This is a genomic window from Amycolatopsis rifamycinica (genome assembly GCF_000695625.1).
GTDB classification, from domain to species: Bacteria; Actinomycetota; Actinomycetes; order Mycobacteriales; family Pseudonocardiaceae; genus Amycolatopsis; species Amycolatopsis rifamycinica.
The window spans coordinates 57,672-112,458 of record NZ_JMQI01000015.1; the positions used below are offsets into that span (position 1 = coordinate 57,672).

63 protein-coding genes and 1 tRNA gene (2 of these 64 only partly in view) are annotated in these 54,787 nt (G+C 71.8%); 15 read left to right on the forward strand and 49 right to left on the reverse strand.

All coding sequences use genetic code 11. The features are described 5' to 3' along the window. Positions 1 to 2,887, reverse strand: partial view of an ATP-binding protein gene (locus DV20_RS08070; protein ID WP_235190739.1) — the 5' portion only. 56 nt of this gene lie to the left of the window's left edge; only the first 2,887 of its 2,943 coding nucleotides appear in the window; its start codon is at positions 2,885 to 2,887; the stop codon falls past the left edge of the window. Here DV20_RS08070 and DV20_RS08075 point away from each other — a divergent pair. Further along, on the forward strand, positions 2,856 to 3,038 hold the full coding sequence (locus DV20_RS08075) for a hypothetical protein (RefSeq protein WP_043778062.1): 183 nt from the start codon (positions 2,856 to 2,858) through the stop codon (positions 3,036 to 3,038). The genes DV20_RS08070 and DV20_RS08075 overlap by 32 nt on opposite strands. Here the strand turns inward: DV20_RS08075 and DV20_RS08080 are convergent. The 3 genes from DV20_RS08080 to DV20_RS47290 are packed head-to-tail and all read right to left on the reverse strand — an operon-like array spanning position 3,035 to position 3,914. Beyond that, the gene (locus DV20_RS08080) at positions 3,035 to 3,274 is read right to left on the reverse strand and encodes a hypothetical protein (protein ID WP_152603652.1); all 240 of its coding nucleotides are present in this window, start codon (positions 3,272 to 3,274) and stop codon (positions 3,035 to 3,037) included. The two genes, DV20_RS08075 and DV20_RS08080, sit on opposite strands and share 4 nt — an antisense overlap. Before the next feature lie 58 nt (positions 3,275 to 3,332). Continuing rightward, entirely contained in the window at positions 3,333 to 3,548 is a 216-nt protein-coding gene (locus DV20_RS08085) for a hypothetical protein (protein WP_043777899.1), read from the reverse strand. A gap of 51 nt (positions 3,549 to 3,599) precedes the next feature. After that, the gene (locus DV20_RS47290) at positions 3,600 to 3,914 is read right to left on the reverse strand and encodes an isochorismatase family protein (RefSeq protein WP_200876370.1); all 315 of its coding nucleotides are present in this window, start codon (positions 3,912 to 3,914) and stop codon (positions 3,600 to 3,602) included. A 369-nt stretch (positions 3,915 to 4,283) separates the two neighbouring features. On the opposite strand from DV20_RS47290, the gene DV20_RS08090 reads away from it, so the two are divergent. Further along, on the forward strand, positions 4,284 to 5,669 hold the full coding sequence (locus tag DV20_RS08090) for an AlkA N-terminal domain-containing protein (protein ID WP_043777901.1): 1,386 nt from the start codon (positions 4,284 to 4,286) through the stop codon (positions 5,667 to 5,669). 19 nt (positions 5,670 to 5,688) lie between these two features. Further along, positions 5,689 to 6,504, forward strand: a complete 816-nt coding sequence (locus tag DV20_RS08095; protein ID WP_043777902.1) for an isocitrate lyase/PEP mutase family protein — start codon at positions 5,689 to 5,691, stop codon at positions 6,502 to 6,504. Positions 6,505 to 6,576: 72 nt separating this feature from the next. On the opposite strand, the gene DV20_RS08100 is transcribed toward DV20_RS08095, so the two are convergent. Together DV20_RS08100 and DV20_RS08105 are read right to left on the reverse strand one after the other, a co-directional pair. After that, positions 6,577 to 7,242: a response regulator transcription factor gene (locus DV20_RS08100; protein WP_043777904.1), complete on the reverse strand. Its 666-nt coding sequence runs from the start codon at positions 7,240 to 7,242 to the stop codon at positions 6,577 to 6,579. After that, the gene (locus DV20_RS08105) at positions 7,239 to 8,921 is read right to left on the reverse strand and encodes a sensor histidine kinase (protein ID WP_160169706.1); all 1,683 of its coding nucleotides are present in this window, start codon (positions 8,919 to 8,921) and stop codon (positions 7,239 to 7,241) included. The genes DV20_RS08100 and DV20_RS08105 overlap by 4 nt, the downstream gene beginning before the upstream one ends. A 138-nt stretch (positions 8,922 to 9,059) precedes the next feature. Here DV20_RS08105 and DV20_RS45450 point away from each other — a divergent pair, with 138 nt between their 5' ends. Then, a complete protein-coding gene (locus DV20_RS45450; RefSeq protein WP_160169707.1) occupies positions 9,060 to 9,494 on the forward strand; it encodes a hypothetical protein in 435 nt (144 codons plus the stop codon). Between the two features lie 207 nt (positions 9,495 to 9,701). Then, positions 9,702 to 10,901, forward strand: coding sequence for an alpha/beta hydrolase family protein (locus DV20_RS08115; RefSeq protein ID WP_043777912.1), 1,200 nt, complete (start codon positions 9,702 to 9,704; stop codon positions 10,899 to 10,901). 428 nt (positions 10,902 to 11,329) lie between these two features. On the opposite strand, the gene DV20_RS08120 is transcribed toward DV20_RS08115, so the two are convergent. Further along, positions 11,330 to 11,737, reverse strand: a complete 408-nt coding sequence (locus tag DV20_RS08120; protein ID WP_152603654.1) for a hypothetical protein — start codon at positions 11,735 to 11,737, stop codon at positions 11,330 to 11,332. 565 nt (positions 11,738 to 12,302) lie between these two features. Between DV20_RS08120 and DV20_RS08125 the strand changes: the two genes are divergently transcribed. Next, positions 12,303 to 12,878 carry a TetR/AcrR family transcriptional regulator gene (locus DV20_RS08125; protein WP_043777913.1) on the forward strand — a complete coding sequence of 192 codons (576 nt, stop codon included), beginning with the start codon at positions 12,303 to 12,305 and terminating at the stop codon, positions 12,876 to 12,878. 13 nt (positions 12,879 to 12,891) lie between these two features. Here the strand turns inward: DV20_RS08125 and DV20_RS08130 are convergent, their stop codons facing one another. Together DV20_RS08130 and DV20_RS08135 are read right to left on the reverse strand one after the other, a co-directional pair. Beyond that, positions 12,892 to 13,983: an alpha/beta hydrolase gene (locus DV20_RS08130; protein ID WP_043777917.1), complete on the reverse strand. Its 1,092-nt coding sequence runs from the start codon at positions 13,981 to 13,983 to the stop codon at positions 12,892 to 12,894. 238 nt (positions 13,984 to 14,221) lie between these two features. After that, entirely contained in the window at positions 14,222 to 14,629 is a 408-nt protein-coding gene (locus DV20_RS08135) for a MerR family transcriptional regulator (protein ID WP_235190740.1), read from the reverse strand. 86 nt (positions 14,630 to 14,715) lie between these two features. Between DV20_RS08135 and DV20_RS08140 the strand changes: the two genes are divergently transcribed. Both DV20_RS08140 and DV20_RS08145 read left to right on the forward strand, forming a co-directional pair. After that, positions 14,716 to 15,444: an SDR family oxidoreductase gene (locus DV20_RS08140; protein ID WP_043777924.1), complete on the forward strand. Its 729-nt coding sequence runs from the start codon at positions 14,716 to 14,718 to the stop codon at positions 15,442 to 15,444. A 589-nt stretch (positions 15,445 to 16,033) separates the two neighbouring features. Further along, positions 16,034 to 16,333 carry an alpha/beta fold hydrolase gene (locus DV20_RS08145; RefSeq protein WP_152603655.1) on the forward strand — a complete coding sequence of 100 codons (300 nt, stop codon included), beginning with the start codon at positions 16,034 to 16,036 and terminating at the stop codon, positions 16,331 to 16,333. Positions 16,334 to 16,380: 47 nt separating this feature from the next. Here the strand turns inward: DV20_RS08145 and DV20_RS08150 are convergent, their stop codons facing one another. Together DV20_RS08150 and DV20_RS08155 are read right to left on the reverse strand one after the other, a co-directional pair. Further along, positions 16,381 to 17,226 (reverse strand): hypothetical protein, encoded by an 846-nt coding sequence (locus DV20_RS08150; protein ID WP_043777926.1) that lies wholly within the window; start codon positions 17,224 to 17,226, stop codon positions 16,381 to 16,383. Positions 17,227 to 17,300: 74 nt separating this feature from the next. Further along, positions 17,301 to 18,179 (reverse strand): AraC family transcriptional regulator, encoded by an 879-nt coding sequence (locus tag DV20_RS08155; protein ID WP_043777928.1) that lies wholly within the window; start codon positions 18,177 to 18,179, stop codon positions 17,301 to 17,303. A gap of 87 nt (positions 18,180 to 18,266) precedes the next feature. Here DV20_RS08155 and DV20_RS08160 point away from each other — a divergent pair, with 87 nt between their 5' ends. Beyond that, the gene (locus DV20_RS08160; protein ID WP_043777930.1) at positions 18,267 to 19,184 is read left to right on the forward strand and encodes an MBL fold metallo-hydrolase; all 918 of its coding nucleotides are present in this window, start codon (positions 18,267 to 18,269) and stop codon (positions 19,182 to 19,184) included. Here the strand turns inward: DV20_RS08160 and DV20_RS08165 are convergent. From DV20_RS08165 to DV20_RS08175, 3 genes are all read right to left on the reverse strand, one after another. Then, positions 19,178 to 19,783: a hypothetical protein gene (locus DV20_RS08165; RefSeq protein ID WP_200876371.1), complete on the reverse strand. Its 606-nt coding sequence runs from the start codon at positions 19,781 to 19,783 to the stop codon at positions 19,178 to 19,180. The two genes, DV20_RS08160 and DV20_RS08165, sit on opposite strands and share 7 nt — an antisense overlap. A 305-nt stretch (positions 19,784 to 20,088) precedes the next feature. Next, the gene (locus tag DV20_RS08170) at positions 20,089 to 20,442 is read right to left on the reverse strand and encodes a MarR family transcriptional regulator (RefSeq protein WP_268747403.1); all 354 of its coding nucleotides are present in this window, start codon (positions 20,440 to 20,442) and stop codon (positions 20,089 to 20,091) included. 110 nt (positions 20,443 to 20,552) lie between these two features. After that, positions 20,553 to 20,625: transfer RNA gene (locus tag DV20_RS08175), tRNA-Asn, on the reverse strand. A 167-nt stretch (positions 20,626 to 20,792) separates the two neighbouring features. Here DV20_RS08175 and DV20_RS45765 point away from each other — a divergent pair. Beyond that, positions 20,793 to 20,963: a hypothetical protein gene (locus tag DV20_RS45765; RefSeq protein WP_003097798.1), complete on the forward strand. Its 171-nt coding sequence runs from the start codon at positions 20,793 to 20,795 to the stop codon at positions 20,961 to 20,963. Here the strand turns inward: DV20_RS45765 and DV20_RS08180 are convergent. Genes DV20_RS08180 through dnaG form a run of 3 tightly spaced genes read right to left on the reverse strand, consistent with a single transcriptional unit; the run spans position 20,953 to position 24,205 of the window. Next, positions 20,953 to 21,720, reverse strand: a complete 768-nt coding sequence (locus tag DV20_RS08180; protein WP_043777935.1) for a trans-aconitate 2-methyltransferase — start codon at positions 21,718 to 21,720, stop codon at positions 20,953 to 20,955. The genes DV20_RS45765 and DV20_RS08180 overlap by 11 nt on opposite strands. Positions 21,721 to 21,768: 48 nt before the next feature. Continuing rightward, the gene (locus tag DV20_RS08185; RefSeq protein ID WP_200876372.1) at positions 21,769 to 22,290 is read right to left on the reverse strand and encodes a hypothetical protein; all 522 of its coding nucleotides are present in this window, start codon (positions 22,288 to 22,290) and stop codon (positions 21,769 to 21,771) included. A 1-nt stretch (position 22,291) separates the two neighbouring features. Then, positions 22,292 to 24,205 carry a DNA primase gene (gene dnaG, locus DV20_RS08190; protein ID WP_043777939.1) on the reverse strand — a complete coding sequence of 638 codons (1,914 nt, stop codon included), beginning with the start codon at positions 24,203 to 24,205 and terminating at the stop codon, positions 22,292 to 22,294. Between the two features lie 32 nt (positions 24,206 to 24,237). Here dnaG and DV20_RS08195 point away from each other — a divergent pair, with 32 nt between their 5' ends. Continuing rightward, entirely contained in the window at positions 24,238 to 25,191 is a 954-nt protein-coding gene (locus DV20_RS08195; protein ID WP_043777942.1) for a sigma-70 family RNA polymerase sigma factor, read from the forward strand. Here DV20_RS08195 and DV20_RS08200 read toward each other — a convergent pair. The 3 genes from DV20_RS08200 to DV20_RS08210 all read right to left on the reverse strand — a co-directional run bounded on the left by DV20_RS08200 (position 25,163) and on the right by DV20_RS08210 (position 27,943). Continuing rightward, a complete protein-coding gene (locus tag DV20_RS08200) occupies positions 25,163 to 25,933 on the reverse strand; it encodes an ABC transporter permease (RefSeq protein ID WP_043777945.1) in 771 nt (256 codons plus the stop codon). The genes DV20_RS08195 and DV20_RS08200 overlap by 29 nt on opposite strands. A 63-nt stretch (positions 25,934 to 25,996) precedes the next feature. Beyond that, entirely contained in the window at positions 25,997 to 26,563 is a 567-nt protein-coding gene (locus DV20_RS08205; RefSeq protein WP_043777947.1) for a carboxymuconolactone decarboxylase family protein, read from the reverse strand. A 21-nt stretch (positions 26,564 to 26,584) separates the two neighbouring features. Next, a complete protein-coding gene (locus DV20_RS08210; RefSeq protein ID WP_043777949.1) occupies positions 26,585 to 27,943 on the reverse strand; it encodes an MFS transporter in 1,359 nt (452 codons plus the stop codon). Between the two features lie 24 nt (positions 27,944 to 27,967). Here DV20_RS08210 and DV20_RS08215 point away from each other — a divergent pair, with 24 nt between their 5' ends. Further along, complete coding sequence (locus tag DV20_RS08215) at positions 27,968 to 28,417, forward strand: MarR family winged helix-turn-helix transcriptional regulator (protein WP_043777951.1); 450 nt, start codon at positions 27,968 to 27,970, stop codon at positions 28,415 to 28,417. Here the strand turns inward: DV20_RS08215 and DV20_RS08220 are convergent. Then, positions 28,414 to 29,118: a carboxymuconolactone decarboxylase family protein gene (locus DV20_RS08220; RefSeq protein ID WP_043777953.1), complete on the reverse strand. Its 705-nt coding sequence runs from the start codon at positions 29,116 to 29,118 to the stop codon at positions 28,414 to 28,416. The genes DV20_RS08215 and DV20_RS08220 overlap by 4 nt on opposite strands. 102 nt (positions 29,119 to 29,220) lie before the next feature. On the opposite strand from DV20_RS08220, the gene DV20_RS08225 reads away from it, so the two are divergent. Further along, positions 29,221 to 29,820, forward strand: a complete 600-nt coding sequence (locus DV20_RS08225; protein WP_200876373.1) for a TetR/AcrR family transcriptional regulator — start codon at positions 29,221 to 29,223, stop codon at positions 29,818 to 29,820. A 31-nt stretch (positions 29,821 to 29,851) separates the two neighbouring features. On the opposite strand, the gene DV20_RS44760 is transcribed toward DV20_RS08225, so the two are convergent. The 14 genes from DV20_RS44760 to DV20_RS08290 all read right to left on the reverse strand — a co-directional run bounded on the left by DV20_RS44760 (position 29,852) and on the right by DV20_RS08290 (position 43,373). Continuing rightward, positions 29,852 to 30,052 carry a hypothetical protein gene (locus tag DV20_RS44760; protein WP_152603656.1) on the reverse strand — a complete coding sequence of 67 codons (201 nt, stop codon included), beginning with the start codon at positions 30,050 to 30,052 and terminating at the stop codon, positions 29,852 to 29,854. 123 nt (positions 30,053 to 30,175) lie between these two features. Continuing rightward, positions 30,176 to 30,715 (reverse strand): DinB family protein, encoded by a 540-nt coding sequence (locus DV20_RS08230; protein ID WP_043777959.1) that lies wholly within the window; start codon positions 30,713 to 30,715, stop codon positions 30,176 to 30,178. Between the two features lie 5 nt (positions 30,716 to 30,720). Next, a complete protein-coding gene (locus DV20_RS08235; protein ID WP_043777962.1) occupies positions 30,721 to 32,532 on the reverse strand; it encodes a hypothetical protein in 1,812 nt (603 codons plus the stop codon). Next, entirely contained in the window at positions 32,529 to 33,608 is a 1,080-nt protein-coding gene (locus DV20_RS08240; RefSeq protein ID WP_043777964.1) for a serpin family protein, read from the reverse strand. Before DV20_RS08240 ends, DV20_RS08235 begins: the two co-directional genes overlap by 4 nt. Before the next feature lie 253 nt (positions 33,609 to 33,861). Continuing rightward, on the reverse strand, positions 33,862 to 35,136 hold the full coding sequence (locus DV20_RS08245) for a deoxyguanosinetriphosphate triphosphohydrolase (protein ID WP_043777969.1): 1,275 nt from the start codon (positions 35,134 to 35,136) through the stop codon (positions 33,862 to 33,864). A gap of 34 nt (positions 35,137 to 35,170) precedes the next feature. Next, positions 35,171 to 35,824, reverse strand: coding sequence for a YdcF family protein (locus tag DV20_RS08250; RefSeq protein WP_043778071.1), 654 nt, complete (start codon positions 35,822 to 35,824; stop codon positions 35,171 to 35,173). A 24-nt stretch (positions 35,825 to 35,848) separates the two neighbouring features. Then, positions 35,849 to 36,454 carry a response regulator transcription factor gene (locus DV20_RS08255; protein WP_043777973.1) on the reverse strand — a complete coding sequence of 202 codons (606 nt, stop codon included), beginning with the start codon at positions 36,452 to 36,454 and terminating at the stop codon, positions 35,849 to 35,851. Further along, a complete protein-coding gene (locus DV20_RS08260; RefSeq protein WP_043777976.1) occupies positions 36,451 to 37,653 on the reverse strand; it encodes a sensor histidine kinase in 1,203 nt (400 codons plus the stop codon). Before DV20_RS08260 ends, DV20_RS08255 begins: the two co-directional genes overlap by 4 nt. 19 nt (positions 37,654 to 37,672) lie before the next feature. Then, positions 37,673 to 38,413 (reverse strand): ABC transporter permease, encoded by a 741-nt coding sequence (locus DV20_RS08265; protein ID WP_043777978.1) that lies wholly within the window; start codon positions 38,411 to 38,413, stop codon positions 37,673 to 37,675. Continuing rightward, positions 38,410 to 39,342: an ABC transporter ATP-binding protein gene (locus tag DV20_RS08270; RefSeq protein ID WP_051735846.1), complete on the reverse strand. Its 933-nt coding sequence runs from the start codon at positions 39,340 to 39,342 to the stop codon at positions 38,410 to 38,412. Before DV20_RS08270 ends, DV20_RS08265 begins: the two co-directional genes overlap by 4 nt. A gap of 93 nt (positions 39,343 to 39,435) precedes the next feature. Then, positions 39,436 to 40,824 (reverse strand): glycine--tRNA ligase, encoded by a 1,389-nt coding sequence (locus tag DV20_RS08275; protein ID WP_043777983.1) that lies wholly within the window; start codon positions 40,822 to 40,824, stop codon positions 39,436 to 39,438. Positions 40,825 to 40,914: 90 nt separating this feature from the next. Further along, positions 40,915 to 41,568 (reverse strand): class F sortase, encoded by a 654-nt coding sequence (locus tag DV20_RS08280; RefSeq protein WP_043777985.1) that lies wholly within the window; start codon positions 41,566 to 41,568, stop codon positions 40,915 to 40,917. Between the two features lie 80 nt (positions 41,569 to 41,648). After that, positions 41,649 to 42,290 (reverse strand): class F sortase, encoded by a 642-nt coding sequence (locus DV20_RS08285; protein ID WP_043777986.1) that lies wholly within the window; start codon positions 42,288 to 42,290, stop codon positions 41,649 to 41,651. Further along, on the reverse strand, positions 42,291 to 43,373 hold the full coding sequence (locus DV20_RS08290) for a hypothetical protein (protein ID WP_043777987.1): 1,083 nt from the start codon (positions 43,371 to 43,373) through the stop codon (positions 42,291 to 42,293). 264 nt (positions 43,374 to 43,637) lie between these two features. Here DV20_RS08290 and DV20_RS08295 point away from each other — a divergent pair, with 264 nt between their 5' ends. Together DV20_RS08295 and DV20_RS08300 are read left to right on the forward strand one after the other, a co-directional pair. After that, positions 43,638 to 44,012: an ArsR/SmtB family transcription factor gene (locus DV20_RS08295; RefSeq protein ID WP_043777988.1), complete on the forward strand. Its 375-nt coding sequence runs from the start codon at positions 43,638 to 43,640 to the stop codon at positions 44,010 to 44,012. Beyond that, positions 44,012 to 44,425, forward strand: a complete 414-nt coding sequence (locus DV20_RS08300) for a Fur family transcriptional regulator (protein WP_043777989.1) — start codon at positions 44,012 to 44,014, stop codon at positions 44,423 to 44,425. The genes DV20_RS08295 and DV20_RS08300 overlap by 1 nt, the downstream gene beginning before the upstream one ends. Before the next feature lie 180 nt (positions 44,426 to 44,605). Here the strand turns inward: DV20_RS08300 and DV20_RS08305 are convergent, their stop codons facing one another. The 14 genes from DV20_RS08305 to ybeY all read right to left on the reverse strand — a co-directional run. Continuing rightward, on the reverse strand, positions 44,606 to 45,325 hold the full coding sequence (locus tag DV20_RS08305; RefSeq protein WP_043777990.1) for a TIGR03943 family putative permease subunit: 720 nt from the start codon (positions 45,323 to 45,325) through the stop codon (positions 44,606 to 44,608). Then, positions 45,322 to 46,329, reverse strand: coding sequence for a permease (locus DV20_RS08310; RefSeq protein WP_407638324.1), 1,008 nt, complete (start codon positions 46,327 to 46,329; stop codon positions 45,322 to 45,324). The genes DV20_RS08305 and DV20_RS08310 overlap by 4 nt, the downstream gene beginning before the upstream one ends. A gap of 126 nt (positions 46,330 to 46,455) precedes the next feature. Next, positions 46,456 to 46,881 (reverse strand): YbjN domain-containing protein, encoded by a 426-nt coding sequence (locus tag DV20_RS08315; protein ID WP_043777991.1) that lies wholly within the window; start codon positions 46,879 to 46,881, stop codon positions 46,456 to 46,458. Beyond that, positions 46,878 to 47,693, reverse strand: a complete 816-nt coding sequence (locus DV20_RS08320; RefSeq protein ID WP_043777992.1) for an isoprenyl transferase — start codon at positions 47,691 to 47,693, stop codon at positions 46,878 to 46,880. The genes DV20_RS08315 and DV20_RS08320 overlap by 4 nt, the downstream gene beginning before the upstream one ends. A 41-nt stretch (positions 47,694 to 47,734) precedes the next feature. Next, entirely contained in the window at positions 47,735 to 48,535 is an 801-nt protein-coding gene (gene recO, locus DV20_RS08325; RefSeq protein ID WP_043777993.1) for a DNA repair protein RecO, read from the reverse strand. A gap of 51 nt (positions 48,536 to 48,586) precedes the next feature. Then, a complete protein-coding gene (locus DV20_RS08330; RefSeq protein ID WP_043777995.1) occupies positions 48,587 to 49,045 on the reverse strand; it encodes a CD225/dispanin family protein in 459 nt (152 codons plus the stop codon). Between the two features lie 67 nt (positions 49,046 to 49,112). Beyond that, positions 49,113 to 50,156: an RDD family protein gene (locus DV20_RS08335; RefSeq protein ID WP_043777997.1), complete on the reverse strand. Its 1,044-nt coding sequence runs from the start codon at positions 50,154 to 50,156 to the stop codon at positions 49,113 to 49,115. Between the two features lie 181 nt (positions 50,157 to 50,337). Continuing rightward, the gene (locus DV20_RS08340) at positions 50,338 to 50,790 is read right to left on the reverse strand and encodes a DUF2752 domain-containing protein (RefSeq protein WP_043777999.1); all 453 of its coding nucleotides are present in this window, start codon (positions 50,788 to 50,790) and stop codon (positions 50,338 to 50,340) included. Beyond that, positions 50,787 to 51,137 (reverse strand): CD225/dispanin family protein, encoded by a 351-nt coding sequence (locus DV20_RS08345; protein ID WP_043778001.1) that lies wholly within the window; start codon positions 51,135 to 51,137, stop codon positions 50,787 to 50,789. The genes DV20_RS08340 and DV20_RS08345 overlap by 4 nt, the downstream gene beginning before the upstream one ends. Positions 51,138 to 51,163: 26 nt before the next feature. After that, a complete protein-coding gene (locus DV20_RS08350) occupies positions 51,164 to 51,532 on the reverse strand; it encodes a CD225/dispanin family protein (RefSeq protein ID WP_043778003.1) in 369 nt (122 codons plus the stop codon). Positions 51,533 to 51,720: 188 nt separating this feature from the next. After that, positions 51,721 to 52,617 (reverse strand): GTPase Era, encoded by an 897-nt coding sequence (era, locus tag DV20_RS08355; protein ID WP_043778005.1) that lies wholly within the window; start codon positions 52,615 to 52,617, stop codon positions 51,721 to 51,723. After that, positions 52,614 to 52,952 (reverse strand): hypothetical protein, encoded by a 339-nt coding sequence (locus tag DV20_RS08360; RefSeq protein WP_043778007.1) that lies wholly within the window; start codon positions 52,950 to 52,952, stop codon positions 52,614 to 52,616. The genes era and DV20_RS08360 overlap by 4 nt, the downstream gene beginning before the upstream one ends. After that, a complete protein-coding gene (locus DV20_RS08365) occupies positions 52,945 to 54,288 on the reverse strand; it encodes a hemolysin family protein (protein ID WP_043778010.1) in 1,344 nt (447 codons plus the stop codon). The genes DV20_RS08360 and DV20_RS08365 overlap by 8 nt, the downstream gene beginning before the upstream one ends. A gap of 9 nt (positions 54,289 to 54,297) precedes the next feature. Continuing rightward, positions 54,298 to 54,787 carry the 3' portion of an rRNA maturation RNase YbeY gene (gene ybeY / locus DV20_RS08370; protein ID WP_043778012.1) on the reverse strand. Its footprint extends 80 nt past the window's final position, so the window shows 490 of its 570 coding nt (coding positions 81-570); its start codon lies off the right edge, out of view; its stop codon occupies positions 54,298 to 54,300.

The window sequence follows — 54,787 nt, forward strand, 5'->3', positions numbered from 1 at the left end:
GCCGGCACGACGCTTGCTCGTGGATGGCCTGCGCCTGTTCGGCGTGGCCTCGCGCGGCCGGGACGTCGCCGCGTTCGAGGTCGACGCTCGCCGTGGCGAGCAGGCTGTCGGCCAGGATCAAGCTGTGCCCGGTCTCCGTGCTGATGACCCGTGCGCGGCCGGCCGCGTCGTAGGCTTCGCCGAACGCCTTCCGGTGCCGGTGGACCGCGGACAAGGCGACCAGCGCGTCACCGCGTCCACGAGGGTGGTTTGCTTCGGTCGACAGGTCCAGCGCCGATTCGAGTTCGACGCGGGCCGCTTCGACATCGCCGAGTTCGATCATGACCGTGCCGATGACGTGGTGTGCACCGGCCTGCGTCCGAAGCATGGCCAGCCGGGTAGCGTTGACCAAGGCGTCGCGGGCGACCACCAGGGCATTTTCGTGGTCGCCCAGGTCGCGGAACGCTCCCGCCAGGTTGGCGAGAACACTCGCCTCGTCTGCGTGCTCGCCGGTCGACCGGCACAGGTCGAGACCGGTCCGGTAGTGCTCGACAGCACGCTCGAGCTCACCGAGCGCTTGGCTGGACCGGCCGGCGTGACTTTCCGCGAGCTGGAGCCCGGCGGCGTAGCCCTGCCGGGTCGCCGTCTCGATCGCCCGGGTGTGGAGGTCGTAGGCACCGCGGAGGTCACCGAGTTCCCAGAGTGCGTCGCCCAGCACGACGAGGTTCGGGACGGACGCGGCCCCCTCCCCCACCAGCTCGAGGTCGACGGATTGCCGGTAGTACTCAGCGGCGTCCCGGAGCCGACCCATCGAGATCGACGTGCGTCCCAGGTCGCTCAGGACCAGTCCCCGGAGGTTCGGCGCGTTCAGCTCACCGGCGAGTTTCGCCGCCTCGTCGAGGTAGCGAAGCGCTTGCTCGTGATCCGCCCTGCTCCAGTACGCGCCGCTGAGTACCCGCAGGCACAGCACCTGCCCGGCCGCGCTTCCGGCTTCGCGCGCCGCGGTGAGCGAGGCCTCGCTGACCGGAATCCACTCCGCGGAACGGCGACGTTCGAATTCCGGGTGCAGGGCAACGCAGAGCTGAGTCGACAGAGCGTCGAGGCCTGTCTCGGCGGCCTGCCGGGCCAGCGCCGTCAAGGTGGTGAATTCGACGTCGAACCAGGCGAGCGCTTCGTCAGCTGCCGAGAACGAAGATTCCCGGTGGCGGAAGCTCGCGTACTCGTCCCGGTACGAGCGCGGATGCCGCAGCTGCGCTGCCTCGGTGGCCAGCCCGGCGTAGTGGCCGATCAGCCGGTGCAGCGCGCGAGCCCGCTGGTCGTGGTCATCGTCTGCCAGGCAGCGAGCCCGCGCCCACGAGTGCAGGAGCGCGTGCTGGACGTACCGCGCCGGTGTCCGTTCCACGACGAGGTGCAGGTCGAGCAAGGTGTACATGACCGGCATCAGGGTTTCCGGTTCCAACTCCGCCGCGTGGGCGAGTGCCGGGAACGTGATCCTGCCAGCCGGGAACAGGCCGCAGAGGCGGAACACCCGTTGCACTTCGGGTTCCAGCGCCCGGTACGACAGCGAGATGGCGGTCCGCACCGCGGTCTCCCGGTCGACGGCCGCGTCGAGAACCGCGAGGGGGTCGGCCGAACGGAGCTCCTCGACCATCGTGGCAAGCGGCGTGCCCGGCCGCACGCGGGCGATCGCCGCGGCGATCCGCAGCGCGAGCGGCAGCCGTCCGCAGACCTCGGCCAGCTCGACGGCCGCCGCTCGATCGGCGTCGACCCGATCCGGGCCGGCGGTGCGCCCGACCAGCACGACGGCGTCGTCCACCGCGAGCGGCCCCAGCTCCCGCGACTCGGCACCTTCCCGGGCGACCAACCCGATCAGCCGGGTACGGCTGGTGATCAACACGGCGCATCCCGGCGTACCGGGCAGCAAGGGACGGATCTGCTCGGCGCTGCTCGCGTCGTCGAGCACTATCAGCACACGCCGTCCGGCGACCGCGGACCGGAAGCGCGCCGCGAGCTGGTCCGGCTCCCTCGGCAGATCACGTTCGCGCGTTCCCAACGCGCGCAAGAACCCCGTCAGAACGTCCGCCGGGTCGGCCGGACGGGCATCGGCGAACCCCCGCAAGTCGGCGAACAACTGGCCATCGGGGAAGCCCGGCGCGGCCCGGTGCGCCCAGCGGATCGCCACCGCCGACTTGCCTACCCCCGGCATCCCCGTGAGCAACGCGACCCGGCTGTCCGACGAGCCGGTCAGCAGCCGATCGAGCGCGGCGAGGTCCGACTCGCGCCCCACGAAGCCGCCGACACCGAGAGGCAGCTGCCGGGGAACCGGCGGACCGTCGCCCGCCTGTTTCTCCGAGTGCAGGTGGCCGGCCACCCGAAACCATGCATCGTTCCAGCTGCCCCACTCCGCACGGGGAACCCCCAACGCGATCACGATCCGGTCGAACACGTCGGACGGTGGGTGGATCTTGCCGGAAATGTACGCGTGCACGGTCGAGCGGGGCACATCGACCAGGCGAGCAAGATCGGCCAGGCTGACCCGGGCTTTACCCGTGCCCCGAGCCGCCAGCCGGCGCAACAGGTCGACCTCGCGCACAAAGCCGGTGACGTCGGCGATCCGGGCGGGATCCGGCCCGTCGACATCGCTACCCATCCGCCTCGCACCTTCCACCACGTCTGTCCCGGCCCGATCCAACCGCACAAGCCCCCGCCACGCGACAGCTGTGCTGTGGCGTCCGGAGGCGGCCAGGACGACGCTTACAGCGATCAGCGCTGCCTGCTCCGCCTGAGCGCGCCACATCAAGCCGATCCGGTCGTGCCGGACGGCCAGCGCGTCACGGAAGTTTCCGCACCTCACGCTGGCCGCCGCGCAGCCGACGGTGGCTTCGAAACCCGGGCAGCGCTGGCTCACGGCCGACGAGCTGTCGGCGTGGCGCGCCTTCATGCGGCTCGCCCAGCGCCTGCCTGCGACCCTGGAAGCGCAGCTCCAGCGGAACGCCCGGTTGAGCTTCCTCGAGTACTACGTGCTCACACACCTGTCGGAGCAGCCCGATCGCCGTTAGACCCACCCCGTCACCCCCGCGGGACTTCCGCCCCGCAGGTGCAGCACGAAGTACCCGCGCGGACTCCGCACGCCACTGACCATGGGAACAGGCCGGGCGATCCATTCGTCATACGGCAGCGATTCGTCGGGGACAAGGATCTTCTCCACAGGCCGCGCGGCCGCCAGCTCGGCGGTGTTGGCGAGTCCGACGACCGTGGCGCGCTGAACGGCAGTGACGTACGTCTGGAACAGCACGTCGGCGAGCTGAGACACGGAATCTGTGACGCCCAGCTGCGCCGGATACCGACACTGATCACCATGCATGCGCATCGACGACGCTGATGGTGCCGCTCAGGTCCCGGGCCTCGTATTCGGCGGCAGGCTCGATTCTCTGACCGCCGGGCTGCAGCAGCTCGTTCAGCTGCGCGTCGGCTTCGGGCATGTCGAGTTCCGCGAGCACGACCTGGCCAAGCTGGAACGCCAACGGCCCCCCTGCGGCCATTTCTGGCTCCACCGTCGCGACGACCATACAGGCAGACAATTCCTTACGCGGAGCGTCACCCATCCGAGCAAGCCGTTTCTATGTCACGCGGTGGCGGCTGGCTCGGCCCAATACGCCGCATCGCGGCCGTAGTTCGGCGTGGTGAATGCACGGTCCCAGGCCGCACCGGGCTCGAGGAGCTCGCCACGGGGCGACCTCCGCATAGAGGACGCGCCGGGAATTGAGCGCACCCTCATGCAAAGCGGGGCCGTCGGTTGACACCGCGCCACTGGGCACGGCGACCTCGAAGTTACGGGCCAGCGCGGTTCGGGCAGTGGCTTCAACGCACACGTTCGTCTGCAAGCGGGTAGTCGCGGTCGACCTGCGCGGCGACTGGCCGTCAACTTTGCGCACCGCCAGAGCGGCTCCCTACCTGACCGGCCTCGGCTGGACGCTGGCCGGAGGGCTCAGGCTCGGCGCGCCGGGGACCTCGACAGCGACGTGCACCGCCAACACCCTCCGGGCATCGTGCGTAGGGATCCGCCTCGAACGTCATCTGCCGGCGCAGCACTGCCGTCGGCGGTGACGAGCCCATCGCCGTGCAGGTTGGGATAGGTCCGGTTCTGGTCGTAGGTCTTGGTCAGCAGTGTGGCCCGAGCCGCCCGGCCGGATGCGGGGCGTCGGGTCGGATCCGGACACGTCTTCGGCAGGGTGCGCACCGGCCCACGGTCATGTCCGGATCTGGCTAGCGCGGCCGGGCCCGAGTCGCCTACACCTGAGGACATGACGACATTCTCGGCCGTGGTCACGACGGGCATCTACTGTCGTCCCGGGTGCGGGGCGAAGCCGCTCGCGGAGAACGTGAAGACGTTCGAGCTGGCCGCTGGGGCAGAGGCGGCGGGGTTCCGCGCGTGCCTGCGCTGCCGCCCGTACCGCGTCGCCGGCCCGGTCGCCACCGACGCGCCGGAGCTGGTCTGCCGCGCGGTGCAGCTGATCATCGCCGGGGTGCTGGACACCGGGACGGAGGCGGCCCTCGGCGAGCGGCTGGCGGTTTCGCCCCGGCATCTGCGCCGGCTCTTCCGTGACCACCTCGGCGTGACGCCGGACGGGCTGGCCCGCTCGCGGCGGGCGCACTTCGCGCGCCGGCTGCTCGACGACTCCGACCTGACTGTCGCCGACATCGCGTTCGCGTCCGGGTTCGGCAGCCTCCGCCAGTTCAACCGGGACATGAAGCTGGTCTTCCGTGCCTCCCCGGTCGAGTTGCGCAACCGGCGCCGCAAGGCCGACCGGCTCGCCGCGGACGGCGGGCTGATGATGCGGCTGCCGTTCTCACCGCCCCTGCACTGGGAGGCGCTGAGCGCGTTCCTGGCCGAGCGTGCGGTCCCCGGTGTGGAGTCGGTACGAAAAGGCGTCTATCGCCGCACGATCAGCCTCGACGGCGAGGCGGGCGTCATCGAGGTGACGCGCGGGAGCGACGACCACCTCCTGCTCACCGCACACATGCCGTTCTGGGAAGGGCTCATCCACGTCGTCGACCGCGTCGGGCGGATGTTCGGCGTCGACGCCGATCCGGCACCGGCCGAAGCCGGGCTCGCCGCCGACCCGGTGCTCGGCCCGCTGCTGCACGCCCGGCCCGGCCTGCGTGTGCCCGGGGCTTGGGGGCCCTTCGAGATCGCCGTGGAAGCCGTGCTCAGCCAGTACAGCGTCCGCACGCGGGTGCGGCGGCAGCTGGCCGGGCTCGTCGAGGCGGCGGGCCGGCCGGTGCCGGGCCTCGAGCACGACCTCACCCACCTGTTCCCGTCGGCCGGGACCCTGGCCCGGGCGGACCTGACCGCGGCCCGGCTGTCCGCGGCGACCGAGCGGACGCTGCGCACGTTCGCCTCAGCGGTAGCAGCCGACGAGAACCTGCTCGACCCCGGCGCGAGCCTGGCCGGCTGCACCGCGGCGCTGACCGCGGTGCCCGGCATCGAGCCGAGCACCGCCCAGGAGATCGCGCTGAGGCTGGGCCACGCCGACGCCTTTCCGGCCGCCGAGCGCACGCTCGAGACGGCGTTGCGCGAACTCGGCCCCTCCGCCGACGCCGGCCGGCTGGCCGCCGCCTGGCACCCCTGGCGCGCCTTCGCCGCCACCCACCTGATCGCCGCCGGTGTGTCCACATCGGCGGGTTGAACACCGAAAAGGAGAACGGATGTCCACGAACCGGCGGGAGCTCGCCGAGAAACTGCGTGCCCTGCACGAGGGCACCCTGGTGCTGCCGAACGCCTGGGACGCCGCCAGCGCCGCCCTCATCGCGCGGGCCGGTGCCCCGGCGATCGCCACCACCAGCGGCGGGATCGCCTGGTCCGCGGGACGCCCCGACGGGCACGGCCTGACGCGCGCGGAGATGGCCGCACTGGTCGCGCGGATCGTCCGCGTCGTCGACGTTCCGGTGACCGCCGACATCGAGGGCGGCTACGACGACGTCGCGGCCACCGTGCGCGCGGTCGTCGAGGCCGGCGCGGTCGGGATCAACCTGGAGGACTCGACCTCCCCCGGCGGTCCGCTTTTCGACGTCCCGGCACAGGGCGAGCGGATCCGCTCGGCCCGCGAAGCGGCGACGGCGGCCGGATTGCCCGAGCTGTGGATCAACATCCGTACCGACGTCTACCTGTTCGGCATCGGCGCACCCGAGGGCCGTCTGCACGACGTCCTGACCCGCGCGGGCGCCTACGCCGCCGCGGGCGCGGATAGTCTCTTCGTGCCCGGCCTGGTCGACCTGGACACGCTCAAGGCACTGGTGAAGGAGAGCCCGCTGCCGGTCAACGTCATGGTGTGGCCAGGCGCGCCGACCGTCGCGGAGCTGGAAGCGGCCGGCGTCCGCCGGATCAGCGTCGGCACGGCGATCGCACAGGCCGCCTACGCCGTCGCCCAGCGCGCCGCGGCCGAACTGCTCGAACACGGCACCTGCACCACGTTGGAGAGCGGCCTCGACTTCGGCGCGGTCAACAGCGCCGTGACCGGCTGATCCTCCCCCGAGCGGGCCGCGGCGGAGTCTGTCTCGGCCCGCTCGCCGGCTTCACACCGGCGGTTTCCCCGGTCATTCGGTGTTGCGCAGGTATTCCAGGGTGGCCAGCACGCGGACGTTGACGCTGCGCCGGTCCGTCGCCTGGGTGAGGCCGAGTTTGCCGGTGATGGCGGTGAGGTGCTTCTCGACGGTGGTGATCCGGCAGCCGGTTTCCTGGGCGATGCCCAGGTTCGAGCGGCCTTCGGCCACGAGTCCGAGCACGCGCCGTTCGTGCGCGGTGAGTGCGGCAAGCGGGTCGTGACGCCGTCGGCGCGACATCAGCCGGGTGATGACGTACGGGTCGACGACGACGTCACCCGCCGCTACCCGGTGCAGCGCGTCGAGGAGTTCCGCCACGTCGCCGACGCGCTCCTTGAGCAGGTAGCCGACCGCGGCCGTGTCCTGCTCCATGCTGATGAGCCGCTCGGCGTAGGCGGCCTCGGCGTACGAGGACAGCACGAGCAGGCCGACGCTGGGGTAGGCCGCCCGTACCCGCTCCGCCAGCCGGAGCCCTTCGTCGGTGAAACCCGGGGGCAACCGGATGTCCAGCAGGGCGACGTCGGGTGCCGTGTGGTCGATGAGGGCGAGCGCTTCGTCCGCGTGACGTGCCCTGGCCACGACATCGACCTGTTGGCTGGCCAGTGATGTGGCGAGGGCGTCGAGGAAGAGCGGCTCGTCCTCGACGATGGCGACTCTCACGGTGCCTCCAGGGGGAACGTGGTGGTGATGCGGGTTCCGTGATCGGCGGTGGATTCGACGCGCAGCACCCCGTTGACGGTGTTGACGCGGTCCTTCAGGCCGCTCAGCCCGCTGCCCGCCGGGTCGGCCCCGCCGCGTCCGTCGTCGATGATCTCGAGGTAAGCGGTCCGCTCGTCCTGGCGGACCTCGATCCGGACGTGACCGGCGTCCGCGTGCTTGTAGATGTTGGCCAGCGCCTCGGAGATGGTGAAGTACGCGGTGGCCTCCAGGTGCCGTGGCCAGCGGGTACGGGGAATCGTGAACGAAACCGGAATGGGCGCGACATCGGCGAGTCCTTCCACGGCCGCGGCGAGCCCGTGTTCGACCAGCGCCGCCGGGTAGATGCCCTGGGTCAGGTGGCGCAGCGAGGCGATCGCGTCCTTCAGCTGGTGATGGGCCTGCCGGACGGTTCCCGTGGCGTCGCCCCGCGATCGCTGCGCGAGGTCGAGCAGGACGAGAACGGCGAGGAGCTGTTGCTGGGCCCCGTCGTGCAGGTCGCGTTGGATGCGGTGGCGTTCCTCGAACGCGACGGTGGCCAGCCGGAGCCGGGAGGTGCGGATCTGTTCGACCTGCGCGAGCAGGAGCGCGTAACGGCGGGCGCTTTCGATCGCCAGGCCGGCGACCGCCTCGGTCGTGGCGATGACCGTGTCGACGTCGCGGAGTGCCTCGTCGTGTTCCAGCAGCGCGATGGCCTCGCCCTTGCGCCGGATCGTGGTCAGCGCCCGGTCCGGGCTCGGCCGGAACGGCAGGCCGTGGACGTCCACAGAGGACCCGCCGGGCAGTGGGTACGCGAGGCGCAGCCGCTCGTCGCGCAGGATCGCCGCCAGTGCCCGTTGCACCGCGCCCGGATCGGTGGGCAGGTCCAGTTCGCGTTCCGGGTCCAGCACGAGCGCCGTCAGGCGCCAGCGCAGCCGGGCGAGGTACGCGTTCCGCGCGAACACGATGACGGGCACGAGCAGCACGGCGCCGGCGAGCGCGCCCAGCCGGAGACCGTGTTCGAGCACCACGCTCAGCCCCAGGATGCCGGCGATCCCGGGCAGCGTGGCCAGCACGCCGACGATCACCACGGCCGTCCACACGGGTCCGGCCGCTCCCCGGCGCACCGCGCTGGCGTGCAGCCACCGGTGGGCGACGACCAGGACCACCACCACGGCGAGCGCGGTGACCAGGGCACTGCCCACCTTGGCCGTGGTCGTGTGGTCGTACGGGCTGCCCAGGAACCGCCGCGGGGCGGGGGCGTCGACGAGGTAGCGCGCCACCTGTGAACCGACCGCGGCGGCGTAGCAGACCGCCACGAGGACGCGGATGGATGCGGACGCCGCCCGCCCGCTCGGCCAGGTGAGGACGAGGTGCGCCAGGACGGCCGTCCACAGGTACGCGAGGCAGAAACCGATCGGGTACGCCGCCGCGAACTGCAGGTCCTCCAGGTAGTAGGTCGCCCCCAGCAGGACGATGAGGTGCCCGCAACGGGACCAGGCGGGGCGGTTCCACGCGAGGTAGCCGATCACGATGGCGACGAACCCGAACAGCCGCAAGGGAACGTACACCCAGACCGGGGACTCCGTGGCCGGCCAGGCGGCCACGGTCACAGCGGCGGCCCACGCGAGCGCGGCCGCTGTCCACCCGACGCGTCCTGCCATAGTCATGATCATCCTTGGCTGCCGTCCCGGCACCACCCAGGTTTCCGACCTTCCGCGCGCGGTTTCCCGTGATGTCGAAGAGTAACAGCGGGGTGCACCGTGGTGGGGCAAACCAACCCCGGACAGGAGCGGGAAACCATGGGGAGAACACGTATCGTGACAGCCGCGCTGGTGGCCCTGGGAACGCTGGTGGGCCTGAGCCCCGCCGCGGACGCGGCGCCGATCCCACCGGACCAGGAGCACTGCCTGACGGTCACCACCGACGGAGACCAGCTTTGCCTGCACCTCAACCAGGTCCTCGGCTGGTGGACCGGCTTCAGCAGCCGGTACCACCGCAACGACTGGTCGGGCGGGTGGGTGGACGTTCAGCTGCGGTGGACCTCCACCCGCGGTCAGTCGGGCTGGTTCCCGGCACCCGACCGGTCCTACCACTTGGGCACCGGCGAGAACGGCCCCGGGGACAGCTGGGCGGACCTGCCGAGCTTCGCGTGCGTCACGGTCGGAGCCCTGGTCTACCCGACCGGCCGGCCGGCCTGGTGGACTTCGCCGGTGACGGTCTGCCGGGACAACTGACGGGGGGCTGACGGGTGGCGTCGTCGTAACGGACGACGCCACCGCGTTCGTCCAGGACCGGTTTCCCCGCCGGTTGTCAACGAGGCTGCCTGCCTTGGTGGATTCCGGTTTTCCGGAGTGGAGCATCCCGGCCGGCCTGGTGGTCGGCGAGGCAGCGGGACGGAAAGCTCGATCCCGTCACCGTCACCGCCGCCGAAGGAATCCCGCATGCGCAGTTCTCGTTTCATCGCCGCTTCCCTGGCCGGGATCATGCTCGCCGTCTCGGCTCCGGCGGCGTCCGCGGCCGAGGGCCTGACGCTCACGCTTCCCGCGCCGACTGGCCGTTACGCCGTCGGCGAATCGAGCTTCCGCCTCGTCGACGGCACCCGGCCCGATCCGTGGGTGCCGGCACAGCCCTACCGCGAGCTGATGATCAGCGTCTTCCACCCGGCTGTCCACAGTGCGGCTTCCCCGGTCACCAACCAGTTCCCGGCGGCGGTGGCCGCGGTGGCCGGGGGCAACCTCGGCTTGCCGGCCGGCCTGGTCGACTGGGCGTCGACCAAGACGCACTCCGTGCGCGACGCCGCGATGGCGCCCGGGCGCTTCCCTGTCGTGCTGTACTCCCCCGGCGCGGGGGACCCGCGAGACTGGAACGTTTCGCTGGTCGAGGATCTCGCATCGCGCGGCTTCGTGGTGGTCACCGTCGACCACCCCGGCGACGGACCGGCGGTCCAGTTCCCGGACGGTCATGTGACCGGCAACGGCCCGCTGCTGGCCGCTTGGGACCAGGCGTACCGCACCGGCACGACGCCGGCGTTCTTCAGGAAGCTGGTGGACGCGCGCACGGCCGACACCGGCCTGGTGCTCGACCGGCTGGCGAGCCTGCCGGGCAGGCTGAGCGCGGGCATGGACCTACGCCGGATCGGGATGTTCGGGCAGTCCGGAGGCGGCTTCACGGCCGCGAACACGATGTACACCGATCCCCGGATCAAGGCCGGCGTCGACATGGACGGCACACTGGAGTACTCGGTGGAGCCGGACGGCACGAATCTGAGCGAGGTCGCCCAGCACGGTCTGGACCGCCCGTTCCTGCTGCTGGGCAGCAATTCGGCAGCGGGCGGAAGCGATATCCACCGCGAGCCGTCGTGGGCGGCGTTCTGGCGGCACCAGCGCGGCTGGAAGGCGGACGTCACCCTGAACGACTCCGGGCACGCGTCCTTCACCGACGCCGAGCCCTTGCTCCCCCAGCTGGCGGGCCGGGTACCGGCCGAGGTACTGGCGGCGGCGGTCGGAACGGTCGACGGACACCGCGCCGTGGCAGCGACACGAGCACTGGTGGCGTCGTTCTTCACCCGGTTCCTGAAGGGCCACGACGACCACCTGCTCGATGGTGGTACATCGGGCTATCCGATCACCTTCGTGCAGTGACGCCGCCGAACGCACGCTCATGCCGCATTGAGGGCGATTTAGTAGCCGCGCCTTCTGCCCGGCTCGTGGCGTCCGGCTGCATCGCGTCGAAGGTATCGAGCGGTGGCGTTCTTGACTGCCCGGCGAACGGAAGATCGACCAGTCAAGAACGATCCTCCCGTGACATGGACCTCTGCGCCGGTCCTCTCATCGAAGATCCGCACCGAGTAGAAGGGTCCGAAGAGACGGCGTGGCCGGACCCTGAAACGTGAGTCCAATCCAGGCCATTCGTCACCCCAGCGCACGTTCGAAGCATAGCCGGAACCGCAGCGCCTGCAACGACGTCGGCCACCCATGACCATGATCCAACGGGTCCACCGCACCGTCGCCGTCTGTCCCGGCCTGTTCTTCCTCGCCCACGGCGGCCCGCACGTCGACAGACCAGACACCTACGGGTGCCGGAGACGGAACAGTGAAAGGTCGTATCCGCTGCCGACCAGGCTGCTCGACCGCTCGCGGCCATCAGCCCCCCGGAAGGTCATCGCCACGACATAGTCGTTGGATACGTACGCACCCTCGACAGGGAACTGGTCGCCGTGTGCCTTGATTTTCTTCGACAGCTGGTTGGCGAGGTACTGGGCGAGGCTGGCCCGACCACCCGTCGCGGCACCGCCGACCTGTATACCCAGTGCGTCCTTGAGCTCCGGATACATCTCGTCGACGCGAATCGCCAGCTGATAGGCGGTCACGAACGGCCGGCCGAAATGGTGTCCTTCCGGATGCGCGACGGTGAACCGATCAAGCGCCCTGCATACCTTGTCCAGCACGGCCTGGCTCGTCCACACGCTGTCGTTCACTCGGCACCTCTCAACGGGGTCGTGCAGCACAGTCGTCGACAGCTAGTCCTGTGTTACACCGCGTCTCACCAGTCAAGTAGTAGCGGCAAGCGCTTGGAGTCGTTGCGGTCTTCGCACCCACGAACGGACCGCAGCACACCTCGAATCCGCCGGACAGCTCGTCCTACGCCGACGCGCTGAGGACGCCCCGTTGCAGGACATCCGAGCCGCCGTGTGCTCGTATATCCGGGGAACCGCTCGACGGATCGGGGAATCAGTGCGTGCGTGTGCGGGCAATTGACAGAGTTCGCAACAGCGCCCGCCTCGCGCTCGCTGCCCGGTTGCCCGCACCGGTGCTGGCCAGCCTGACCGGAATGGCGGTCGAGGAGACATGATGTGACCGGTGCGATCGCGTGCCGACGCGCTCCCGCGCGAATTCGACCCGCGGGTGCGGCACTGACCCCGACGCCCGGCACCGCGGCCGACGTCGAAGGGTGTCCGGTGCGCGGTGCCGGGTCGAGACCGCCTGTGGCGCCGCATCCGTTTACAGTGGGGTTCCAGCGTGGAGGATCTGGCCAGGTGAGGGATGCCGCGTAACCGACGCCCGCAAGACCGGGAAGAGAAACGCGGCGAGATCGTCGCCGCGGCCACACGGTTGTTCGTCGAAGACGGCTACGACCCCACGACGGTGACGCGGATCGGGCGCGAGGCGGGAGTCACCTCCAACACCGTCTACTGGTACTTCAAGGACAAGGACGAGGTACTGGTCGCCGTGCTGGACGCGCTGTTCGCGCAGTTCCTGGCCGGCGTGGCCGAACGCTCGGCCGAACCGCCGGTCGAGCAGTTGCTGTGGGCAGTCACCGAGCTGCGGCGCGTCGATCGGCTGATCACGACCGTGCACGCCAGGGTCGCGGCCTCGGAGGCTTTGCGGGTCTGGCACGACGCCTTCCACGCGCAGGTGGAGGCGATCCTGCGGTGGCACCTGGCCGCGTTGGGCGTGCCGGAGACCGAGCAGGCCGCGATGACCCGGATCGGGGTGTTCGTCGTCGAAGGGATGCTGACCCACGCAGGCGACACCGCGGGCGATCGCGCCGTCGTCGAAACCTTGGTGCGCAGTGCCCGCGGCATCGCTGCCGTGCCGGACTCCTCCGGCTCCAGGTGACGCGGCAGGTTGGCTACCGGCCGAACCGGGCCGCGAGGAACCGGATCTGGTCCGCGACGGCACGCTCGAACAGGTCACCGACGTAGATGTCGAAGTGGTCACCGTCGTAGTGGTTGACCTGGACGTGGTCCTGCCCGGCCGCGAGGCGGGCCGTGGTGCGCGCGGGGGCGGCGCGGTCGTCGTCGCACACGCACAGCAGGGTCGCCGCGGCGATCTTGCGCAGGTCCTTGCCCGGCCGGTACAGCGGCAACCGCAACGCCAGCCGGGCCGCGACCGCGTTGGCGCTGTCGCCGCCGTCCGAGCCCATCATGACACCCCAGATCGTGTCGCGGCCGACAGCGGTGTCGCCAGGGCGGAACGGCTGCCCACCCGTCTCGACGGTCGCGGACAACCCCTTGCCCACGGCAGGAATCCGGGTAACGAACCGGGCGGTGCGCGGCGAGAGCCGAGAGCCCGCCGGGATCAGCTTGGACGCCGCGGCGATCGCGGTCGGTGACACCAGGAAGGCGGGCATCCACCACACCCCGACCACCGGAGCCAGCACCGGCTTCGCCCCGAACACCGACCCGAGGACATCGAGCAGCGCGGCAATGACGAGCCCGGCCATGCTCAGAGGGCCGGCCCGGAACCGGGAGAGCAACGACGCCGGACCGTCGGTGAACGGGCACTGGGCCACCACCGCGGCCACGCCGTCGTCCTCGCTCGCGACCCGCAGCACGTGCCCGCCGCCGAACGAGGTCCCCCACACCGCGATCCGGTCCGGGTCGACCTCCGGCAGGGACCGGCCGTAGGCCAGAGCCGCCCGCCAGTCGTCGAGCTGGTCGCCGATGTCGAGCAACTGCCGAGGAGATCCTTCACTGGCCCCCAGGTACCGGTAGTCGAACACCAGCACCATCCACCCCTGCGCGGCGAACCGCTCCGCGAACGCGTCCAGCCGCCACTCCCGCACCGCACCCAACCCGTGCGCCATGACCACCAACGGCCGAGGCCCGCTCTCCACTGCGGGCGAGTACAGCCACCCCGCGCACCGCACACCGCCGGACTCGAACCACACGTCCCGCCGTACTGACGCAGTGTGACCGTCCTTCTCCGCCGAAGTTTCCATCGCCTGCCTCAGCCAGCTCGCTCGGACGCTCTTGACTTGCAATCAAGAGCCGATTGACGCGAAGGCTAGGACCCTCTTGATTGGAAGTCAAGAAGCGGGGTTTGATGCTGCGCCGCCGTCGCTCACCGGCACGGAGAGTCCTCTTCGACGGCCGGAGCGGCACCAGCACTGAGTCCTGCTGTTGCCACAGGTCCGCGACCTCGGCGAAGAGGTGCAAGGTGGTGGAACGGGCGCTCGCTCAGGCCGTGGCGGCGAGTGCGTCGTCACGCTGCCGGGCGAGGTGGTCCGCCGCCCCGGCCATCAGGGCGTCGAGGTGGTCGCGCGTGGTGAGCAGGGCGGAGATCTGCGTGTCGATCCGCTCGCGCTCACGTCGCATCACTTCCAGCGTCTGCGCGGTGATGCCTTCCGAGGGGGTGTCGACGCACGGCAGCAGCGCGGCGATCGTCTCGCTCGACAACCCGGAGTCGAACAGCCGGCGCAGCAGGCGCACCCGGTCCACCGCGTCTTCCGGGTAAAGCCGCTGCGCTCCCGTCGTCCGGGTGGAGGCCAGCAGGCCGCGCTGCTCGTAGTACCGGAGCGAGCGGATGCTGACGCCCGTGCGGGCGGACAGGTCGCCGATGCGCATCCGCTGGTCTCCTTCGCTCACCGTAACCTCCGCCACTTCTCGTTGAACCTGACATCAGTGTCAGATTTTAGCCTGCGATCGGAACGCCAACAGGAAAGGACACCATCGTGGAGATCGCGGGATCGGTCGCCTTGGTCACCGGGGCCAATCGCGGCCTCGGCCGGGAATTCGTCGAGCAGCTGAGGGAGCGGGGCGCCAAGAAGGTGTACGCCGCCGCGCGCGACACCAGCACCATCACGACGCCGGGCGTCGTGCCCATGGCACTGGACGTGCTCGACCCGCAGAGCGTCGAGCAGGCCGCCCGGCAGGCGGGGGACGTGACTCTGCTCGTCAACAACGCCGGGATCGCGACCGGCCAGAACCTCATCCGCGGCGACCTGGCGCAGGTGCGCCGGGAGATGGAGACCAACTTCTTCGGCACGCTGGCGGTCACCCGCGCCTTCGCCGACATCCTCGGCGGCAACGGGGGCGGGGCCATCATCAACGTCCTGTCGGTACTGTCCTGGTTCTCCTGGGACGGAGCCACGTCGTACTCGGCCGCGAAGGCGGCGGAGTGGAGCCTGACCGCCGGCACCCGCGTCGAACTCGCCGGGCAGGGCACGCAGGTGCTGGGCGTGCACCTCGGCTCCGCCGCCACCGACATGACGGCCGACTACGACGGGCCCAAGCTCAAGCCGAGCGAGGTCATCGCGGCCACGCTCGACGGCCTGGCCGACGGCGCGGTCGAGGTCCTCGCGGACGAGTGGACCCGGACCACGAAGGCCGGCCTCGCCCAGGACCCGGCGGAGTTCTACGCCGCGGCCGCGCGCCCCATCCAGAGGCGCACGGCCGAGTGACCGGCCCGGCCGATCACGGCACGGGATGGCGGCGGCTTCGGTAGCGGCCAACCCGGGATCCGGTAACCGGGGCCGACTCGAGGTGTGGTGGTGAGGCGACCCCGGGCCGGGTTCAGTCCGGGAACCCAAGATCTGGACCGCCTCGAGAACCCCGCTGGTGCGACTCGGCCTGAAAGACGGCTGTGGATCGACCCGCGAACGGTGGTCGAGACGACTCCGGCGCCGGGACCACCACGGGAACCCGGCGCCGAAACGGCCCGTCCCGGCAGAGCGCGGCCGCCGAGGGCACCGGACATCAGGGCGTCCGCCCCATGGCCGCGGCGGGGCACCCGGAGCAAGTGCCGGTCAGCCCCGCGCGCGCCAGCTCGACCAGCGCCCTGCCGCCCTCTCGTCCAGCGGACCAGCGCCCTGCGGCCCCCCTCGTCCAGCGTGCGTGCCGTAGTCCACGGCCCAGGGCGCCCCGCCGGGAGTTCCCCGCGGGGCGCCGCATGCAGGTCGCGCACGCCGTTCCCTCGGCGACGCCCGCGCATTGAGCGGGCGGATCCCGCCACACGCCATCGCCCAAAGCGCGCCGCCCGCGGCGATGATCATGCGGCTTCGCCCCACCGCCGACGGCGGCTGGCGCCTGCCGTTCCACCCGCAGGACACCATCGCCTCGGAGCAAGCCACCCACGGCGTTCACTGGGCCGACTGGACCTCCACCGACTGCCCCGCCCTGTTCGTGCTGGCTCGCAACAGCCAGGTCATGCCCCCTGAGCAGGGCCGGGAGATCGTCGCCCGCCGCGCCCACACCCACCTCACCGAACTCGACGGCGACCACTTCGTCCACACCACCGACCCCCAGGGCTTCGCCGCCGCCGTCAAGGACTTTCTCGACACCCTCCGCTGACCGCTCGCACTCCCGAGTGGCTCGGGACCGGCGTCCGCCGGCTTCGTTCACGCAGTGGAAGTGCTGGGCTCCGCCCGATGGGCGGCCGCGTAGTGCGCGGTGCCGATCGCGCCGGCGACGGCCAGGACGAACCCCGCCGCGGCCGCGGCGCCGAAGCCGTCGCGGACGCGGTCGTTCAGCGCCACCACGCCGATGAGCGAGGACACCGCCGTGTTGGTGGTGAACATGATGGCGGTGACCGCGGTCGCGCGGCCGCGTTGCAGGGCCATCGCGAACGCCGCCGCCGCGACGAGCCCGTTGGCGATCATCGCCCACAGCGCCGGCTCCAGGACGAGGCGCCAGACCGGCCCGGACACCTCGAGCGTCCGCGCCGCGATCCCGACGGTGCTGAACCCCAGCCCGGCACAGAATGCGAGCACGATCGGCGACCAGCGGCCGTCCCGGCGCTGCGCGGCGAACGCGATCGCCGCGATGACCACCGCCACGCCCACCAACAGCAACTTCCACCCGGGCGGCAACAGGCGCGCGGGGCCCGGGTCCGCGGACAGGCCAAGCAGGACCAGGCCGGTCGCCCCCACCCCCAGCGCGGCCCACCCGGCGCCGGCCAGCCGGACGCCGAGGATGGCCGAGATCGTGGCGGTCACGCCGACGCTGAACGCGAGCACCGACTGGACCAGGAACAGCGGCAGGCGGTGCAAAGCGGCCGCGGCGAAGACGAACCCCAGCAGATCGACCCCGATCCCGAGGAAGTAGAGCGGCTGCCGGCGCAGCGCGACCAGGTCCTGGGGCGAGCCGCCGAAGGCACCGGCCCGCCGGACCCCGGCCGACTCCAGGATGGAACCACTGCCCGAGGCGACGGCGGCCAGCACGGCGAGGACGTATCCGAGGATCACCGCCCGAGTGTGCCAGCCCGTCCACGGCCGGCGTCCCGGGACCGGGTCCGCACCGACGTGCCGGCCGGCGACGATCAGGTCCGGTGGAGGCCCCGGAAACCGCCCGGCGCGGTGCCGAACCGGCGCTTGAACGCGTGGGAGAAGGCGAACGGCGACCGGTAACCGACCTTCGCGGCGATCGACGGCAGGGGCAGGTCGGTGTCCTGCAGCAGGCGCGCCGCGGTGGTGAGCCGCCACCAAGTCAGGTACGCCATCGGCGGCTGCCCGACCAGCGCCGTGAACCGGCGGGCCAGGGTAGCCCGGGAAAGGCCTGCGACGGCAGCCAGGTCCTCGATCCGCCACGGCGCTTCGGGGTGCTCGTGCAGCGCTTCCAGCGCGGCCGCGACCTCCGGGTCCCGCAACGCCTGCGTCCAGCCCGTGCCCGGGTGGTCGTCCAGCCAGGCGCGGATCAGGTAGACCAGCAGGAGGTCCAGCAGGCCGGTGAGGACGGTGGCCGAGCCCGGCCGCCGCTCGCTCACCTCGGCACCGAGCAGATCGATCGCCGCGCGCAGTTCGGGGTGCCGCCCGACCTCCGCCGGCAGGTGCACGACCTCCGGCAGGCTCGCGAGCAAGGGGTGCCGCCGCGCGTGGAACAGCCGGTACTTGCCGCACAGGAACTCGGTGCGGCCCGCGGGCTCGGCCACCGCCGTTTCGAACGGCACCGCGCCTGCGCCGTCCGGCGTCGAGGAGAGGACGTGCGCGCCGCCGTGCGGCACCAGCACCGCGTCGCCGGGGCCGAGCGCCACCGGCTCCCGGTCGTCCGGGAGCAGCCAGCCGCTGCCGCGCAGCAGCACATGGAAGCCCGCGCCCTCGTACGACGCGAAGCGGTAGCACCACTCCGGGCCGGCCCGGAGCCGGTTCGACGTGGGCTGCCCGACCCGCACCGCGGCGATCGCGTCACTCAGCACGTCCACGCGACCATCGTAGCCCTGAGACGATCGAGCATCAGGACTAGCCGATCACGCATGGGAAAGCTCGCCTCACCGTCCTAGCGTGGCGTCATGCACATCGGTGAAGTCGAAGTGATCAAGGTCGTCGAGTGGCAGGGTGAGATCGCTCCGGCGCAGACGATCATTCCCGGCAGCCCGCCGGAGCTCTGGACCGGCAACGCCGGGTGGCTCGCCCCCGACCACTGGAACCCGGAGACCGGCGGCTACCGCGGTGCCGTGCAGACCTGGGTGCTCCGCAGCGAGGGCCGGGTGATCCTGGTCGACACCGGGGTCGGCAACGACCGGGACCGGCCGCAGATCCCCCTGTTCGACCACCTCGCGACCCCGTTCCTCGAGCGGCTGGCGGCGGCCGGTGTCCGGCCGGAGGACGTCGACGTCGTCGTCAACACCCACATCCACTACGACCACGTCGGCTGGAACACCGAACTCCGCAACGGCGACTGGGTGCCCACCTTCCCCCGCGCCACCTACCTGATCCCCCGCGCCGACCAGGCGTACTTCGACCCGGGCAACGCCCACCGCCGTCCCGCCCCACGCACCCCGCACGAGCAGCTTCGCCGCGAAGGCAGCCTGCTGGTCTACGCCGACAGCGTCGCCCCCGTCCTCGGCCGGGCCGAACTGTGGGAAGACCGCCACCGCCTCGACCGGAACCTGACCCTCGAAGCCGCCCCGGGCCACACCCCCGGCTCGTCGGTCCTGCGGGTGTCCTCGGGCGCGGACCGGGCCGTGTTCGTCGGCGACTTGCTGCACAGCCCCGCACAGATCGTGGCGCCGGAGTACAGCAGCTGCTTCTGCGAAGACCCGCAGCAGGCCGCCACCACCCGGCGCGCGATCCTCGAACGCGCCGCGGACACCGGCGAGCTGGTCGTCCCCGCCCACTTCGGCGGACCAGGCGCGGCCGAAGTCCGCCGCGACGGCAGCCGGTTCGCGGTTCGCCGCTGGGCCGGTGACCCGTCGGCGGGCTATTGACCGAACGCGGGGTCGCCGAAGCCCATTTCGCGCATCTTCTCGGGCGAGAAGACCACCATGATTTCGTCGCCGCCGCCGAACACCCGCTGCCCATCCGGGGGATCCGGGATGGCAGCGACAAACCACACCGCTCCCGCGGCGAAGTCCAGGCGCACCACCATCGGAACGTCCACAGCGTGCGCGGGCCTGACACTGCCGTCGGCTCGCCGGCCCGGCCGGAATTCCAACCGCTCCCAATACGCGGCGGCGCCGCGAATCGGCGTGCGAAGGTATCGGTCCCACCGGCTCGCGGGACCGGGTCCGATGCGCTCCGGCCCCTCCTCACCCAAGGCGAGATGGTCTTCGATCGGGCCGTCGAAGACTTCGACCCCGTAGGTGTAGAAGGTGCCGGTCCAGGTGACCGCCACCGGGCCCGCGTCGGTGACGAGCCCGACGCCCATCACAGCGTGGTGCCAGCTGCCGTAATCCCACCGCGCGGGTTCGGGGGCGAAGTTGTGGACGTCCCAGTAATCCACGCCCAGAACCCGGCGGCCCACGAGCCCGCTCAGCCTCGCCTCGAAAGCCACGCGCGGATCATCGGCCCCGTCCATCCGTTCCACACGACGATCCTCCCCGACGACCCCCGCCGGACGCACCTGGTTATGACGCTCGGTCACCGCGGCGGCGGGCCGTACCGGTTCTCCCCCCGGTTTACCGACGCACCACCAGCCGGACCGTCCGGTGTCGGGCAGGCGCCGGACCCCCGGCATTGATGAAGGGCACCAGAAACGACAGGTACAGCAGGGTGCCGATACTGCCCTGCCTGGCGACGGCCGGCGCACCCTCAAGCTGCATGCGCCGAAGTGCGGGCGGTACGGCCGGGGGACCGGTCCCGGTCGCGCGCGGCGGGATTGCGGCTGCGGAATCAGGGAACTCGTCGAGAAGAGTGCTCCCGCTTCCTGAGCAGCCGGGTCTGTTCGCGCAGGACGCCGACCGTGTTCGTCACCCAGTCCGCGATCACCGCCTGCTCGGCCGGGGAATAGCGGGCCATCAGCTTCGCCATCGCCGCGTCGAGGCCGGCGAACACCTTGCCGAACGCTCCGGGCACCGCCGTGATCACCAGCCTGCGGCGGTCGGCCGGGTCCGGGGCGCGACGGGCCAGCCCGGCGCGCTCGAGCCGGTCGACCACGCCGGTCACCGCGCCCGGGGTCAAGCAACGGCAACGGCCGCGGTCTGGCCGTCGCCGCCCAGCAAGTCCACCTGCCGACGACGGCGTCACGGGCAGCGGGGACAGGCGGTCAGGTTGCCGTCTGGACGACCGTCAAGATAGACACTGAATCGCCCCTGCTCGGCGCAGCAAAAAAGCCCAGGTCATCGACCTGGGCTTTGCTCCCCCGCTTGGACTCGAACCAAGAACCCTCCGGTTAACAGCCGAATGCTCTGCCAGTTGAGCTACAGGGGAATGTTGCTCACTTCCGGTGCCGGTCTCTCCGACCGACGAGAAGAACTTTAGCCCATCCCTCCAAGGCCCTTCACACCACCCCCCACTTAGCGCAACCGCCCCCGGCCGGCCGGTTTTCCTGGACAATGGACAGTCGGACGACCTAACGACGGAAGGCGTGGACGCGGATGAAGAAGTTCCTGCTAGGGGCAGGCCTGGGGTACGTACTGGGCGCCAAGGCAGGCCGGGGGCGGTACGAGCAGCTCGTGCGCACCTACCGCCGGGTCGTCGACCACCCGATGGTCCAGGGCGCCGCCGGGGTGGCGCGGGCCAAGATCGGGGAGAAGCTCAAGCGCTGACGCGGGCCACGAAGAACACCCGGCGGAACTCGAACCACGTGACCCCGTCACGCCGCGCCGGGTAGGCGGACTCCAAGCGGGGAGCCAGCGAAGCGCGGAACTGCTCCCACTCGGCGTCGGACAGCGCTGCGCGGATCGGGCGCAACGCCGTTCCGGTGATCCACTCCAGCACCGGCGACGGGCCGCGCAACGGCTGCACGTACGTCGTCTCCCAGGCGTCGACGGCGCAACCCGCGTCGGCCAGGAGGTTCGCGTACTCCAGCGGGGTCGACACCGCGTCGTCCTCGCGCAGCACCACCTCGGCCAACCGGGACGCCCAGGCCGGGGACGCCGCCAGTTCGCGCGTCAGCACGTGCGAAGGCGCGTCGAAGTTGCCCGGCACCTGCACCGCCAGGTACGCCCCCGCGGGCAGCGAGGCCGCCCATCCGCGCAGCAGCGCCGCGTGGTCCGGCACCCACTGCAGGACGGCGTTCGACACCACGACGTCGGTGTCGGGCGCCGGTGTCCAGTCGCGGACGTCGAGCAGTGCCGCGTCGAGGCCGCGTTTGCGGGCCGCCTCCACCATTTCGGGTGAACTATCGCTGCACTCCAAGACAGCCGCAGGCCAGCGGTCGCGCAGGGTGACAGTCAGGTTGCCCGGGCCGCAGCCCAGGTCGACGACGCGCCGCGGCTCCGAAGCCCCGATGCGCGACGTCAAGTCGTAGAACGGCCGGGCCCGCAGGTCCGCGTAGTCGAGATACTTGCCCGGATCCCACACGACGACCTCCCGAATAACAGTACGCTCGTACTGAGTACGAGCGTACTGCTACTGCGCCGGGTTGACCAGCTTCGCGGCGACCTGCTCGGCGATGGCCTCGACCAGGGCGACGTCGGTGCCGGGGTCCGGCCGGACCTGGAGCACCGTGCCGTCGCGGCCGGGCACCTTGCGCTGGACGAACCACGCTCCCCCGGTGCCGATCTCCTGCCGGTGCCGCGAGCGGATCGAGCCCTCGACGCGCTGGTAGGCCTCGCGCGGCAGTCTGCCCGGCGACGGCAGCCGGAAGCGCACCGGCGGGCGATCGGCCAGGACGACCGCCGAGCCCGCCGTGCCGACCTCGGCCGACTCGGTCAGCGTGAAGACGCCGTCCGCCCAGGCCGCCTTGCCAATGAGGTGCCAGCCGACGCGGCGCGCTCCGTCGCCGGCCGGGATCCACAGGCCCAGCGCGGTCACGACCAGGTGCCCGCCGCCCTCGACCGGGGCGCTGTCCACGACCTCTTCACCCGGCGCCAGCGCACCCGCGAAGCCCGGCGGCGTGCGGTCGCCGAGCAGGCGGCGCAGGAAACTCATCTCAGCTCCACGCGCCGGCGGCCGCCTGCTCGCCCAGCGACTTCTTGTACTGCTCCAGCGCGACGAGGTCGCCGAACAGAGCGCGGTAGTCGTCCGGCGCTTCGACCGGCGACAGCCGCTGCAGCTTGCCCTTGATCTCCGCGATCTGCCGCCCGACGAGGCTCTCCTGCAGCCGCGCGAGGATCGACGAGATGTACCGGGAGTCGACCTCGTCCTTGGCCTGCAACGGTTCCACGGCCAGCTCCGAGAGCACCCGGCGGACCGTCCCTTCCGGACAGTGCGGGGCGGCCGCGTCCAGCAGCGCCGGCCCGGTCAGGCCCGATCCCGCGCCGCCCGCCTTCAGCACGGCCTCGTGCACGGCGACGTACACCGGGTGCGTGAAGGCCTCCAACGGCAGCGCGTCGTACTCCGGCCCGGCGATCGCGGGCTGCTGCAGCGCCGCCTTCAGCGCCTCGCGCTGCACGGCGAACCGCGGGTCCTTCGGGGCCGGGCGGGCGACGTCCTGCGTGGGCGCGGCCGGCGCCGCCTGCGCCCGCGCCGGCTGCCGCAGCGGTGCCCCGCCGCGCTTGTCCGTCACGCCCGCGGCCCCGCGGACGCGGTTGACGACCTGGGCGACGTCCTGCCAGCCGACCCACCAGGCGAGCTTCGACGCGTAGCCGTCGCGGGCCGCCCGGTCCTTGATCGACGCCACCATCGGCACGGTCTTCTGCAGCGCCGCGACCTGGCCGTCGACCGAGTCGAGGTCGTAGTTCTTCAGCGTGCTGCGGATGACGAACTCGAACAGCGGCGTCCGCCGCGCGACCAGGTCCTTCACCGCGCTGTCGCCCTTGGCCAGCCGCAGCTCGCAGGGGTCCATGCCGTCCGGCGCGACCGCGATGTACGTCTGGCCGGCGAACGTCTGGTCGCCCTCGAACGCCTTCAGCGCGGCCTTCTGGCCCGCTTCGTCGCCGTCGAAGGTGAAGATCACTTCGCCGCGGAAAGCGTCGTCGTCCATCATCAGCCGGCGAAGCACCTTCATGTGGTCTTCGCCGAACGCCGTGCCCGACGACGCGACCGCGGTCGGCACGCCCGCCGCGTGCATCGCCATGACGTCGGTGTAGCCCTCGACCACGACCACCTGGTGCCGTTTGGCGATCTCGCGCTTGGCCAGGTCGAGGCCGAACATGACCTGGGACTTCTTGTAGATCGGCGACTCGGCGGTGTTGAGGTACTTCGCCGAGATGCGGTCGTCGTCGAACAGCCGCCGCGCGCCGAAGCCGACGACGTCGTTGCCGACGTCCCGGATCGGCCAGACCAGCCGCCGGTGGAACCGGTCCATCGGGCCGCGCTGGCCCTCCTTCGACAGCCCCGCGGTGAGCAGCTCCTTGACCTCGAAGCCGCGGTTGAGCAGGAACTTCGTCAGCTTGTCCCAGCCGCCGGGCGCGTACCCGCAGCCGAACGTCTTGGCCATGGCGGCGTCGAACCCGCGCTCGGACAGGAAGTCCCTCGCCGGACGCGCCTCGTCGGTGACCAGCTGTTCGGCGTAGAACTCCTGGGCCAGGCGGTGGGCCTCGACCAGCCGGGTGCGGCTGCCGCGGTCGCGCTGGATCGTCGCGCCGCCGCCCTCGTAGGTGAGCCGGATGCCGACCCGGTCGGCCAGCCGCTCGACGGCCTCCACGAACGAGATCAGGTCGATCTTCTGGACGAACTTGATGACGTCGCCGCCCTCGCCACAGCCGAAGCAGTGGAAGGTCCCGTGCGCCGGGCGGACGTTGAAGGACGGGGTCTTCTCGTTGTGGAACGGGCAGAGGCCCTTCAGGCTGCCCCCACCGGCGCGGCGCAGTGCCACGTACTCCCCGACGACCTCGTCGATCCGGTTCCGCTCGCGCACCTCCGCGATGTCGCTCTCCCGAATCCGTCCTGCCACGCGACCCACTCTAGCCGCGCCCCTTGCGGCACACTCGGGGCATGGCCTCCACGACCACGACCCAGGACGCGCTCGCCGCCCAGTTCGCCGCGCACCGCGGCCACCTGATCGGCGTGGCCTACCGGCTGACCGGCACCCGTGCCGACGCCGAGGACGCCGTCCAGGAGTCCTGGTTCCGCCTGGCCGGGCTGGACGACGCCGGCCGGGCGGCCATCCGCGACCTGCGGGCCTGGCTGACCACGGTCGTCGGCCGCATCTGCCTCGACCGGCTCAAGTCGGCCGCCGCGCAGCGGGAGCGCTACATCGGCAACTGGCTGCCCGAGCCGGTCGTCACGCCGTTCGGGCGGCCGGTCAGCGAGGACCCCCTCGACGTCGCGGTGCGCGACGACGGGCTGCGGATGGCCGCGCTGGTCGTCCTCGACAAGCTGACGCCGGAGCAGCGCGTCGCGTTCGTCCTGCACGACGCCTTCTCGGTTCCGTTCACGGAGATCGCGGACGCGCTCGGCGTCTCCGTCGACGCGGCGCGCCAGTACGCGTCCCGCGGCCGCAAGGCCCTCGCCGACGCCGACCCGGCGCCGCGCGTCCCGCTGGACGACCAGGCGAAGATCCTCGAGAAGTTCGTCGTCGCGCTGCAGGCCGGGGACGTCCGGGCGATGACCGAGCTGCTCGCCCCGGACGTCGTGCTCATCGGCGACTCGAACGGCAAGGGCCGGACCACGCGCCAGCTCATCGTCGGCGCGGACAAGATCGCCCGGTTCTTCGTGGGCCTCACGCGGAAGTACCCGTCCGGGGTGCTCACCAGCGGCACGCCGGTGCTCGTCAACGGCGACCTCGGGGTGTACCTCGCCCCGCAGCCGGCCCGCGACGGCCTCTTCGCCCTCGACGAGCACGTTCAGGCGATGACCGTCCGCGACGGCCGGATCGTGGCGATCTACGACGTCGTCAACCCCGACAAGCTGGCCCGGATCACACGTCCCGGCGACGCGCCTTCGTGATCCCGGCGGCCAGCAGCACAGCGGCGAAGGCCCCGAAGTAGGCCAGCGCCCAGCCCGGGCTCAGCGGCGAATCGGACAGGACGGTGGCGTTGCCGCCGTCCCGGCCCGCGTTCGCCTCGCCGTGCCCGCTGAGGAACTTCGTGACGGCGTTCAGCGGCAGCCACCGGTGGATCGCCTGCCCGGCCCGCGGGATCAGCAGGACGACGTTCTCGGCCATCAGCGGGTAGACGACGAGCAGCGCCACGGCACCGGCCGTGTACCGCAGGAGCAGGCCCACGCCGACCCCGCAGACGGCGGCCGCCGCGAACACCGGTCCGGTCCCGGCGACGATCCGCCAGTCCGCGGCGCTGTCGAGGGCGAGGTCGGCGTCCGGGGCGAGGACCCGGGCCACCAGCCAGGCGGTGAACGCGGCGGCTTCGCCGAGCAGGAACGCGTACCCGGCGACGAGCGCGGCCTTGGCCACCAGCACCGGCGTCCGGCTCGGCACGGACTGGAAGGTGCCGTGGATCGTGCCGGTGTGGTATTCGCTGGTCACGGCGAGCGCGCCGAGCAGCAGCACGGCGATCAGGGCGAGCTGGTAGCCGAACTGGGTGCTCGCGACCGTGGGCGGCAGGTGGGATTCGGAGGCGCTGAGCGCGGTGATCGCGGCCGGCATGGCCATCGCGACGAGCGCGAAGAGGCCGCACGTCCAGGGCGTGGCGATGCTGAAGAGCTTGATCCGTTCACTGGCGACGAGGTGCATGCGGTGAACGGTCCCGCGGCGGACCCCGGTGGCGCGTCCCACCGGGGTCGGGTTCGGCGCCTCCTACGGGAGCGGGACCCGGCACGCCTCGCCGGAGGTGAAGCCCTGGTCGACGAGGCCGAGCGCGCTGTTCATCCGGGCGCGGGAGTTCTCCAGCGCGATCTGGTAGGTCAGCTCGAGGAGGCCGTCGCGGCCGAATTCGCGCTCGAGCTCGGCGACCTGCTCGTCGGTCACGCTCACCTGGTCGGCGGACATCGCGTCGGCGTAGGCGAGCGCCAGCCGCTCGGGCCGGCTGAACGCGGGCGAGGTCGCGTAGTCGTCGATCTTCGTGAGCCGCTCGATGTCGAGGCCCTCGTGCTTCTGCAGCATGGTGCCGAAGTCGACGCACCACGAGCAGCCGATCCGCGTCGCGACCCGGTACACGGCGAGCTCGCGCACGTTCGCCGGAAGCTTCTTCGACGCCCGTTCGGCCAGCAGCTCGTGCACCAGGTACGTCCGCAGCAGGCCGGAGTGGTGCGCGGTGACGGCCATCGGCTCGGGCACCGCGCCGAAGCGGCGGCGGGCGATCCGGTAGGCGAGCTTGAGGAAGAGCCCGGCTTCGGACGTCTTCTTGGCGGGAATGCGCGGCATGGCGGTCTCCTTCGTCTCGGTCTACGGGCTGGACGAGACGGCGCCGTCCGACGTGACACGCGGCGACGTGAGCCACGCCACCAGCATCGTCACGGCCGCGGCGGCGAACACGACGGTGAGTCCCGCCGCGGCCAGCCCGCCGGTCGCGGCCAGCGCGAGCCAGCCGAACACCGCGGCCCCGGCCAGTCCGCCGGCCTGCCGGGCGAAGGTCAGCGACCCGAGCGTGACGCCCAGCAGCGTACGGTCGGCCCGCGTCTGGCCGAGGACGGTGTAAGCCGACGTGCAGACGGCGAAGGCCGCACCGATCGCGAACAAGCCCGGGGCGAGGAGCCAGGGTGCGCCGTCGAAGGCGGCCGCGGCGGCGATCGCGGCGAGTCCGGCCGTGCCGAGCAGGCAGCCGGCCCGGCCCCACGCCGTCATGTCCGGGTGCCGCCGGGCCAGTGCGGCGAACGACGTCGAGAAGGCGAGCTGTCCCGCGGTCATGGCGACGAGCAGCAGGCCGGTGGCCGCCGCACCCGCGCCGGACGCGGCGACCAGGGCGACGTAGGTGAAGGTGCCGTAGAGCGCGGCGCCCGCCAGGCCGTTGACCACCACCGCCCGCTTGAGGACGGTGTCCGCGAACACCTTTGGCGAGATCAGCGGGCTCGGCGTGCGGCGTTGCCGCCGGACGAACAGCAAGCCCGCCACCACGGCCGCGCCGAGCAGCACCGGCGTCCACAGTGGACTGCGAGCCAGCGCGTCGACCGTGCCGAGCGCGACGACGGCGGCGCCCGCGACGGCCAGCAGAGCGCTGCCCGGGACGTCGAACTTCTCCTTGTCCCGACGCGGTTTCGCAGGCAACCCGCGCAGCCCGAGCACCAGGGCGGGCACGCTCAGCGGCAGGTTGACCAGGAAGATCCACCGCCAGCCGGGCCCGGCCGCGAGCACCCCGCCCAGCGGCGGCCCGCCCAGGGTGGCGGCCGCGAACACCGCCGTCTGCCGGCCCTGGCGGCGCAGCAGTTCGTCGCGGTCGAACAGCTCGCCGAGCGCGCTCATCGCCGTCACGATCAGCCCGCTGCCGCCCAGGCCCTGCAGCGCCCGGGCGGCGATCAGCGAGCCGAGGCCGGCCGCGGCGGCGCACCAGGCGGACGCGGCGGCGAACACCAGGACCGACCCGGCGAAGCAGATCCGGCGGCCGTACAGGTCCCCGAGCCTGCCGTGCAGCGGCGTCGCGACGGTCAGGGTCAGCAGGCCGGCGGCGGTGACGGCGACGAGCCCGGTACGGGCGTGCAGATCGGCGCCGATCGACGGCAGGGCCGCGGTGAGGACGAGGCCGTCCAACTGGGCCATGGCCATGCCGAGCAGGAGCCCGGCGTAGGCGAGCTTCCGAGATGCGTGCATAAAGCACACGTTATAGTGTGCCTTATGCACACATCAAGCCACGGTGGCCCGGCACTCTTCCGCTTGGTGCGGCACTGGGCGCGTCAGTGGGCCCCCGACGTCGTCGAGCGCTTCGCCGCCGGCGCACCGGCGTCGTGGACCGTGCCGAACCTCTTCGTCATCCAGGCGATCGACGGCGCGACCGGCGAGGAGGTGACCGTCGCGGACGTGGCCCGCCAGCTGGGCATCGACCGTTCGGTGGCCAGCCGGATGGTGACCGAAGCGGCGCGAGCGGGCTTCGTCGTGCGCTCGACGTCGACGCGTGACGCGCGCCGCGCGGTGCTCACCCTCACCGACACGGCGAAGGAGTTCCTCGACGCTTCGCAGGCCCACCAGCGCCAGGCGTTCGAAGCACTGGTGGGCCACTGGCCCGAGGAGGACCGCGAGCGGTTCGCCGGCTACCTGAGCCGGCTCGCGGACGAAGTCCTCGGTTAGGCCAGGATCGCGTTCAGCGCTTCCCAGGCGTGCCAGGCCCGGGTGACGCCGAACTGCGCAGTGAACCGCAGCGCAGCGCGGACGTCCTCCGGCGACGCGCCACCTCGCAGCGCACGCCCGACGTGCGTGCGGAACGTGTCGGCGAGGGTCTGGTAGTGGACGTCGACACTGAGGCTCACCAGACCGCGCTCGCGTTCGCTGAGCGTGCCCGGCCCGTGCCCGGTGCGCATCCGCGACTGCAGGTCGAAGTAGCCGGTGAAGTGCGGGTCCAGCTCGGTCAGCCGGGCCCGCACCGCGTCCGGCAACGGGCTGGGTGCCGCGTCCGGCCCGGTCGACACCAGCTCCGGGGCCAGGGGTTCGGCGTCCGGACGCGCCAGGCCGAGTTCCGCCTCGAGCTCGGCGATCCGCTCGACACCCGCGGTCGCGGCGTGGTAGCCGCAGTCGTAGGAGACGAACCGCAGCAGTTCGCGGATGTCCGCGGTGGACACCCCGGCCGCGAGCCCGGCCCGCACGTGGGCGGCGAAGGCCAGGCCCAGGCTCGCCTGGCAGACGTCGGCCGTGACGCACAGGAAGGTCTTCTCGCGGTCGGTCAGCTCGGGGATCGACCGGACGTACCCGGCGGTGGCCCCGACCATCTGGGCGAAGACCGGGTCGAGCGCGGCCAGCCGTTCGAGGTTCGACGGCGTTTCGGTGGTGGTCAAGTCCGTGCTCCCTCAAGTTGGTGAACGTTCGTAGCGCTACAGCGGTAGTGCGAATGACGCTACACCTGTAGCGCAATAGGTGTCCAGCTACACTGGGTGCCGATGGAAGAGACCAGGAGGCGGCCGAACGCCCGCGGCAAGGGCGAACTGCTGCGCGAAGAGATCGTCACGGCCGCCGTCCGGATGCTCGACGAGCTCGCCGACGACGAAGCGCTGTCATTGCGGGCCGTCGCGCGCGAGGTGTCGATCGCGGCGACGTCGGTCTACCTACACTTCCCGGACCGCGACGCCCTCGTGCTGGCCGCGATGCAGCGCTGCCACGAGGAGCTGGTCCGCACCGGCGACGCCGCCGCGGCCGCCGCCCCGGATCCGGCGGCCGCGTTGCGCGCCCGGATCCTCGCCCAGGCGGAGTGGGCGCGGGAGCATTCCGGGCTCTACAAGGTGCTGCACGAGAGCAAGGTCCACCGGCGGCTCGGCATGCCGTTCAAGGAGGTCATGGTCGCCCGCACGACCGAGGCGGTCCAGGCGTGCATGGACGCGGGCGTGGCTCCGGCCGGCGACGCCGCGACCGTCGCGATCGACCTGCGGACGGCCGTCAACGGCATGCTGGCCCAGCGGATCAACGAGCCGGACCTGCCTTGGCCGCCCGCGGTGGAGCAGCTGGACCGGTTCCTGGCCAAGCTGGTCGGCCTGCGGCTCTGACCGGCGGGATGCGGCTCGGGTAGGCCGCGCTTCAGCCGTCGAGGAAGGTGAGCACCCGCGCGAGGGCCGACTCGGCGTCCGGGAACCGGACCGCCACCCGGTCCCGTTCGCACGCTTCGGCCCACGCCCCGAACTCGGCGAACGGCCACCTGGCGGTCATCGCGGCGGTCGTGGCACCCGCCGCCCAGTCACGGGCCGCTTCCCGCGCACTACGACGTTGCGTCCCGGCCACGCGCCCATCTCCTCGAGCAGGACCTCCGGGCCGAGCACGCGGCGGAACACCCGCAGGAGGGTCCCTTCGTCATCGGCCCTCGGGGTACCAGCCGTTTTTCACCCGGTCCAGGATAACGGCCGGCTACTCCCCCGTGCTGCCGTCGAGCGCCTCGCGGATCAGGTCGGCGTGGCCGTTGTGGCGGCTGTACTCCTCGACCATGTGGACCAGGATCCAGCGCAGCGTCGGCGCGCTGCCGTCCCCGCGGGGACGCCGGGCCCGCTGCGTCAGATCGCCGTCCGCCAGCGCTTCCGCGACCGCCGCCCGGGCTCGGCCGACCGCCGCCGCCCAGAGTTCGCGCAGCTGCTCCGGGGAGTCCCGCACGGCCGAATCCCAGTCCCAGTCCGGCGTGGCCGCCCAGTCGACCGCGTCGAACGGCGCCATCCGGTCGCGGCCGCCCAGCACGTACGCGAACCAGTAGTCCTCCACGTAGGCCAGGTGCTTGAGCAGCCCGCCGAGCGTCATCGTGGACGGCGGGTGGGTCGCGCGCAGGTCCGCCGCGGCCAGCCCGGCGCACTTCCAGGCCAGGGTTTCCCGGTGGAAGTCCAGGAAACCGAGGAGCGTGGTGACTTCGTCACCGTCGAGGGGCGGCTCGGGGCGGCCCTGTTCGTCCACAGTGGTCATTCCCATCACGCCGTCAGGGGACGGACGTCCCAGATCCACACGCCGCCGACGAACTCCGCGGGCTTGCGCAGCAGCAGTTCCACAGTGGACTTCAGGGCTTCCTGATTCTGCCGGGGCCCGACCACGAGCACGCTCGCTTTCCAGGCCCGCAGGTCCGTGAGCGCCTGGGTGCGGTCGGCCTCGGTGACCTGCGCCGCCTGGCCGGTGCGTTCCACCTGCGCGAACAGGTCCGACGTCGGCCGCGGGACGGCGCCGTAGCGGCCGCGGCGGTCGTCCGGGGACGTCGGGCCGACGAAGTAGCCTTCCGGCATCGGGTAGCCGAGGCCCGCGTCGACCTGCCAGTGCAGCGGCTCGGCCTCCCCGGTGCTCGGCAGCGGCACCGGCACCAGCGACCCGCCCGGCGCGACGTACTGGCGCCAGATCCCGTCGGCGAAGAACGGCGGCGAGAGGGGACGCTGGTGCGTCACCAGCTCCGTCGGCGCGATCGGCAGCAGCACGGCCACCACCGCGCCGATCCAGATCATCCGCAGCGGGAACGCGGGCTTGCCCTCCGGCGGCGCCGTCAGCTGCGCCGCCGCCGTCCAGACGCGGTGCGTGGCGATCGCCAGGAGCGCGCCCACCGCCGGGATGCAGCCCATGGCCAGGCGGGATTCGAGCAGCGAGTCGAGCAGCGGCAGCTGGCCCAGCCACTTCCACGGGCCGGCGACGCCGGTGTCTTCGTGCGCCACCGTGATCTCGATGCCCAGCGAAAGCAGGGCCATGACGTACATCGTGATCGCCAGCGCCCGCGAAACGACGTCACGCCACAGCCAGATCGTCAGCATCACCATGAGCACGATCAGCGGCCAGCCGAAGAACGCGTTCTCCTCGGTGCGGTTCATCGAGACGTCCGCGGCCGCCTCGGGCGCGCCGGCGACCGACTGCGTCGCGAAGCGCGTGAAGGCCGCCGTGTCGTTGCCGGCCGAGCCGTGCAGCAGCGAGTGGAAGCTCTGCGGGCCGAAGAACTGCCAGTACAGCGGGAATCCGGCGATCAGCAGGGCCACGACCGCGCCGATCCCGACGCCCTTGCCCAGCGGCGCCAGCATGCCGCGGATCTCCGCGCGGTGCGGGATCAGGTACGCGACCGCGAACACGATGAAGGCGAGCGCGAAGATGGCCAGCGGCTCTTCGCCCAGCAGGATCTGCCACGCGACGAGCACCCCGAGCACGATGCCGTTGCGCACCGGGCGTTCGCCGCGCGCGATCTGGATGGTCTTCAGCGCGATGAACGGCAGCACGAACAGCACGACGAAGTTGGGGTGCGCGTTGCCGTGCGAGATCATCGGCGGCGCGAAGCCGCAGAACGCGCCGCCGATCGCGGCCGCCGTCCGGTTCGGCACCAGGTGGCGGGAGAACACCCAGTACCAGCCGGTCGCGGTGCCGGCGAGTCCGGCGGTGAGCACGATGGCCCAGGTGAGTGTCGCGCCGAAGGTCAGCGTGAGGGGCGCCAGCGGGATGTTCAGGCCGAACATCGCCGCGTTCGCCGCCATGTTGACGCCGAGCGGGTAGTTCTGCAGGTCCGTGGTGAACGGGTTCTCGAAGTGCAGGACGGCCTTCGCGACGACCGTCGAGTACCACTCCCACTGGCTCTGGTCGGCGCCGCCGTTCCAGAGGTAGCCGCGCTTGAGGTCGAACCACAGCCCGTTGTAGAGCAGGATCGTGAACAGCAGGAACCCGCCGGCGATCGCGGAGTCCGGCCACGCCCAGCGCTTCGGGCCCTCGGGCGGTTCGGCGGCGGGTGGCACCAGCTCGGGGACGGCTTCGGACTTCAAGCTCACGGTTCGACCACCCTGGCGAGGAAGTAGAGCGCCCCGGTCCCGGCGTGCCGGACCAGCAGCAGGAACGGCCGGTCCACCGTGACGGCGACCGGGTCGTCGATCATCATCGAGGTGAGGCGCATGACGAGCGCGGTGGCCGCGGCCCCCTCGAAGCCCTGTTCGTCGACGCGCAGCACGGCCTGGTGCAGCACCTCGGACACGGTCAGCCGCGGGTCCGGCGAGAGGCCGGTCAGGTCGGCGAGGTCGGTGAACAGCGTGCGCACGCCGAGGCCGCCCAGCACGCCGGCGAGCTTGCCGGACTCGTCGAGCGAGACCTTGGGGAGCGCGAGTTCCACCGGCTTGAAGCGGATTTCGCCGAGCAGGGCCGTCAGCTTCGCCTCGTCGAGCTGGGTCTCCGCCTCGGCGAGGTCGCCGTCGGGCAGCAGCACGACGGCCTGCAGGCCACCGGCCGCGACGAGCTGCACCGCCTGCCAGCCGCCGGCGTGCGCGTAGCCGACCTTCTCGCTGAGCCACATGGTCGGCACGTCCCGCGTGCCGGACGGCGCGTGGAACGGCGCGTCGCCGGTGTTGGCCTCGCGGAAGGGCAGTTTCCACGCGGCCTTGAGGTAGAGGGCGTTGACGAGCACGGCGGCGACGTCGGAGTCGATCGAGCCGGGCGGCAGCAGCTGCGGGATCAGCCCGCGCGTGGTCCGGCCGACGTCGTCGTTGATCATGGCGCGGGCGGACTCGGGCTCCTTCTCGAAGGGCGCGCTCGCGACGGCGGCCCCGGGCCACTCGGCGAGTGCGGCCTTGAAGGAGTCCTCGAGCGGGAGCCGGTCGTCCGCCCACAGCGTGTTGGCGACGGCGAGCTCGGCTTCGTCTTCGACGAGCTGGGCGGCCTCCCGCAGCAGGACGGTCTGCTCGTCCGGGTCACCGAGCAGCGCGACGAGCTCGTCCCGGGTCCCGCCCCGCGCGGCGCGCGCGGCGAGGGTCAGCGCACTGGCCACCGAATACGGCGAAAAGCAGGTGTTCCCGCCCCCGGCACCGAGGGCCGCGTGGACGGCGAGGGCGAACCGGAGGTGGCTGTCCGTGGCCATGCGGGCGAGACTACCGGAACGCCACCCTTCACCGGCCCCCCACGCGCAACTCCACCCGAGGATGACAAATCCGGCGAAAGTTTCGCGGCACCAGCCGCACGCCAACAGGCATTTCCCGTGCCCAGCCGGGCATCACACGTGTCCAGCCGGGCATCACCCGTGTCTGGGCGGGCATCACACCCGATGCCCCTCCAGTCACGTGTGATGCCCCTCCAGTCACGTGTGATGCCTCTGCGGTCACGTTCGAGATCCGTCAGCGGTGGAGGCGGGTGACGTGCCAGGAGTACCAGACGTGGGCTTGGGCGTCGGTGAGGGAGGCGACCTGGTCGACCACCACGCGGAGCAGGCCGGCGTCGTCCGCGGCCGCGTCCCAGGCCGGGACGAACAGCGGGTCGAGGGACTCCGGGGCCCGGCGGGCCAGCGCGTGGACCAGCTCGATCAGCAGCTCGCGCTGGCCCTCCTGCATCGCCAGCCGTCGGCGGTCGCTCATCACGTACCGCAGGGCCAGCGCCTTCAGCAGGGCCACCTCCGCCGCCACCTGCTCCGGGACGCACAGGTTCGCCCGGTACCGCCCCAGCGGCCCCTCGCCGTACTCCTCGCGCGTGCCCGTGACCGCCGCCGTGGTGAACCGGCCGACCAGCTCGCTGGTCAGCCGTTTCAACGCGACCTGGGCGCCCGGCGACCCGTCCGGCTCCGCCGAGACCAGGGCCGCCACCACCGGCAGCTCCAGCAGTTCTGCGGCCGCATCCTCCAAAGTGGACACCGACTGGGCCGAAAAGTGCTTCGCGGCGGCCTCGGCGACGGCCGCCCGCTCGTCCGGGTGGGCGAGCACGCGCAGCTTGATCCGGCCGGCGAGCACGCCGTCCTCGACGTCGTGCACCGAGTACGCGACGTCGTCGGCCCAGTCCATGATCTGCGCTTCCAGGCACCGCTGCTCCGCCGGCGCCCCCGCGCGAACCCACTCGAACACCGGGACGTCGTCGCTGTACACGCCGTACTTCGCCTGGCCCGGCCGGCGCGGCCACGGGTACTTCGTGGTCGCGTCCAGGCACGCGCGGGTCAGGTTGAGCCCCACCGGGTCACCCTCGGCGGACAGCAGCTTCGGCTCGAGGCGGGTGAGAATGCGCAACGTCTGCGCGTTGCCCTCGAATCCCCCGCACGCCGTGGCCACCTCGTCGAGCGCGCGCTCGCCGTTGTGCCCGAACGGCGGGTGCCCGATGTCGTGCGCCAGCCCCGCGGTGTCGACCAGGTCCGGATCGGCGCCCAGCTCTTCGGCGATGCCCCGGCCGATCTGCGCGACTTCCAGGGAGTGCGTCAGCCGCGTGCGCGGGACGCCGGTGACCTCGGCGCCCTCCCCCGGCCCGACCACCTGGGTCTTGCCGGCCAGCCGCCGCAGCGCCGCGGAGTGCAGCACGCGGGCCCGGTCGCGGGCGAACGCGCTGCGCCCGTCCGCCCGCGCGCCGGGCAGCGCCGCGCCCTTGGCCGGCTCCGGCAGCAGGCGGGCGGTGTCGTGCTCGGTGTAGTCCACCCGACCAGCGTAAGCGGAGCCACCGACAGAACGCTCAGCCCAGGAACGTCGCGAACAGGTCGTCGGCCGGGGTCTTGGTCAGCCGGTAGTACAGCAGCGCGCCGGTCTCGCGGACGATGTACCGCACCTGGGTGACGCGTTCCTGGACGATCGGCCCGCTGTGCGTCGGCGCGGTCCAGGACTCCAGGCCCAGGTCACCGGCCATGGTCCGGGCGCGGAAGGAGTGCCACGGGTCGCTGACCAGCACCGCCGTCCGCCAGCCGCGTGCCTCGACCTGCTGGGCGACCGCGCGCAGGCTCCGCAGCGTGTCGCTGCCTTCGCCGACGGCGAGTGTCGCCGACGCCGGCACGCCGCGCCGGGTCAGCCAGAGCTGCCCCGCCCGGGCCTCGGTGAAGTTGTCCTCGGCCTTCTTGCCGCCCGCGGTGACGATCGTCTTCGCGACGCCGGCGTCGTAGAGCTGCTTGGCCTTCGCCAGCCGGGCGGCGTAGATCTCCGACGGCCTGCCGTTGTACTGCGCCGCGCCCAGCACCACGATGACGTCGGCGGGCGTCCGGTCGTTCTCGCGGGCCACCTGCCACACCCGGAACGCGGTGCCACCGACCAGGGCCAGCAGCACGAGGACCGTCCCGAAGGCGATCCGGCGCGCCCAGCTCGCGAGCGACGGTTTGGTGCGTTCAGCGGTACCCACCCGGCCCATTCTTTCAGAAGCGGCTCAGAGCCAGCCACGCTCCTCCGCCACGCGGACGGCTTCGGCCCGCGTCCGCGCGCCGGTCTTCCCGATCGCCGCGGACAGGTGGTTGCGGACGGTGCCTTCCGAAAGGTGCAGGGCCCGGGCCACGTCGGCCACCGTGCTGCCGTCCTTGGCTTCCCGCAGCACGTCCCGCTCCCGCGCGGTGAGCGGGCTGGACCCGGTGGCCAGTGACTCCGCGGCCAGCGCCGGATCCACCACGCGCAGTCCACTGTGGACCCGGCGGACGGCCTCGACGAGCTGCTCCGGCGGCGCGTCCTTGACCACGAACCCGGCCGCCCCCGCCGCCATCGCGCGGGCGAGGTAGCCGGGACGGCCGAACGTCGTGCAGATGATCACCCGGCACGACGGCAGCGCGGCCCGCAGGTCGGCCGCGGCTTCGAGCCCGTCCTTGCCCGGCATCTGGACGTCCAGCAGGGCGACGTCCGGCTTGGCCGCCCGCGCGGCGGCCACCACCTCGTCGCCGGAGCCGACCTGCCCGACCACTTCGATGTCGTTCTCGAGGCCCAGCACGGTGGCCAGGGCCCCGCGGACCATGGCCTGGTCGTCGGCCAGCAGCACCCGGATCAAGCGAGTCCTCCCGCGGGTTCGGCGCGCACGGCCGGGGTGGCCGGGCTCGGTTCGGGCAGCGGGATCTCCGCCCGCACGAGCAATCCTCCCCCGGACCGCACCGACGTCCGCAGCGTGCCCCCGGCCGCGGCCAGCCGCTCGGCGAGCCCGCGCAGGCCGTTGCCCGCGACGACCTCGGTGGCGCGGCCGTCGTCCTCGATCTCCAGCCAGTTGCCGCCGAGCTTCACCTTCACCCGCTTGGCCCCGGAGTGCCGCAGCACGTTCGTGACGGCTTCGCGCAGCACGTAACCGAAGGTGTTCTGGAACTCCGGCCGGACGTTGTCGACCGCGTGCGGCAGGTCGGCGTCGATTTCCGCGGCCCGCAGCGCGGCCCTGGCCCCGACGAGCTCCACCGACAGCGACACCTCGCGGTTCGCCGACACGGTCGCCCGGACGTCGGAGAGGGCGCTGCGGGTCAGGCTCTCGACCTCGCGGATCTCTTCGACCGCGCGCGGGATGTCGCCGGCGCTCTCCAGCACCCGCCGGGCCAGCCCCGCCTTGACCGTGATCGTGGTGAGGCTGTGCCCGAGCAGGTCGTGCAGGTCGCGGGCCAGGCGCTCCCGCTCGTTCGCCACGGCCAGCGTGGCGATCTCCTCGTTCGCGTGTTCCAGCCGCCGGACCGCGCGGACGAGGTTGGCCATGAAGAACATCGCCAGCGTAATCGAGGCGACCGTGATCAGGTCGCCGTAGCCGTCCAGGAACTGGCCTCGCTCCAGCAGGATCACCGCGCCGACGGCCAGCGTGGGCAGATCGAGGATCACCGCCCAGGCGGCGGGGACCAGGAACACCGTCACCGCCGTGCCGTAGAGCAGGACGAACCCGCTGCCGGCGGCCGCCGCCAGCGAGGCGAGCCCCAGGACGTTCATCGTGCCGCAGAAAGCCAGCTTCACGCGGCGTTCGCGGTCGAAGACGTACGGGAACACCAGGTAACACGCGGAGTAGACGTAGACGACGACGGCGGTGAGCACGATCCCCGGGGTCACCGCGGGCTTCGCCAGCAGGGAGCGGGTGACCGGGAGGAGGAACGGCAGCAGGATGACCACCGCCATGAACGGCCAGCGCCAGCCGCCCGGCCCGTGCTTGCGGGCGCCGGGCAGCGGGTCCACCCACCACGATTCCTTGCTGTCCAGCCCGAAGCTGCGTTTCCCGGTCTCCGCCATCGCCGTTCCCCTCCGGCCCTCAGACGCGGGCGCTGTCCTTACGGTAACGCCTGATCACCAGCGCTCCGAGCACGACGGTCCACCCGGCGAGCACGCCCACCGCGTTCGGCAGCGAAACCACCATGTCGCTGGTCACCGCCGGTCGCGCCACCTGCAGCACCCAGTACGTCGGCATGATCTGGGCGACGTCGTGCATCCAGCCCGGCATCGACTCGATCGGGATCCACAGGCCGCCCAGGAACCCCATGCCGAGCGTCACGAGCATGTTGATCGGCTGCATCGAGTCCGGCGTGCCGAACTGGCCGAGCAGCAGGCCCAGCAGCACCAGCGGGATCGTGCCGAGCCAGATGCCGGCGAAGATCCGGACCCAGCCGCTCGCGTCGACGTGCACGCCCTCGGCCAGCACCCCGAGCACCGGGACGAGGACCAGCGCGGGCAGTCCCACGAGCATCCCGGAGATCCCCTTGCCGGCCAGGTAGCCGGTGCCGGTCAGCGGGGTCAGGCGCAGCTGCCGCTGCCAGCCGACGGCGCGTTCGAGGGCGAGCCGGGCCCCGCTGTTGGTCGCCGCGGCGAAGACGCCGAACGTCATCATGTTGATCATGATCACGGCCGCGATCTGCGCGTGGTCCGGGTCGCTGGTCTTCGTGAAGACGTTCGCCTGCAACAGGAACATCAGCACCGGGAAGGCGACGACGAAGATCAGGAACCGCGGTGCCCGGAAGTTCCGGCGGATCTCGGTGAGCAGGTAGGTGGCGTTCATCGCACGGGCTCCGCGGAGTCGTCGGCGGTCAGGGACAGGAAGGCGCCTTCGAGGCCGACGGCGCTGATCTCGACGTCGTGCACGGCCGGCACCGCGGCCTTGAGCGCCCAGAGCGTGGCGTCGGAGTCGGCGGTGGAGATCGCGACGCGGTCGCCGCGCAGCTCGAACTCCTTGACCCCGGGCAGCGCGGCGATCACCGCCTCGGTGGCGCCCGGGACGGCGGCGCGCAGGGTGCGGCCGCCGGCCAGCGCGCGGACCTCGGCGACGCTGCCGTCGGCGACGATCCGGCCGCGGCGCATCAGCACCACCCGGTCGGCGAACTCCTCGGCCTCTTCGAGGTAGTGCGTGGCGAACAGGACCGTGCGGCCGGACTCGGTGAAGGAGTACATCGACTGCCAGAACTCGCGCCGGGTGCCGACGTCCATCGCCGCGGTCGGCTCGTCGAGGATCAGCAGGTCGGGGTTGCTCACGAGGGCGACGGCGAACCGCACACGCTGTTTCTGGCCGCCGGAGAGCTTGTTGGCGCGGCGGCCGGCCAGCTCCTCGACGCCGGCCGCGCGCAGGGCCTCGGCCACGGGCATCGGACGGCGGTGCAGCGCAGCGACCATGCCGACGGTTTCGCCGACGGTCAGGTCGTCCATCAGGGCGCCGCCCTGCAGCATCGCGCCGATGAGCCCGGCGCGGACGGCGTCGATCGGCGTGCGCCCGAACACGCGCACTTCGCCGTCACCGGGGCTGGTCAGGCCGAGGATCATGTCGACGGTGGTGGACTTGCCGGCGCCGTTCGGGCCGAGCAGGGCGACCACCTCGCCCGGGGCGATGGTCAGGTCGACGCCGTCGACCGCGTGGACGTCACCGTAGTGTTTCCGCAGGCCGGTGAGGTGGATCGCGGCCCCCGCCGCCACCGCCCGGATGTCTGTTTCTCGCATGCCCCCAGGCTGCCGCCCGGCGGGCCCGGGTCCCCAGACCGTGCGTCACGACCTGGCCGTGACAGGTGTCAGGGGTACCCGGGCCCGGGTGGCTCAGCAGCCGATGAGGCGGCCCGCCAGGTAGGACTCGAGCTTGTCGATCGCGATGCGCTCCTGCGACATCGTGTCGCGCTCGCGCACGGTCACGGCTTGGTCCTCGAGCGAGTCGAAGTCGACCGTGACGCAGTACGGCGTGCCGATCTCGTCCTGGCGGCGGTAGCGGCGGCCGATCGCCTGGGCGTCGTCGAAGTCGACGTTCCAGTGCTTGCGCAGCGTCGCCGCGACCTCCTTCGCCTTCGGGGTCAGGTCGGCGTTGCGCGACAGCGGCAGCACCGCGACCTTGAACGGCGAAAGCCGCGGGTCGAGCTTCAGCACCACGCGGGTGTCGGTGCCGCCCTTGGCGTTCGGCACCTCTTCCTCGACGTAGGAGTCCACCAGGAACGCCATCATCGAGCGGCCGACACCGGCGGCCGGCTCGATGACGAACGGCCGGTACCGCTGGCCCGAAGCCTGGTCGAAGAACGACAGGTCCTGGCCCGAGTGGTTCGAGTGCGTCGTCAGGTCGAAGTCGGTGCGGTTCGCGATGCCCTCGAGCTCGCCCCACTCCTGACCCGCGTTGAACGCGAACCGGTACTCGATGTCGACGGTCCGCTTCGCGTAGTGCGAGAGCTTTTCCTTCGGGTGCTCGTAGTGGCGCAGGTTCTCGGCCTTGATGCCGAGGTCGGTGTACCAGTTGGTCCGCTCGTCGATCCAGTACTGGTGCCAGCGCTCGTCCTCGCCCGGCTCGACGAAGAACTCCATCTCCATCTGCTCGAACTCACGCGTCCGGAAGATGAAGTTGCCCGGCGTGATCTCGTTGCGGAAGGACTTGCCGATCTGGCCGATGCCGAACGGCGGCTTCTTCCGCGACGTCGTCTGGACGTTGGAGAAGTTCACGAAGATGCCCTGCGCGGTCTCCGGACGGAGGTAGTGCAGGCCCTCTTCGGACTCCACCGGGCCGAGGTAGGTCTTCAGCATCATGTTGAAGTCCCGCGGCGGGGTGTACTTGCCGCGCGTGCCGCAGTTCGGGCACGGCACCTCGGACAGGTCGTCCTCGCTGGTCTCCTTGCCGGTGCGCGCCGAGAACTCCTCGGCGAGCTGGTCGGCGCGGAACCGCTTGTGGCACGACAGGCACTCGATCAGCGGGTCGGTGAACACGTTGACGTGCCCCGACGCGACCCAGACCTCACGCGGCAGGATCACCGAGGAGTCGAGGCCGACGACGTCGTCGCGGCCCTGGACGACGGTCTTCCACCACTGGCGCTTGATGTTGTCCTTGAGCTCGACCCCGAGCGGCCCGTAGTCCCACGCAGAACGGGTGCCGCCGTAGATCTCTCCGCTGGCGAAGACGAAACCACGGCGCTTGCACAGGCTGATGATCTTCTCAATGGTGTTCGTGGGCACTCCACGCTCCGAAAAGCTTGCGGGGACGGTTCATCGGACTTGAACGTCCAGGGTATCCGCCGGGACCTATCGCTTTTCGCGCAGGTGAGCCTACGGCCGCGACACCAGCGACGCCGTCACGACGCGGTTGTCCTCGTACCCCTCGCTGCCGCCGACGTACTCGCCGCCACAGGTGACGAGCAGCAGCTTGTGCGGCCCGTCGGGGTTGAACAGCTGCTCGGACCGGCCGGCGAGCTCGGACTTGTGCACGGTCTCGGTGGCCTCGATCTTGTACACCCATGCGCCGCCCGCGGCGTCGGTCAGCTTGACCTCCTGCCCCTGCTTGACCTGCCAGAGCTCGGTGAACGGGCCCTTCTTGCCCTTCCAGTTCACGTGCCCGGACAGCAGCGCGACGCCGTGGTCGGCGCCGAGCTTCGCGCCCCACCAGGCGGCCTCGTCGAGGCCCTCGGGGATCTTGAGCGCGCCCGCGGCGTCGAGGTCCTCCTGGATCAGCTTGGCGGTGCCGCCGCCGGGCAGGGACAGCTGAGCCGGCGCCCGGCCGGTGTCCTGCCGAGGGTCCTGCGGGGCCGGCTGGTTCGCGGCCGGAACGGGCGTCCCGGTGCCGTTCGCGCCGGCGGGTTCATCCTTTCCGGTGAACACGAGCAGGGTCGCGACCAGCGCCGCGACCACGAAGGCCCCGGCGACGCCGACGATCCACCAGCGGCCGGAGCCCTTTTTCGGCTCCGCCGGGTTCCGTTCCTGCATGGGTTCGCGCTCCTTCGCTGTCGTGGGCAGTGCACGGACAGGCATGCCGCGACGGGCGCAGGAGGTTGCAGCGAACTCGATCAGCCGGTGGGGCGCGTCACCAGCTTGGCCGTGACCAGGCGGTTCTCGTCGTAGCCCTCGGTGCCGCCGACGTAGTCGCCGCCGCAGGTCACCAGCACCAGCCGGTGCGGGCCGTCCTGCCCGAACCACCGGGCGGCCTGGGACGGCAACGTCTCCTTCGGCAGCGTGACGACGTCGTCGACGCGGTAGACCCACCGGCCGCCGCGGGCGTCGACCACGCTCACCTGGTCGCCGTCACGCATCCGCCACAGCTCGTCGAACGGCCCGCGCCCGCCCTCCCAGTTCACGTGGCCGGACAGCACCGCCGCCCCTCGGTCCGCGCCCAGCTTGGCGCCCCACCAGGCCGCGTCGCCGAGGCCGCGCGGGATCGGCAGCACGCCGGTGTCGGTCAGTTCGGTGCGGACCAGGCGGGCGGTGGCGCCGCCGGGCAGCCGGACCGTGCCCGGCCGCTGCTGGGTGGCCGTCTCGCTGTCGGCGGGGAGCACGGCCGGGGCGGCGTTCTCGCCCGGCAGCGCGCCGGGCGGGGGCGCCGCCACCACCGGCGTCGCGGCGGGTGGCAGCCAGGTCAGCACGATGATCCCGGCCGCGAAGGCGGCCACGGCCAGCGCCGCCGCGACGGCGGCCAGCGCGGTGCGCAGCACCTAGCCCGACCCGGTCTTGCGCCGCCGTCCCAGCAGCAGGGCGACGGCGGCGAAGAAGACCCCGCCGAAGAGCAGGCCGATGCCGAGCGGGACGCGCGAGCCGTCGGTGGCCGGGGCGGCCGCGCCCAGGTAGCCGGCCGGGACCTGCGTCGGCACCGCGGGCTGCGTGGCGTTCGTGCCGCCCGCCGGCCCGCCGGCCTTCGCGACGAACCCCTTCGGGATCGAGCAGCTGACCCCGCCGAGCACGATGGTCGTCTTCACGTCCTGCAGGGCGGCGCCGCCGGCGTCCTTGACGTGCGTGGTGATCTCGACCCGCCAGCCGGCGACGGCGGTGGCGTCGCCCCCGCGCCAGCCGTCCTGGCGGATCAGCTGGTCGAAGGCGGCGACGCGGGTCAGCCTGAGGTCGGAGACCGTGGTCGCCCGGTCGGCGTTCCCGATGTCGCCGGGCGGGCCGAGCCGCAGGTTCTTCAGCTGGAGGCCGGCGGTGCCGCCGGGCACCGGGACGATGCCGAGCCCGCCGCCGGCCTGGCGCACCCACAGCCGGGTCACCGACGAGGTGGCCGACAGCTTCGCCGGGCCGGCGCAGTCCACCGCCGTCTTGGCGCCTTCCAGCACGAGCACGGTGTTGTCGGACGGCCTGGCGCCGCCCTGCCAGTTGTCCCGCAGCGCGTAGTTGGTCTCCGCGGCCGCGGTGGGCACGGTGGTGGCCTGCAGCGCGGCGAAGACGTTGTGGTCCCGGCTCGCGACCCCCGGCGGGTACGGGTTCTGTGACGCGCTGTAGCGGCCGAGGTCGATCTGGTAGTGCCCGCCGAAGGTGGCGCGCTCGCCGTCGTCCTTGGGCACCGAGACGCGGTCCACGCCGAGCTTCGACTGGCCGGGCAGCAGCGGCGATCGTTGCGTTTCGGTGATCAGGGCGCCACCGCGCTGCCCTTCGTCCCCGATCCGCACCGAGGCGATGTTCGCGAAGGAGACCGGGCCGGTCTTCTCGTCGACCGCCTGGGTCTGCGCACCGGCGACCCCTACGCCGACCAGCGGGAACACCGCAGCCGTCAGGGCGGCTGCCTTCGTCACGAAACGCGTCATGTCTCCCCACTGCTCTGCTCGGGCGGGTCGCCGGCATCCGGTAAAAGGGCGAGACGCTCCGCGACCACCTTGCCCCGTCGGCCACCACTTGCGAAGCCGCAGCGCCAATATCCCACGAACTCACCCGAACGGGGTAACACGACCAGCCGTACCCCGCAGCTCCCCGCCGCGGCGGGGGTCCCGGACGGGGGAACACTAGGATGGGCGGGACCGTTATCGGCAATGACTACGGAATTCATGGTCGCGGGCAGCGTGGAGGCGGGAATGGCGACGGTCACCGGGAGTGGCGCCCAGCCGGGGCTCGCGGACTGCACCCCGGCGCCCGAAGGGAATCCCGCGTCCCCGGCCCACCCCGCGCAGTCGGTGCTGACCGACGCGGGCGACCTGCTGCGCGCGCTGGCGGCGCCGGTCCGGATCGCGATCGTGCTGCAGCTGCGGGCGGCCGACCGGTGCGTCCACGAGCTGGTCGACGCCCTCGACGTCGCCCAGCCGCTGATCAGCCAGCACCTGCGGGTGCTGAAGACGGCCGGGGTGGTCCAGGGCGAGCGCCGCGGCCGCGAGGTCGTCTACCGGCTCGCCGACGACCACCTGGCGCACATCGTCGTCGACGCCGTCGCCCACGTGCAGGAAGGAAAATGATGAACACGGCCGCGTCGCGCAGCCAGGCCCCGCTCCCCGGGCGCCGATCCACCCGGCAGCGGGCCGCGGTCGTCGAGCTGCTCAGCACGATCGACGACTTCCGGTCGGCCCAGGAGCTGCACGACGAGCTCCGCAAACGCGGCGACGGCATCGGCCTGACGACGGTGTACCGCACCCTGCAGTCGCTGTCGGAAGCCGGCGAGATCGACGTGCTGCGCACGGACTCGGGCGAGGCGATCTACCGCCGCTGCTCGGCGCACCACCACCATCACCTGGTGTGCCGCCTGTGCGGCCGCACGGTCGAGGTCGAGGGCCCGGCCGTCGAGCGCTGGGCGGAGAAGATCGCGGCCGAGCACGGCTTCTCGGAGATCTCCCACACGGTCGAGATCACCGGCACCTGCGCCGAGCACTGACCCACCCGGCCGTACCCAGCCGGACGACACGCGTACCTGACCGGACGACACGCGTACCGGGAAAGCGAACTCGCGTACCCAGCCGGACGACACACCGCCCGCCCCCGGCCACCTCGTGTCGTCCACCTGCGTACGCGTGTCGTCCACCCGCGTACGCGTGTCGTCCGGGTGGGTACGGGGTCAGTACTCGTAGGGGTCCTTCGGGGTGGGGACCGGGGCTACCGAGGCCGGGGCGAAGTCCGGCGTGTAGCTGTTCTCCTTCGTCGCCGTGCCCGGGACCACCTGGCCCGTGACCTGGATCCAGGCGTCGCTGGCGAGGTGGTCGGCTTCGCCGCCGCGGAGGCGGACCGTCACCGGGAACGCGTCCGCCGCGCAGCAGCTGATCACCAGCCGCGCCAGCAGCGTGCTGCCTTCGGTGTGCACCACGAACCCCGTCAGGGACACCGTGCGGCCATTCAACGTGCCCGCCGCGTCCCAGCCCGCGCGGCTGACGAACTCGTTCACCGTCAACGGCACCACGTTCCCCACCGGCAACGGCGGGAACGCCGCCGCGTTGGCCGCCGCCGCGGTCGACGGGGCGCGGGCCTCCGTGCGGATCACCGAGTCCGACCCCAGCGCCGGCGGCGCGATCAGGAACACCGCCAGCACCGGCACCAGCAGCAGCCACGCCGGACGCGCCGAGTGCGCGTGCTCACCGTGCTCGTGCGGCACGGCGGCCCGCGACGCCACGAGGTCACGGACGATCGCCACCGCGCCCAGCAGCACCATCACCGCGCCGCCGGCGATGATCCACGGCTGCTGCGCCGGCTTCACGTACCGCAGGTAATCGCCGTTCACCGCGATCTTGACCAACGCCCCGCCGAGCAGGATCAGCAGGATGTTCTGGGTTTCCCGTTTCACGCGACCCCCACCAGGAATCCGGCCCCCACCGCGCAGGCCACCGCCACCACGAAGGTCGCCGGCGCGAACCGCACCGCGAACGACCGGCCGAACGTCCCCGCCTGCAGCGCGAACAGCTTGACGTCGATCGCCGGGCCCACGACCAGGAACACCAGCTTCGGCAGCAGCGGCAACGCCGTCAGCGACGCCGCGACGAACGCGTCCGCCTCGCTGCACAGCGCCAGCACCACCGCCAGCACCGCCATCACCACCACACCCAGCACGAGCTGGCCGCCCAGCACCCCGAACCACTTCGCCGGCACGAGCACGTTCAGCGCCGACGAGATCAGTGCCCCCAGCACCAGGAAACCGCCCGCCTCGACCAGGTCCGTCCGCGCCGTCTCGGCGAACACGCGCCACCGCTGACCGCCCGCCACGTCCGGGAGACGCCGCAGGGCCCGCGAAGTGATCCACTCGAGCTTGCCCCAGCGGGCCCACAGCCAGCCCATCACCATCGCCGTGGCGAGCGAGCCGGCGAACCGCGCCAGCACCATCTCCGGCTTGCCGGGGAACGCGACCGCGGTGGCCACCAGCACCACCGGGTTCACCGCCGGTGCCGCGAGCAGGAACGTCAGCGCCGCGGCCGGGGCCACGCCCTGCCCCATCAGCCGCCGCGCCACCGGCACCGAAGCGCATTCGCAGCCCGGCAGCGCGACCCCGGCCAGGCCGGCGACGCCGACCGCCGCCCCGGCCCGGCGGGGCAGCACCTTCTCCAGCACGCGGGCGGGCACGAACGCGGCGATGGCCCCGCTGATCAGCACGCCCAGCACGAGGAACGGCAGCGCCTGGACGCAGACGGCGACGAACACGGTCGAGCCGGTGCGCAACGCGGGGACGTCGAACACCTGCTGCAGCCGGCTCTGGGCGAGGATCGCGATCAGCAGGATCGCGCACAGCACCTCGACCGAGCTGATCCGGAACCGGCGCGTGCGCCGGCCGGGCTCGGCCTCGGTGTCGGAAACGATGTTCACGACGGCGATGATGCCAGCACCGCCCGGCACCCGGGGAGCCGCACGGGCCGCGAACGGAGGATCAAGGTCCGTTTCGGACCCCGATCCTCCGTTCGCGGCGGAAAGTCCACCCCGGACGGGTCAGTCGCCGGGCACGATTCCGGGCAGATCGGTCCGCAGCTGCGAAGCCGTCGACACCACCAGCATCAGCAACGTCCCGAGCGCCGCCGGGTCCAGCCCGGCGGCCGGGAACGCGTACCGCAGGGTCACGTCGGCCCCGTTGTCCGAATGCCCGATCCCGAGCGTCCCGAACAACCCCTGCCCCGCCCGCTCGGCGACCGCGATCGACAGCGAAGGCGCGTCCACCAGGTCCCAGCCGACCACACAGGTCAGGGTCAGCACGGTGAGCCCCTCGCCGAGCCGGGTCGCCTGGATCACGCACGGGACGCCGCCGTGGGAGAACGTCAGCGCGCCGTCGTCGTCCACGTGGACCTCGAGGTAGCGCTCGAGGGCCTCGCGGGCCCGGGTCAGCAGCTCCGCCGTTTCGACCGCTTCGGTGGCGCTCACGAAGAAGCCGCCTGGTCGACGGCGCCGCCGAAGCGGCGATCCCGCTTCGCGAATTCCAGGCAGGCCCGCCAGAGGTGGGTGCGGTCGAAGTCCGGGAACAGGGTGTCCTGGTAGACCATCTCGGCGTAGGCCGACTGCCACAGCAGGAAGTTCGACGTCCGCTGTTCACCCGAAGGCCGCAGGAACAGGTCCACGTCCGGCATGTCCGGCTGGTACAGGTACTTCCCGATGGTCTTTTCGTTGACCTTGTCGGGGTTCAGCTTGCCGTCGGCGACGTCACGGGCGATCCGCTGCATGGCGTCGCCCAGCTCGGCGCGGCCGCCGTAGTTGACGCACATGGTCATGTTCAGCGCCGTGTTGTGCTTGGTCTTCTCCTCGGCCGCCTGCAGTTCCTTGATGACCGACGCCCACAGCTTCGGCCGCCGCCCGGCCCAGCGGATGCGCACGCCGATCGAGCCGAGGTAGTCGACCTGGCGGCGGATGGTGTCGCGGTTGAAGCCCATCAGGAACCGCACCTCTTCGGGGCTGCGCTTCCAGTTTTCGGTCGAGAACGCGTACACCGAGAGCCACTTGACGCCGAGTTCGACCGCGCCGCTGGCGACGTCGATCATCACCGCTTCGCCGCGCTTGTGGCCTTCGATCCGCGGCAGGCCGCGCTGGTTGGCCCAGCGGCCGTTGCCGTCCATCACCAGCGCGACGTGCTTGGGCACCAGCTCACGCGGGATCTCCGGCGGCTTCGCGCCCGACGGGTGCGGATCCGGGGCCCGCAGCTCGTATCGCGACGCCTTGTTGTCGCGTCCCCTGCGCAGCACTGCGAGCCTCCCTGGATGGGTGAAACCGGTCAGGCCCGACCCTACTGCCCGGGTACCGCCTGTCTTTGCGGGGTGGCGGAGCCCCCGGCTTGCTTCACCGACTCGCGGGCACGGCGCTCGACCAGGGGCAGGGACCGCAGCTGCCGCTCCAGGTGCCACTGCAGGTGCGCCGCGACCAGCCCGCTCGCGTCGCGGCGGGTGCCGGGCAGGGTCGCCTCGGCCAGCGGCCATTCGCCGTGCAGCAGGGCGGTGAGCAGGTCGAGGACCTCGGGAGCGGGGTGCACGCAGCCGGCGATCCGGCAGTCGGCGCACATCGAGCCGCCCGCGGCGACGCTGAACGCCGTGTGCGGGCCGGGCAGGCCGCAGCGGGCGCACTCGGTGAGCGCGGGCGCCCAGCCGGCGTAGGACATCGCGCGGAGCAGGAACGCGTCGAGCACCAGCGAGGAGTCACGCTGCCCGTCGGCCAGCGCCCGCAGCGCTCCGACGACGAGGAGGTACAGCTTGAGCACCGGCTCGCCCTCTTCGGCCGAGAGCCGGTCCGCGGTTTCGGCGATCGCGCTGGCCGCGGTGTAGCTCTGGTAGTCGGCGACCAGCGGCAGCTGGAACGCGTCGACGGTCTCGACCTGGGTGATGACGTCGAGCGTGCGCCCGGTGTAGAACTGCACGTCGACGTGGCCGAACGGCTCCAGCCGGGCCCCGAAGCGCGACGAGGTGCGCCGCACGCCCTTCGCCACGGCGCGGACCTTGCCGTGCCGTCGCGTCAGCAGGGTGACGATCCGGTCGGCCTCACCCAGCTTGTGCGTGCGCAACACCACCCCGGTGTCGCGGTAGAGGTTCACCACCCCGACATCGTCCCACTTCGGGATGATGCCGGGGTGGAGCGCCCCGCGGAATCAGCAGTAGTAGCCGTAGCAGCTGCTGGCGGCGACGGCCGCGATGATGATCCAGACGATCGTCAGCACGCAGCCCAGCGCGCCGATGATGGTGGCGATCAGGCAGAGCGTCTTCGTGGTGCGCGAGGCCTGCTCCGCCATCGCGTAGTTGCCCTGCATCTTGTACGTCTGGACCTCGTTGGACTTCATGATCGCGAAGATCGCGAGGATCCAGCAGAGGAAGATGGAGCCGATCGCCCAGCCCTTGTAGTCCTTGATGGCGTTGATGTCGCCACCGCCGCCGGGCATGCCGTAGCCGGGGGCGCCGAAGCCACCGGTGGGCGGCTGGCCGTACGGCGCGGGCTGCCCGTACGGCGCCGGCTGGCCGTAGGGCGCGGGCGTGCCGCCGGACGGCGGGCCGTAACCCGGCTGCTGCGGCTGCTGGCCGTAGGGCTGCTGCTGGCCGTAGGGATTGGTCATGACGTTCTACCCCAACTATTCGTGATTTCCGCCGGGCGACTCCGGCGGTGGTGCGGAAAGGAACGGATCAGCGCTGCTCGTTCGGCGGCTGGCCGAACTGGCCGGGCTGGATCTTCTGGGTCGTTTCGGGTTCGCCCTGGGCGTCCGGACGCAGCATCTGGGTGCGCTCGGCCTGCTCGTCGAAGGCGTTCCCGGAGCCCGGGCGCAGCATCTGGGTGCGCTCCGCCTGCTCGTCGAAGGCGCCGCCCCCACCCGGTGGCGGGGCGAGCGGCTGGCCCGGCTGCGGGGGCTGCGCGAACCCCCCGGAGGACGGGGGCTGGCCGAACCCGCCCGGCTGCGGCTGGCCGAAGCCACCCGGAGCGGGCTGCTGCTGCTCGAAGCCACCGGACTGCGGCTGCTGGGGGAAACCCCCGGACGCGGGCTGCTGCGGGAACCCGCCGGAGGGCGGCTGGCCGAACTGGCCCGGCTGCGGCCCCGGCGGCGGGAAGCCGCCGGCGAACCCCGGCGCACCCTGCTGCGCGAACGGCGCGGCCGCGTCGTCGGCGTTGACCACGACCGTGCCGATGATCTTGTCGGAGAGGGTCTGGGACTTGTCGTCCCACAGCGGCCAGAGCCAGCCGACGTAGCAGACGGCGCTGTCGACGGCGTGCGCGAGGTCGCGCAGGAAGGCCGTGCCCGGGCCGACCGGCTGCCCGGTGTCCTCCCGGACCAGCTTGATCTTGGCGTACCGCTTGCCCATCGACTGACCGGTGTTTCCCTGTGTGATCCACCGGTTGTAGATGGACCAGCCGATCCACCCGAGCCAGCCGAGCACGCCGATCGTGAGCCACAGCGAGGCGACGTGCCCGAAGACGAGGATGAGCAGCAGCAGAACCAAGTACAGCCCGAGGAGGGGGCTCAGATCGATGAGCCAGGCCAGGGCGCGCTTTCCCCAGCTCGCGTAGTTGCGCGGCGGACCGAAGGGGTTGCCCTGCTGCCCGAACGGCGCCGGCTGCCCGTAGGGCGCGGGTTGCCCGTAGGGCGCGGGTTGCCCGTAGGGCTGCGGCTGTCCGAACGGCTGCTGGCCACCGGGCTGCTGCCCGAAGGGCTGCTGACCGTAGGGATCGGTCATTGGGTGTCTTCCCCTCGCTGGTCACTTCCCCGACACGCGGAAACGGATCCGCCCTCGTCGGTCCGGTCCGCGGGAGCGTACTCGGTTGGCCGTCCGCCGTGGCGCCCAGGCTTCAGCTGTCCGGGTGAACCGCCCGCCGGTCCGACGCGGTCGGTGGCGACCCGGTTCCGGTCCGTCCCGATCAGACGCGCAAGCCCGTGAACGGCGCGAACGGCAGGTTGCGGATGACGAACCAGACGACGAACACGATCGAAAAGACCAGCGGCGTCCATCGCCAGTGCAGCCAGCTGTCCATCGCGCGGCCGCGCAGGCGCCCGAGCGTCCACGCGACGACGCTCCACCCCATCAGCAGCACGACGACGAGCGACACGGCGTTGTAGTGCAGGGCCGCGGGGATGTCCCCGTGCATCAGGCTGTACGCCATCCGCATGCCGCCGCAGCCCGGGCAGTCGATGCCGAGCAGCGCCTTCGTCGGGCAGATGGGCAGGAACCCGCCCGGGGTGGTCGGGTCGCCGACCCAGACGGCCACGCAGCACGCACCGAGCCCGGCGACGACGGCCATCGGCGCGCTGAGCGCGCGCAGCCTGGCCTTGGCGCCGCGGGCCGGGTATCCCGTGTAGACGGTCGTGGTCACGGCGTCAGCCGGTTCGCGTTGGCGCCGACGAACACGATCATCACCACGATGAACACGACGTAGAGCAGCAGGAGGATCCCGACCGTGATGGCCGACCACATCGCCCACTTGCGGGCGTCGGCCGCGGCCTTCTGCGCCTCGGCGTGGAAGCCCTGGTACCACAGCGTGTGCACCTGGTTGGCCTTCACGATCGCGACCACACCCAGGGGCAGGCAACAGAGCACGGTGCTCAGGATCGCCCACACCAGGTTGTTGTCCGGCGGTGGCCCGTAGTTCGGCGGCGCGTAGCCGTAGCCGTAACCCGGCCCGCCCTGGGGCGGGTACGGCGGCGGGTACTGGTCGGTCACCGGGATCCTCCTGCTGCTCGGCTACGTCAGTATGGCGACGTGGTCGTGTTGAACGAGAGCGCACCCGCCATCAGCAGGATGATCCACAGCACGTTGACGACCACACCGACGACCGCGGCGATGATCGCCCACTTCTTGGCGGAGTTGGCGGCCTCCTGCGCGGCCGCGGTCTGCCCCTGCGCCCACAGGCCGTTCACCTTCGCGGCCTGGACGATCGACACGATGCCGAACGGGAGGCAGCACAGGATCGTGGTGAGGATCGCCCACACGAGGTTGTTGCTCGGGGGCGGGCCCGGCTGGTAACCGCCCGGCTGCCCACCGGGGTAGTTCGGCTGGCCGCCGGGCTGGTTCGGCTGCTCGCCGGGGTAGTTGGGCATGCCCTGGCTGTCGGTCATGGTCGGTTGTTCCCCTTCGTCGTGCTCCAGAGACGACCACCGGTTCCGCAGCCGCCCCGACCGGCCGCGGTGTGGTCGAAGCCGCGACTGTAGGGGGCGAGATCATCGCGCGCCCCGGGTTTCGTCCCGCCGCGACCGAATCGAGACCAGGAATTCCGCCGCCGCTCTCCGGCGGGCGGGAAAACGCCTCAGAAACCGAGCCGGCGTAACTGACGGGGGTCGCGCTGCCACTCCTTGGCCACCTTGATGTGCAGGTCGAGGTAGACCTTGGAGCCGAGCAGCCGCTCGATGTTCTTGCGGGCGGTGGCACCGACCTCGCGCAGCCGTTCGCCCTTGTGGCCCAGGATGATCCCCTTCTGGCTGGGCCGTTCCACGTAGAGGAACGCGTGCACGTCGACGAGGTCGTCGCGGCCTTCGCGGGGCAGCATCTCCTCGACGGTGACGGCGATCGAGTGCGGCAGCTCGTCGCGGACGCCCTCCAGTGCCGCCTCGCGGATCAGCTCCGCGACCAGGGTCTGCTCGGGCTCGTCGGTGAGCTCGCCGCCCGGGTACAGCTGCGGGCCTTCGGGCAGCCGCCGGACCAGCAGGTCGGTCAGGGTGCCGACCTGGAAGCCGTCCACTGCGGACACCGGGACGAGCTCGGCGAAGTCCATCACCTGCTGCAGGGCGAGCAGTTGCTCGGCGACCTGCTGGGGCTGGACGAGGTCGGTCTTGGTGACGATGCCGATGACCGGCGTCCGCTTGGCGATCTTCTGCAGCTCGTTCGCGATGAACTTGTCGCCGGGCCCGATCTTCTCGTTGGCCGGGACGCAGAAGCCGACGACGTCCACTTCGGACCAGGTGGTGTGCACGATGTCGTTGAGCCGCTCGCCGAGCAGGGTGCGCGGGCGGTGCAGGCCGGGCGTGTCGATGAGGACGAGCTGGGCGTCCTCGCGGTGGACGATGCCGCGGATGGCGTGCCGGGTGGTCTGCGGCTTGCTGGAGGTGATCGCGACCTTGGTGCCGACGAGGGCGTTGGTCAGCGTCGACTTCCCGGCGTTGGGCCGTCCGACGAAGCAGGCGAATCCGGAACGGTGCTCGGTCATCGGGTGAGCACCTCGATGACTTCGCCGTCCGGGCCGGCCAGGATGATCGGCGCGTACTTCGCGATGTCGCGGACGGCGTGCACGGACGCGCCCTTGACCAGGCCCTGGTCGGTGACGACGGCGGCGGCCTCGATGCCCTCGGCGCCGCTGGACAGCGCGGCGGCGACGGCGGCCTGCAGCGCGGTGAGCTTGAACGACGGCTGGTCGACCGTGCCGGCGGCGTAGGTCCGGCCGTCGGTGTCGCGGACCGCGGCGCCCTCGGGGGCCTGGATGCGGGCGCGCGAGGACCGGGCCAGCGTGACGAGTTTCTGGTCCTCGGCCTCGAGGTCAGGCATGTTCGACGCTCCTGTCGCGTTCGTCGGGGTGGGGCAGGCGCGTGCGGCGGCGCGTCCGGTCGACGGGGTCCGTCATGGCTTCGGCGTCGGCCGGGTGCACGACCACGGAGGTGATCCGCATGCGGCCGCGCCGGTCCTTGCCCCCTTCGGCGAACAGCCGAAGGCCGGCGACCTCGGCTTCGGCCCCCGGCAGCGGGACCCTACCCAGTCGTTCCGCGAGCAGCCCGCCCACGGTCTCCACGTCGTGGTCTTCGAGGTCGATGCCGAACAGTTCGCCCAGGTCGTCGACGCTCATCCGGGAGGAGACGCGGACGGCGCCGCCGTCGAGCTCCTCGACTTCGGGGCGCTCGTCGGCGTCGGACTCGTCGGTGATCTCGCCGACGATCTCCTCGAGCACGTCTTCGATGGTGAGCAGGCCCGCCGTGCCGCCGTACTCGTCGACGGCGATCGCCATGTGGTTGTGCGAGCGCTGCATCTCCTTGAGCAGCTCGTCGAGCCGCTTCGAGTCGGGGACGAAGGACGCGGAGTTCATCACGGAGTCGACGACGGTGCTCGGCCCGTCGGGCTCGAGGTAGCCGGTCATCAGGTCCTTGATGTTGACGACGCCGACGATGTCGTCGACGGACTCGTCGATCACCGGCAGCCGGGTGAAGCCGGTGCGCAGCGCGAGCGCCAGCGCCTGCCGGACGGTCTTGGTGCGCTCGATCCAGACGATCTCGGTGCGCGGGACCATGACCTCGCGGGCGACGGTGTCACCGAGCTCGAACACCGAGTGGATCATCTCGCGTTCGGAGTCCTCGACGACGCCGCGTTCCTGGGCGAGGTCGACGAGCTCGCGCAGCTCCACTTCGGAGGTGAACGGGCCTTCGCGGAAGCCCTGGCCGGGCGTGATCGCGTTACCGATGAGGATGAGCAGCCGGGACAGCGGGCCCAGGACGGATCCGAGGACGCGGACGGGCCCGGCGACGTAGCGGCCGATGCGGTAGGGGTGCTGGCGGCCGAGGGTGCGCGGGCCGACGCCGATGAGGACGTAGCTGACGACGACCATGACGACCGCGGCGACCAGCACGGCGAGGCCGAGCGGCGCCAGCCGGGTGCCCACGAAGACCGTGACGAGCACGGTGGCGGTGAGCTCGCAGCCGAGCCGGAGCAGCAGCAGCAGGTTGATGTGCCGCCGGCGTTCGGCGACGACGGCGGCGAGCTGGCTGGCCCCGGGCAGCCCGAGCCGGGCGAGGCCGTCGGCCCGGGCCTGCGACACGGTGCTGATCGCGGCGTCCGCCGCCGCGAACACGCCCGCCAGGAGGACGAGCGCGATCGCGAAGAAGAGCTGTTCCATGGCTGGCGCCTAGGGCGTTTCCCCGGCGGGTGGCTCGGCGGCGGTGGCGGGGGCGTCGAGCCCGGCGATGCCGAGGACGCGGTCGTCGGTGTTGCGCTGGGCGTCCCGCTTCTCCAGGGCGGCGACGGCCTCCTGGTACTCGCCGAGGATGCGCTTCTGGAGGGCGAACATCTCGCGTTCCTCGGCGGGTTCGGCGTGGTCGTAGCCGAGGAGGTGGAGCACGCCGTGCACGGTGAGCAGGTGCAGCTCGTCGATCAGACCGTGGCCCGCGGTCTTGGCCTGGTCTTTGGCGAACGCCGGGCAGAGCACGATGTCCCCGAGCAGCGCCGGCGACGCGTCGGGCGCGTCGGGGCGGCGGGAGGAGTCGAGCTCGTCCATGGGGAAGGCCATGACGTCGGTGGGACCGGGCAGGTCCATCCAGCGCTCGTGGAGGTCTTCCATGACGTCGAGGGTGACGAGCAGGATGGACAGCTCGGCGAGCGGGCTGACCTCCATCTTG

Bases quoted from the DNA above. Each gene is read 5' to 3' on its own strand.
- DV20_RS08085 (WP_043777899.1), bottom strand. From the start codon at position 3,548: ATGGTCGTCGCGACGGTGGAGCCAGAAATGGCCGCAGGGGGGCCGTTG.
- DV20_RS08090 (WP_043777901.1), top strand. From the start codon at position 4,284: ATGACGACATTCTCGGCCGTGGTCACGACGGGCATCTACTGTCGTCCC.
- DV20_RS08095 (WP_043777902.1), top strand. From the start codon at position 5,689: ATGTCCACGAACCGGCGGGAGCTCGCCGAGAAACTGCGTGCCCTGCAC.
- DV20_RS08105 (WP_160169706.1), bottom strand. From the start codon at position 8,921: ATGGCAGGACGCGTCGGGTGGACAGCGGCCGCGCTCGCGTGGGCCGCC.
- DV20_RS45450 (WP_160169707.1), top strand. From the start codon at position 9,060: ATGGGGAGAACACGTATCGTGACAGCCGCGCTGGTGGCCCTGGGAACG.
- DV20_RS08115 (WP_043777912.1), top strand. From the start codon at position 9,702: ATGCGCAGTTCTCGTTTCATCGCCGCTTCCCTGGCCGGGATCATGCTC.
- DV20_RS08125 (WP_043777913.1), top strand. From the start codon at position 12,303: ATGCCGCGTAACCGACGCCCGCAAGACCGGGAAGAGAAACGCGGCGAG.
- DV20_RS08130 (WP_043777917.1), bottom strand. From the start codon at position 13,983: ATGGAAACTTCGGCGGAGAAGGACGGTCACACTGCGTCAGTACGGCGG.
- DV20_RS08145 (WP_152603655.1), top strand. From the start codon at position 16,034: ATGCGGCTTCGCCCCACCGCCGACGGCGGCTGGCGCCTGCCGTTCCAC.
- DV20_RS08160 (WP_043777930.1), top strand. From the start codon at position 18,267: ATGCACATCGGTGAAGTCGAAGTGATCAAGGTCGTCGAGTGGCAGGGT.
- DV20_RS45765 (WP_003097798.1), top strand. From the start codon at position 20,793: ATGAAGAAGTTCCTGCTAGGGGCAGGCCTGGGGTACGTACTGGGCGCC.
- DV20_RS08185 (WP_200876372.1), bottom strand. From the start codon at position 22,290: ATGAGTTTCCTGCGCCGCCTGCTCGGCGACCGCACGCCGCCGGGCTTC.
- DV20_RS08195 (WP_043777942.1), top strand. From the start codon at position 24,238: ATGGCCTCCACGACCACGACCCAGGACGCGCTCGCCGCCCAGTTCGCC.
- DV20_RS08200 (WP_043777945.1), bottom strand. From the start codon at position 25,933: ATGCACCTCGTCGCCAGTGAACGGATCAAGCTCTTCAGCATCGCCACG.
- DV20_RS08205 (WP_043777947.1), bottom strand. From the start codon at position 26,563: ATGCCGCGCATTCCCGCCAAGAAGACGTCCGAAGCCGGGCTCTTCCTC.
- DV20_RS08210 (WP_043777949.1), bottom strand. From the start codon at position 27,943: ATGCACGCATCTCGGAAGCTCGCCTACGCCGGGCTCCTGCTCGGCATG.
- DV20_RS08215 (WP_043777951.1), top strand. From the start codon at position 27,968: ATGCACACATCAAGCCACGGTGGCCCGGCACTCTTCCGCTTGGTGCGG.
- DV20_RS08225 (WP_200876373.1), top strand. From the start codon at position 29,221: ATGGAAGAGACCAGGAGGCGGCCGAACGCCCGCGGCAAGGGCGAACTG.
- DV20_RS08230 (WP_043777959.1), bottom strand. From the start codon at position 30,715: ATGACCACTGTGGACGAACAGGGCCGCCCCGAGCCGCCCCTCGACGGT.
- DV20_RS08240 (WP_043777964.1), bottom strand. From the start codon at position 33,608: ATGGCCACGGACAGCCACCTCCGGTTCGCCCTCGCCGTCCACGCGGCC.
- DV20_RS08260 (WP_043777976.1), bottom strand. From the start codon at position 37,653: ATGGCGGAGACCGGGAAACGCAGCTTCGGGCTGGACAGCAAGGAATCG.
- DV20_RS08265 (WP_043777978.1), bottom strand. From the start codon at position 38,413: ATGAACGCCACCTACCTGCTCACCGAGATCCGCCGGAACTTCCGGGCA.
- DV20_RS08270 (WP_051735846.1), bottom strand. From the start codon at position 39,342: ATGCGAGAAACAGACATCCGGGCGGTGGCGGCGGGGGCCGCGATCCAC.
- DV20_RS08280 (WP_043777985.1), bottom strand. From the start codon at position 41,568: ATGCAGGAACGGAACCCGGCGGAGCCGAAAAAGGGCTCCGGCCGCTGG.
- DV20_RS08290 (WP_043777987.1), bottom strand. From the start codon at position 43,373: ATGACGCGTTTCGTGACGAAGGCAGCCGCCCTGACGGCTGCGGTGTTC.
- DV20_RS08295 (WP_043777988.1), top strand. From the start codon at position 43,638: ATGGCGACGGTCACCGGGAGTGGCGCCCAGCCGGGGCTCGCGGACTGC.
- DV20_RS08300 (WP_043777989.1), top strand. From the start codon at position 44,012: ATGAACACGGCCGCGTCGCGCAGCCAGGCCCCGCTCCCCGGGCGCCGA.
- DV20_RS08330 (WP_043777995.1), bottom strand. From the start codon at position 49,045: ATGACCAATCCCTACGGCCAGCAGCAGCCCTACGGCCAGCAGCCGCAG.
- DV20_RS08335 (WP_043777997.1), bottom strand. From the start codon at position 50,156: ATGACCGATCCCTACGGTCAGCAGCCCTTCGGGCAGCAGCCCGGTGGC.
- DV20_RS08350 (WP_043778003.1), bottom strand. From the start codon at position 51,532: ATGACCGACAGCCAGGGCATGCCCAACTACCCCGGCGAGCAGCCGAAC.
- era (WP_043778005.1), bottom strand. From the start codon at position 52,617: ATGACCGAGCACCGTTCCGGATTCGCCTGCTTCGTCGGACGGCCCAAC.
- DV20_RS08360 (WP_043778007.1), bottom strand. From the start codon at position 52,952: ATGCCTGACCTCGAGGCCGAGGACCAGAAACTCGTCACGCTGGCCCGG.
- DV20_RS08365 (WP_043778010.1), bottom strand. From the start codon at position 54,288: ATGGAACAGCTCTTCTTCGCGATCGCGCTCGTCCTCCTGGCGGGCGTG.